General features: G+C 42.2%; 44 protein-coding genes and 1 pseudogene. 29 read left to right on the forward strand and 16 right to left on the reverse strand.

Annotated elements, in window-relative coordinates; all coding sequences use genetic code 11:
* Positions 1 to 312: 312 nt before the first annotated feature.
* The 3 genes from FFR60_RS20820 to FFR60_RS20830 are packed head-to-tail and all read right to left on the reverse strand — an operon-like array spanning position 313 to position 3,457.
* Positions 313 to 1,026, reverse strand: coding sequence for a GntR family transcriptional regulator (locus FFR60_RS20820; protein ID WP_137665656.1), 714 nt, complete (start codon positions 1,024 to 1,026; stop codon positions 313 to 315).
* A complete protein-coding gene (locus FFR60_RS20825) occupies positions 1,007 to 2,056 on the reverse strand; it encodes an ADP-ribosylglycohydrolase family protein (RefSeq protein WP_137665657.1) in 1,050 nt (349 codons plus the stop codon). Before FFR60_RS20825 ends, FFR60_RS20820 begins: the two co-directional genes overlap by 20 nt.
* A gap of 21 nt (positions 2,057 to 2,077) precedes the next feature.
* On the reverse strand, positions 2,078 to 3,457 hold the full coding sequence (locus FFR60_RS20830; protein ID WP_137665658.1) for a PTS transporter subunit EIIC: 1,380 nt from the start codon (positions 3,455 to 3,457) through the stop codon (positions 2,078 to 2,080).
* A gap of 376 nt (positions 3,458 to 3,833) precedes the next feature.
* On the opposite strand from FFR60_RS20830, the gene FFR60_RS20835 reads away from it, so the two are divergent.
* From FFR60_RS20835 to FFR60_RS20845, 3 genes are read left to right on the forward strand one after another with little or no spacing between them, the layout of a single operon-like run.
* Positions 3,834 to 4,313 (forward strand): Rrf2 family transcriptional regulator, encoded by a 480-nt coding sequence (locus FFR60_RS20835; protein ID WP_171004995.1) that lies wholly within the window; start codon positions 3,834 to 3,836, stop codon positions 4,311 to 4,313.
* 11 nt (positions 4,314 to 4,324) lie between these two features.
* Positions 4,325 to 4,513 carry a hypothetical protein gene (locus FFR60_RS20840; RefSeq protein ID WP_088935620.1) on the forward strand — a complete coding sequence of 63 codons (189 nt, stop codon included), beginning with the start codon at positions 4,325 to 4,327 and terminating at the stop codon, positions 4,511 to 4,513.
* Positions 4,514 to 4,569: 56 nt separating this feature from the next.
* A complete protein-coding gene (locus FFR60_RS20845) occupies positions 4,570 to 5,541 on the forward strand; it encodes a choloylglycine hydrolase family protein (RefSeq protein ID WP_137665660.1) in 972 nt (323 codons plus the stop codon).
* A 67-nt stretch (positions 5,542 to 5,608) separates the two neighbouring features.
* Here the strand turns inward: FFR60_RS20845 and FFR60_RS20850 are convergent, their stop codons facing one another.
* Positions 5,609 to 6,361, reverse strand: coding sequence for a MurR/RpiR family transcriptional regulator (locus FFR60_RS20850; RefSeq protein WP_088935622.1), 753 nt, complete (start codon positions 6,359 to 6,361; stop codon positions 5,609 to 5,611).
* Between the two features lie 260 nt (positions 6,362 to 6,621).
* Here FFR60_RS20850 and FFR60_RS20855 point away from each other — a divergent pair.
* The 10 genes and pseudogenes from FFR60_RS20855 (at position 6,622) to lysS (ending at position 18,404) form a co-directional block, all read left to right on the forward strand.
* Positions 6,622 to 7,845 (forward strand): annotated as a pseudogene (locus FFR60_RS20855) (PTS sugar transporter subunit IIC).
* Between the two features lie 18 nt (positions 7,846 to 7,863).
* Entirely contained in the window at positions 7,864 to 9,192 is a 1,329-nt protein-coding gene (locus FFR60_RS20860; protein ID WP_137665661.1) for a 6-phospho-beta-glucosidase, read from the forward strand.
* 155 nt (positions 9,193 to 9,347) lie between these two features.
* A complete protein-coding gene (locus tag FFR60_RS20865) occupies positions 9,348 to 10,001 on the forward strand; it encodes an ArsR/SmtB family transcription factor (protein ID WP_137665662.1) in 654 nt (217 codons plus the stop codon).
* A gap of 111 nt (positions 10,002 to 10,112) precedes the next feature.
* Entirely contained in the window at positions 10,113 to 11,039 is a 927-nt protein-coding gene (gene trxB, locus FFR60_RS20870; RefSeq protein WP_443093132.1) for a thioredoxin-disulfide reductase, read from the forward strand.
* Between the two features lie 14 nt (positions 11,040 to 11,053).
* The gene (gene trxA, locus FFR60_RS20875) at positions 11,054 to 11,362 is read left to right on the forward strand and encodes a thioredoxin (protein WP_137665664.1); all 309 of its coding nucleotides are present in this window, start codon (positions 11,054 to 11,056) and stop codon (positions 11,360 to 11,362) included.
* 123 nt (positions 11,363 to 11,485) lie between these two features.
* A complete protein-coding gene (locus tag FFR60_RS20880; RefSeq protein WP_137665665.1) occupies positions 11,486 to 12,247 on the forward strand; it encodes a hypothetical protein in 762 nt (253 codons plus the stop codon).
* Positions 12,248 to 12,512: 265 nt separating this feature from the next.
* Complete coding sequence (locus FFR60_RS20885; protein ID WP_137665666.1) at positions 12,513 to 14,516, forward strand: MucBP domain-containing protein; 2,004 nt, start codon at positions 12,513 to 12,515, stop codon at positions 14,514 to 14,516.
* Between the two features lie 225 nt (positions 14,517 to 14,741).
* The gene (locus FFR60_RS20890; protein ID WP_137665667.1) at positions 14,742 to 15,527 is read left to right on the forward strand and encodes a glucose-1-dehydrogenase; all 786 of its coding nucleotides are present in this window, start codon (positions 14,742 to 14,744) and stop codon (positions 15,525 to 15,527) included.
* A gap of 20 nt (positions 15,528 to 15,547) precedes the next feature.
* A complete protein-coding gene (locus FFR60_RS20895) occupies positions 15,548 to 16,399 on the forward strand; it encodes a GRP family sugar transporter (protein ID WP_137665668.1) in 852 nt (283 codons plus the stop codon).
* Positions 16,400 to 16,931: 532 nt separating this feature from the next.
* Complete coding sequence (gene lysS / locus FFR60_RS20900; RefSeq protein WP_137665669.1) at positions 16,932 to 18,404, forward strand: lysine--tRNA ligase; 1,473 nt, start codon at positions 16,932 to 16,934, stop codon at positions 18,402 to 18,404.
* A 180-nt stretch (positions 18,405 to 18,584) separates the two neighbouring features.
* Here lysS and FFR60_RS20905 read toward each other — a convergent pair whose 3' ends face one another.
* The 12 genes from FFR60_RS20905 to FFR60_RS20960 form a co-directional block, all read right to left on the reverse strand.
* On the reverse strand, positions 18,585 to 19,049 hold the full coding sequence (locus FFR60_RS20905; RefSeq protein WP_137665670.1) for a GyrI-like domain-containing protein: 465 nt from the start codon (positions 19,047 to 19,049) through the stop codon (positions 18,585 to 18,587).
* An 85-nt stretch (positions 19,050 to 19,134) separates the two neighbouring features.
* Positions 19,135 to 19,764 (reverse strand): DUF998 domain-containing protein, encoded by a 630-nt coding sequence (locus tag FFR60_RS20910; RefSeq protein ID WP_137665671.1) that lies wholly within the window; start codon positions 19,762 to 19,764, stop codon positions 19,135 to 19,137.
* On the reverse strand, positions 19,757 to 20,395 hold the full coding sequence (locus FFR60_RS20915) for a TetR/AcrR family transcriptional regulator (protein ID WP_137665672.1): 639 nt from the start codon (positions 20,393 to 20,395) through the stop codon (positions 19,757 to 19,759). Before FFR60_RS20915 ends, FFR60_RS20910 begins: the two co-directional genes overlap by 8 nt.
* A 203-nt stretch (positions 20,396 to 20,598) precedes the next feature.
* The gene (locus tag FFR60_RS20920) at positions 20,599 to 20,799 is read right to left on the reverse strand and encodes a hypothetical protein (RefSeq protein WP_212741913.1); all 201 of its coding nucleotides are present in this window, start codon (positions 20,797 to 20,799) and stop codon (positions 20,599 to 20,601) included.
* 42 nt (positions 20,800 to 20,841) lie between these two features.
* Positions 20,842 to 21,090, reverse strand: coding sequence for a hypothetical protein (locus FFR60_RS20925; RefSeq protein WP_249355057.1), 249 nt, complete (start codon positions 21,088 to 21,090; stop codon positions 20,842 to 20,844).
* A gap of 43 nt (positions 21,091 to 21,133) precedes the next feature.
* Positions 21,134 to 21,982, reverse strand: a complete 849-nt coding sequence (locus FFR60_RS20930) for an Rpn family recombination-promoting nuclease/putative transposase (RefSeq protein WP_137665674.1) — start codon at positions 21,980 to 21,982, stop codon at positions 21,134 to 21,136.
* Positions 21,983 to 22,421: 439 nt separating this feature from the next.
* Positions 22,422 to 22,520 (reverse strand): type I toxin-antitoxin system Fst family toxin, encoded by a 99-nt coding sequence (locus tag FFR60_RS20935; RefSeq protein WP_260455862.1) that lies wholly within the window; start codon positions 22,518 to 22,520, stop codon positions 22,422 to 22,424.
* Positions 22,521 to 22,622: 102 nt separating this feature from the next.
* Positions 22,623 to 23,195, reverse strand: a complete 573-nt coding sequence (locus FFR60_RS22850) for a hypothetical protein (RefSeq protein WP_212741914.1) — start codon at positions 23,193 to 23,195, stop codon at positions 22,623 to 22,625.
* A 116-nt stretch (positions 23,196 to 23,311) separates the two neighbouring features.
* The gene (locus FFR60_RS20945) at positions 23,312 to 23,695 is read right to left on the reverse strand and encodes a hypothetical protein (protein ID WP_137665676.1); all 384 of its coding nucleotides are present in this window, start codon (positions 23,693 to 23,695) and stop codon (positions 23,312 to 23,314) included.
* A gap of 66 nt (positions 23,696 to 23,761) precedes the next feature.
* A complete protein-coding gene (locus FFR60_RS20950) occupies positions 23,762 to 23,974 on the reverse strand; it encodes a DUF2922 family protein (protein ID WP_137665677.1) in 213 nt (70 codons plus the stop codon).
* Between the two features lie 17 nt (positions 23,975 to 23,991).
* A complete protein-coding gene (locus FFR60_RS20955) occupies positions 23,992 to 24,198 on the reverse strand; it encodes a hypothetical protein (protein WP_088935660.1) in 207 nt (68 codons plus the stop codon).
* A gap of 282 nt (positions 24,199 to 24,480) precedes the next feature.
* Positions 24,481 to 25,206 (reverse strand): hypothetical protein, encoded by a 726-nt coding sequence (locus tag FFR60_RS20960; RefSeq protein WP_137665678.1) that lies wholly within the window; start codon positions 25,204 to 25,206, stop codon positions 24,481 to 24,483.
* A 560-nt stretch (positions 25,207 to 25,766) separates the two neighbouring features.
* Here FFR60_RS20960 and FFR60_RS20965 point away from each other — a divergent pair.
* From FFR60_RS20965 to FFR60_RS21040, 16 genes are all read left to right on the forward strand, one after another.
* Positions 25,767 to 26,882 (forward strand): tyrosine-type recombinase/integrase, encoded by a 1,116-nt coding sequence (locus tag FFR60_RS20965; RefSeq protein ID WP_137665679.1) that lies wholly within the window; start codon positions 25,767 to 25,769, stop codon positions 26,880 to 26,882.
* 366 nt (positions 26,883 to 27,248) lie between these two features.
* Entirely contained in the window at positions 27,249 to 27,896 is a 648-nt protein-coding gene (locus tag FFR60_RS20970; RefSeq protein WP_137665680.1) for a WxL domain-containing protein, read from the forward strand.
* 65 nt (positions 27,897 to 27,961) lie between these two features.
* A complete protein-coding gene (locus FFR60_RS20975) occupies positions 27,962 to 29,008 on the forward strand; it encodes a WxLIP family cell surface protein (protein ID WP_249355059.1) in 1,047 nt (348 codons plus the stop codon).
* A gap of 5 nt (positions 29,009 to 29,013) precedes the next feature.
* Positions 29,014 to 29,370 carry an LPXTG cell wall anchor domain-containing protein gene (locus FFR60_RS20980; RefSeq protein ID WP_137665681.1) on the forward strand — a complete coding sequence of 119 codons (357 nt, stop codon included), beginning with the start codon at positions 29,014 to 29,016 and terminating at the stop codon, positions 29,368 to 29,370.
* The gene (locus tag FFR60_RS20985) at positions 29,357 to 32,647 is read left to right on the forward strand and encodes a hypothetical protein (RefSeq protein ID WP_137665682.1); all 3,291 of its coding nucleotides are present in this window, start codon (positions 29,357 to 29,359) and stop codon (positions 32,645 to 32,647) included. The genes FFR60_RS20980 and FFR60_RS20985 overlap by 14 nt, the downstream gene beginning before the upstream one ends.
* Before the next feature lie 21 nt (positions 32,648 to 32,668).
* Positions 32,669 to 32,899 carry a hypothetical protein gene (locus FFR60_RS20990; protein ID WP_088935666.1) on the forward strand — a complete coding sequence of 77 codons (231 nt, stop codon included), beginning with the start codon at positions 32,669 to 32,671 and terminating at the stop codon, positions 32,897 to 32,899.
* Between the two features lie 203 nt (positions 32,900 to 33,102).
* Positions 33,103 to 33,843 (forward strand): helix-turn-helix domain-containing protein, encoded by a 741-nt coding sequence (locus FFR60_RS20995; protein WP_137665683.1) that lies wholly within the window; start codon positions 33,103 to 33,105, stop codon positions 33,841 to 33,843.
* Between the two features lie 19 nt (positions 33,844 to 33,862).
* Entirely contained in the window at positions 33,863 to 34,579 is a 717-nt protein-coding gene (locus FFR60_RS21000; RefSeq protein ID WP_137665684.1) for a helix-turn-helix domain-containing protein, read from the forward strand.
* Between the two features lie 247 nt (positions 34,580 to 34,826).
* Positions 34,827 to 41,459, forward strand: a complete 6,633-nt coding sequence (locus FFR60_RS21005) for an InlB B-repeat-containing protein (protein ID WP_171004996.1) — start codon at positions 34,827 to 34,829, stop codon at positions 41,457 to 41,459.
* A 270-nt stretch (positions 41,460 to 41,729) separates the two neighbouring features.
* Positions 41,730 to 42,983, forward strand: a complete 1,254-nt coding sequence (locus tag FFR60_RS21010) for an Abi family protein (protein WP_137665686.1) — start codon at positions 41,730 to 41,732, stop codon at positions 42,981 to 42,983.
* 508 nt (positions 42,984 to 43,491) lie between these two features.
* Complete coding sequence (locus FFR60_RS21015) at positions 43,492 to 44,349, forward strand: Rpn family recombination-promoting nuclease/putative transposase (RefSeq protein ID WP_249355060.1); 858 nt, start codon at positions 43,492 to 43,494, stop codon at positions 44,347 to 44,349.
* A gap of 39 nt (positions 44,350 to 44,388) precedes the next feature.
* Entirely contained in the window at positions 44,389 to 44,583 is a 195-nt protein-coding gene (locus tag FFR60_RS21020; protein ID WP_137665687.1) for a hypothetical protein, read from the forward strand.
* A gap of 45 nt (positions 44,584 to 44,628) precedes the next feature.
* The gene (locus FFR60_RS21025) at positions 44,629 to 44,871 is read left to right on the forward strand and encodes an RpnC/YadD family protein (protein WP_137665688.1); all 243 of its coding nucleotides are present in this window, start codon (positions 44,629 to 44,631) and stop codon (positions 44,869 to 44,871) included.
* A gap of 45 nt (positions 44,872 to 44,916) precedes the next feature.
* Positions 44,917 to 45,123: a hypothetical protein gene (locus FFR60_RS21030; RefSeq protein WP_137665689.1), complete on the forward strand. Its 207-nt coding sequence runs from the start codon at positions 44,917 to 44,919 to the stop codon at positions 45,121 to 45,123.
* Positions 45,124 to 45,285: 162 nt separating this feature from the next.
* Positions 45,286 to 45,519, forward strand: coding sequence for a type II toxin-antitoxin system RelB family antitoxin (relB, locus tag FFR60_RS21035; protein WP_088935677.1), 234 nt, complete (start codon positions 45,286 to 45,288; stop codon positions 45,517 to 45,519).
* A complete protein-coding gene (locus FFR60_RS21040; RefSeq protein ID WP_137665690.1) occupies positions 45,509 to 45,781 on the forward strand; it encodes a type II toxin-antitoxin system RelE family toxin in 273 nt (90 codons plus the stop codon). Before relB ends, FFR60_RS21040 begins: the two co-directional genes overlap by 11 nt.
* Positions 45,782 to 45,936 lie beyond the last annotated feature (155 nt).

Genomic DNA, 45,936 nt, shown 5'->3' on the forward strand with positions numbered 1-45,936 from the left:
AATTGGCAATAAAAGCAACAAAAAAAGGAGTGGATTTCTCCACTCCGAAAAAAGTCTAACTTTTTGGGGTCACTACAAATCTTTCTTTTGAGGGTATTTTTATGCTATTTGGAATTAAAGAGGAATCCATTGAAGAGCCAGCGGCAGAATCAGCTGAAATTTAAACCGGCAATGATTGTCTTTGGCTGTTAAGAATAATTCAATTGAAATAGTAAATAGGGGCTTCTCCTGTTTTACTAAGATGGATATTTTTGAGATAATAAAAAATCCCTCATGTGAACTTGATTCAGTTCACATGTGGGATTTCTATTTTTAAGGTACCTGTAATTGTACATTATAACGGTAACGATCACCGCGATAGAAAAATTCAGTATATTCAATTAGACGATCTTTTTGATCTCGAGTGACTCGTTCAACATATAATAGCGGTTTGTTTTCTTCTATATCCAAACATTCTGCTAGTTGCTTATCTGAGACAACAGATTCTATCGTTTCTTGGGCTTTGGTTACTACAAAGCCTTTTTCCCGTAATAACTTATACAAAGAAGCGTCAGGCGCCTCTAGTTCTTCCACCGCTAGTTGAATGAAGGAAGGGCAGTAAACTCTTTGGAAGCTGATGGGAATCCCATCTACCCAGCGAATCCTTTCATGGCAGCTAACCGTAGCCCCTTTAGGTAGTTCCAAATGAGAGCAAACAGTTGGATCAGCGACCACGGATTCATTAAAGGCGTACAGAGATGAATGCGCATCACGATCATTGTTTTCTTCTGTGAAACTTAGTAAAGTTTGCAACTGAAGTGACTCTTTTTGGCTTAAAACGATGGTTCCAACTCCGTGTATCCGTTGCAAATAGCCTTCATCCACTAAAAGTTTTACCGCATGACGTACTGTAATGCGACTAACATTAAAGCGCTGTTGTAACTCAGGCTCTGCCGGGAAAGTCTCCCCAACAGTGTATCCACCATTAATAATTTCTTGTTTTAATTCTTCGTAAATTGCTAAATATTTAACACTGTTTCCTTTCATGAAACCCCACCACATCTGCTAATGAATTTGCTAGTTGAACTAGATTAAAATCATTGGCAAGCTGAACGGTTTCAAATAAGGAGTGGAATTGTGGGTCAGATAAGTCAATAAAGGCCCCCACCATAGAACCGACAATCGTCGCAATGGTATCTGTATCATATCCAATATTTACAGCGTCAATGACTGCTTGTAAAACATTTTCCTTATTTAGAGCAACAATCCCAAAAGCGCAAGGAACCGCTTCCGAAATATGCAACCCGCTGCCAACGATTTGCGAAAGTTGACGTAATTTGTCTTCTTTCGTTCCAACACCGTTAACAATAGTATACGCTAGTTGAATACGATCTACAACATTAGGTCCGGCCACTTCACGTGAGACTTCTTTAGCCAAAGTTTCTCCTCGAACGGCTCCATAGAAGCCCGCGGACAGCACATCATTTATTGTAGCATGGGGTGCTAAAGACACACTTGTTGCCACCGCAACAGCACAAGCTCCAGAAATTGCCAATGAGTTATCATGGGTTACTTGAGCGATGGTGATCGCGGCCTCAAGAGCCCCCTCAATATCATTTGGATGTAAGATCCCTGCTGGAGCAATTTTCATGGCTGCTCCGTTAGTCGCTTTTGAAGCATAGTCTACCGTAACTGCACCTGGGAGCGGCTTCATTTTTAAAGAAGGGTCCTTATACATTGCGATGGCGCTTCTGGTAGTTGGTCCTGCAAATCGATCAAAATACATTGGAACATCTGACCAAGCTAGCATTGCTTTGATTACAGTATCTTTGGTTAATGAGCCATCATTTTTTAAAATTTCATTGCATAGAAAATAAATTTGAGAGAAATCATCTGTCACTTGTCCAGCTTCACTGCCTAAAGCAAACGCCGTTTCACCTGGTTTTTTGAAATCAGTCACTTCTGAGCCAAAAAGAGTTCGAATTTGGTCAAAGGATAGATTTTCTGTTGCTGCGCCCATGGCATCTCCGATCGCCGCCATAGCTAAAGTTCCTTGGATTTTTGAATGTAAAGTCATAAATTTTTTTCCTCCTGTTGTCTATTTTGTCTGTGTCATTTCTGCTTCTGGGTCCTTGACGCCTAATATAAGTGTTAAAATCATTCCACCGAAAAATGAAATCGCCAAACCGATTACATATGCCCATAAGGTTGGTCCTGCAAAAGCAGGTATCGTAGTTAAGCCGCCAAAAACAAAGGCGTTTCCGATAACATCGAATGCCCCCATGAATGCTCCGCCCAATGCTGCACCTAAACAGCCTGCAACTAATGGCGTTTTAAATTTGACGCCTAAACCATAAATGGCTGGTTCAACAATACCGGATAGAAAGACGGAAGTGATTGCCGTCAATGAAAAGGTCTTCAGTTTTTGATTCCGAGAGCGCATGAATATGGCAAAAGCCGCACCTGCCATTCCAAAGTTTGCCGTTGCTCCATAGGCAATAAAGGCTGAATGTCCTGTCCGAGCTATTTCAGGAATGATGACCATTGTATTAGGCGCCCAATGGACTCCAAACATGATCAAAATATTCCAAATCCCACCGATCACAGCTCCAGTAACAATTTGATTAATATTCGCTAACCAGCCAACGATATTTGCAATTCCAATACTTAAGTAATTGCCAAGAGGACCAAAAACACCTACGACGACGGGAACCAAAACGAATAGCAAAATAGTTGGAATTACAATCATATGCAAACTATTAGGCAATTTTTTCTTCATGAAGTGTTCCAAAACAGATTGTAACCACACAGTCAGAATCGCCGGAATTACTTGACTTGTGTAATTGAACACAGGCATTGAGATTCCAAAGAAACGAATCAGATTTCCGCCGTCTCCTTGGATGAGATTAATGAAATCTGGCATAATCAATGCGCCTAAAATTGCTACTGCAATATACGGACTAGTTTTAAACCGATTTGCTGAAGTGACTGCTACTAGCAGCGGTAAAAAATAGAAAACGGAAGTAGCTGCTAACGTCAGCATTAAATTTGTTGTACTTTCTGTCGATAACCACCCCAGCTCGTTTGCTAAAATGGTAAAGCCTCGCAATAAACCCGATCCAGCAAGAAGCGGCAATAATGGTGAAAAGATACTGACAACCAAAGCAACAAAATCATTCAACAAATGTCTTTCTTTCGTCTCAGCCTTCAAATCTTCCGAAGTAGAGGGGGAATCTAAATATTTAATAAATGCGTCATATACCTCTCCAACATTTGTTCCAATGACTATTTGAAAACCTGAATCTTTGTCAACGATTCCAGTTACGCCATCTAATTCTTGAATATCTTTTTTCTGTACCAAATTACGATCCTTGAACTGTGGTCGTAGCCGTGTAGCGCAGTGTGTAATTGATTGAACGTTTTCTGAACCTCCCATAAGTTCTAATAATCGCCTTGCTAAAGCTTCTGTTGATTCCATAATGTTTTCCTCCTTGTCTAATTATGATTGCTATATTGGATAAGACGTTATAACGTCTTATCCTCTAAGGCGAGTATACAATAGAATTATCTTAATGTAAACGCAATCATTTATCTTTTTTAAAAAAAGTGTTCGGAAAATCATTTTGCTGTGTTCAATATTTCAAGGGGAAAGTGCTAAAAGTAGGCGGAAGTTCAGTTATGATTGATCCTTTTTCAATAGAATCGAATAAAAGTTTGGAGATGAATGTAGGCGCCGTTTAATTTTCTAAATGATGTAGAATAGAAGGTATTTTTTATGCAAAAAAATTTCCACAGCTTATTCGTAGACAAAAAATATCTATGGATATATAATATCCGTAGAAAGAGGTGAGTGTTTGAAATTATCGTCATCCTACGTTCAAGCAATCGGAATTTTGGTTATGTTAGCGGAGCTGCCTGATAATGAAGCACTGAAATCTAGTGAAATCAGCAGACGGATGAATGTCTCGCATACGTATTTGCAAAAGATCGCCACCAAACTAAAGCATGCCGATTTGATCGAATCATATGCGTCAAAGCAGGGTGGGTATAAGTTGAAAAAGTCGAAAGAAGCGATTACTTTTCTTGATATTTTTTTAGCGATTGAAGGAGAAAAGTCCTTTTTATCCAACATAAATCTTGCACCGATCGATGCGATGTTTATCGACAAAAAATTGGTCAAAGAAAAAGCGGATGTGGTGATTGGGATTCATTCGCAAGCGCAAAAGATGTATCTGGAGCAGTTACAAGCCCATCTGCTAATCGAGATTTTACCAAGGGATTCTGATGGCAATTATTTAGAGATTGATTGGAAAAAGTTTATTAGTGAAGAATAGGAGAGAGTGTCATGTCATTTAAAGAAGAAATTGAAAAGTTAAAAGAAGGCTTTGAGCAAACGAAGGAACAAGGGGCTGAGCTTGGAAAGAAATACAGCAAAGAAGGCAAAAGCATTGGCGAAGAATATGCTGAAAAAGGGAAAGCTGTTGGCAAACAGTTTAAAGATTTGTCCTCGACGATCAAGGATCGCTTCAAATAAGCGAGGAGTTGTTACGGCTGCAAAGAGTCTTAATTTTTGATAAGGAGCAATGGATCATGTGTACTAGTCTAACGTTAACAAGTAATAATCAGCAGCATTTTTTAGCACGAACAATGGATTTTGGTTTTCAGCTGGATGGAAGGCCAGTCGTAATTCCAAGAAATTATGCTTGGAAAAAGCAGTTAGAAGAATCCCAAGAAACGCGGTACGGTTTTGTCGGAACGGGTCGAAACTTGGACGAATATTTTCTGGCGGATGGCGTGAATGAACAGGGACTTGCGATCGCCGAACTTTACTTTCTCAATGAAGCAAAATACAGCTCAGAGGTAAAAGAAGATCGGGTGAACCTGGCGCCCCATGAGTTCATTATGTGGGTATTAGGCGAAATCGCAAGTATTGCTGAATTAAGAGAACGAATGACGGAAATTAACCTAGTCGAAAAGGAAATACCTTTACTAGGTTTCGTGCCGCCGCTGCACTTTATCATCACTGATCGGACTGGAGAAACGGTGGTCGTTGAATCGGATAGCGGAGAGTTAGTGATAAAAGAGAACCCAGTTGGTGTAATGACCAATAGTCCTGAATTTGGTTGGCATTTAAAGAATCTAAACAATTATTTGAGTCTGCAACCGAATAATTTTGCTAATAAAAAAATCGGTGATTATGAAGTTCAGCCGTTTGGACAGGGCTCGGGTACTTTTGGCTTGCCTGGCGGGTATACATCGCCAGAAAGATTTGTTCGTACGGTATATTTGCGGTCATTAGTGGATGCGGATGCGCCATTGAATGCGTTGTTTAAAGTTTTGGACAATGTCACGATTCCCAAAGGTGTCAATATCAAAAATGACGGCTCGGTCGATTATACACAGTATCGCGCGGCTTTTGATGTGACAAATTTGACTTACTACTTTAATCCATATGAGAATCAGGAAATTTTCGAGCTGGTATTGGATGAAGAACTGCTAAACAAAAAAGAACCGATCGAATTTGAATATAATCGTAAGTTCAAAACGACAGTGCTGCATTAACATAGCTTTTATAAAGTGAAAAAAGATGATCCAATGGGGAGAGCAAATCCTCAATGGATCATCTTTTTTAATTTTTTTGTTTGATCGCGTACACTTCTCTAGCCAGCATTTCCAGAATATAGGTGACGGGCAGCTGGGAGGTGATGTTGGTTTCTTTGTACATTTCGGTATTGGTGTAGTAGGGAATATTGACATCTGAAAGCTTGGCGATGGGCGAATTAGAACTATTTGTGATAGAGATGACATGAGATTTTCTCATTTTTATGTGATTCATACATTCGATGATGTCTTCATTTTCGCCTGAAACAGAGAGCGCCACCAAACAGATCCGGGTATTCAGCTGATCAGAAATATTATCCAGCGGTGTGTTCAACGGGTCTTGGATGTTCAATGCTAAGGTAAACAAAGAAGAAAAGAGCATCGCGCCATAGCCGGCAAAAATACTGGACGTCCCGATCCCAGCAAACAAGACCAAATCGGATTCCTTTAAAATATTGACGGCATTCATAATATCCTGCTGAAAGTCAAAATTACTGGTTCGTTTTAGGAACTCAATAAAGGGCAGTTCATCGATCGCCTGAATCGTGGTAGTTGTTTGAGCTTGTTCATTTGCGTACAGTTGAAGCTTTATTCGAAAGTCCGCATAGCCTTCGCAGTCGAATTTTTTACAAAAGCGGATGATGGTGGACGTACTGACATGAACGGCTTCGGCTAAATCCCTGACCCGCATGTAACAAACTTTATCCAGATTTTTGATGATGTAATTATAAATATCGACTTCGACATTTTTCAAATCTACCTGATTAGGAAGAAATAGCATTTGGACACCTCTATTCTGTACTCATTTGCTTCGATTATACGAGATGAAAAAACACTTATCAAGGATCAGATAGCGGATTGGGAAATGGTACAGGGCGTTACATTTATGGAACAAATACCAAAAAAATGCACATGCTCCAAGATGGCGATAAAGCGTTTACGTAAGCGGTTAATTTTTTTATACTGCGAGTATCAAAGTTAGAGGAGGCAATAAAAATGAATAAGTTTTTAGAGTGGATGCAAAGAGTTATTATTCCCCCGATGACAAAATTAGGGAACCAAAGACATTTAGTAGCTGTTCGTAATGGGTTGGCGCTGACGCTTCCGGCCATTATCAGCGGGAGTGTGTTTCTGATCGTCGGAAATATTCCGATTGAAAGCTGGCTGAATTTTATCGCGCCGTATGAAAACATGATCAATGCTGCGGTGAATGCTTCGTTTGGAATTATTTCGTTATTAGCTGCTGCAGGGATCGGGTATGAGTTGGCGAAGAGCTATTAAGTGAATGCTATTTCATCAGCCGGATTATCGATTATGGCTTTTATCATTACACAATTGTCAAATGATTTTGTGATCGATCCAGCTGGATTTGATTCGACCGGATTGTTTACGGCGATCATCGCCGGAATCGTTACTGCCGAAATTTACAATTTCTGTATCAAACGTAATTGGGTCATTCGACTTCCGCAAGGGGTTCCGCCGGCAGTCAGTAATTCATTTGTGTCGTTGGTGCCGGGAATGATCGTATTGCTGCTGTTTTGGATCATTCGTGTGCCATTCCATTTTGATATCACACAATTTATTGAGCACATTTTCTCTCCATTGCTTTTTGCATTGAACAGTTTGCCGGGGATTCTTCTATATACCTTCTTAGTGAGTCTGCTTTGGTGTGCGGGGATTCATGGCGATATGACGCTGGAGGGTGTGGCCGATCCGATTTTCTTAACCTTTATCGCCGCAAATGCGTCGGCCTTTGCTAAGGGAGAAACACTGCCGTACATCACGGCTTCAGGATTTTCCAGCTTGTTTGTCAATGTTGGCGGGACAGGTGCCACGTTGACCTTAGTATTATTGATGCTTACGTCAAAAGCTAAAACCTATAAGCAATTAGGCAAGGTTGCTTTGCCGGGGTCCCTGTTTGAGATCAATGAGCCGGTCATCTTTGGTTTTCCGATTATTATGAATCCATTAATGATGATTCCATTTATCGTGATCCCCTTAGTTTTAGCCACCTCAAGTTATTTACTGATGTCGATCGGATTGATCGCAAAACCGATCATGGTCGTGCCATGGACGATGCCTCCGATTATCGGCCCGTTGATGGCAACCGGCTGGGACTGGCGTGCCGCAGTCTGGTCGGCCGTTGAAATATGTATCGCGATCGCTATCTACTTCCCATTCTTCAAAATGGCGGAAAAGGAAATGCTGGCCAAAGAAGGAGAAGAATTAAAAGAAGCAGAAGCAACAGAATTACTTAGTGAATAGAAATGAGGAAGAGCAAACATGTCGAAATTAAAAGTAGTTACTATCGGCGGCGGATCAAGCTATACGCCTGAACTCGTCGAAGGATTTATCAAACGTTATCAGGAATTTCCAATCAGCGAACTGTGGCTGGTAGATATTGAAGAAGGCAAACACAAGCTGGAGATCGTTGGCGCGATGGCGAAACGAATGGTCCAAGCAGCCGGGATCGACTGTGAAGTCCATTTGACGCTGGACCGAAAAGCGGCTCTAAAGGATGCTGACTTTGTTACCACGCAGCTGCGAGTCGGACTTTTGGATGCAAGAATTTTAGATGAACGGATTCCTTTGAGTCATGGCCTGATCGGTCAAGAAACCAATGGAGCAGGGGGGATTTTTAAAGCCTTGCGAACGATTCCAGTTATTTTGGAGATTGTCGAAGAAATGAAGGAGCTTTGTCCAGCGGCGTGGCTGATCAACTTCACGAATCCTGCTGGTATGGTAACAGAGGCGGTATTGCGCTACGGAAAGTGGGACAAAGTCGTTGGGCTGTGCAATATTCCGGTGAATGCAGTGGTAGAAGAAGCGGAAATTTTGCAAGAAAAGCCGGAGGACCTGTTTTTCCAATTTGCCGGAATCAACCATCTGCATTGGCATACAGTCGTCGATAAATTCGGTCATAATCGAACTGACGAATTGATACAAAAGATGTATGGTGAAGGCAACAGCCAGTCGATCGTCGCTAATATCAAGGATAACGAATTGATTTTAGAACAGGTGGAGAACCTACATATGGTGCCTTGTCCGTACCATAATTATTACTATTATACTGACAAGATGCTGGCTGAAGAATTAGTAGACTTCAAAAATCATGGCACGCGGGCAGAAAAAGTGAAGGAAATCGAAGCGGAGCTTTTTGAATTATACAAAGATCCCAACTTGGATTACAAGCCTCAGCAGCTTGCTGAAAGAGGGGGCGCCCGTTATAGCGACGCGGCCTGCGAAACGATCTCTTCGATCTATAATGATAAGCGCACGGTAATGACGGTTAGCACTAAAAATAATGGCACGATTTCAGATTTGCCGGCTGACTCGGCGGTAGAAGTCACCTGCATGCTAACGGGAAATGGTCCGGTACCTTATACGTTCGGTTCCTTCAAGCCGCAAGAGCGTGGCTTGTTACAATTAATGAAAGCCATGGAGGAATTGACCATCGAAGCGGCGGTCACGGGAGATTATGGCACACTGCTGCAAGCATTTACGATGAACCCTTTAATTACCAGCGGCGATGTCGCAAAAACAGTGATGGAAGAGCTTTTGATCGTCCATAAGAAATATTTACCTAATTTCTTTGAAAAAGTACCTGTCTAAAATAGCTTAGTCCAGCAAGTTCGCTTGCTGGGCTTTTTTTCGTGTCGGAGCCCTTAGTCAAGTGAAGCTCGAATGGTTGACAAAGAAACAAAGGTATATTACTATTCAACTAATCGGTTGAATAGATTTCGGTTAATGGATTGGAGGGATCAGAGATGAATCAAGATACCAATAAAGACTATTTTCGCGAATATGCTCAAATGGGCAAAGCCTTGTCGAACGAGAACCGGCTAGAGATTCTTAGCTTATTGATACAGTCAAAAAAGACCGTTGAAGCCATCGCGGAGGAAACGGGCCTTTCAATCGCCAACACATCGAAGCATTTGCAGGTGCTGTTAAAGTCGCATTTAGTCAGAAATGAGCGCTATAAGAATTTCTTTTATTACCGTTTAGCAGACGAAAAAATCGAACAAATGCTGACGAACTTCTTAGAGGTCGCGCAAGAACAGATCCAACAGCAGCATCTCGTGAAGGATAAATTCTTAGGCGAAGCCGCAGAAGAATACACCGTTTCGATTGAGGAGATGGAGGAAAAGATCCAACGAGAAGAAATTGTTCTGGTGGATGTCCGTCCTAGCGATGAGTTTGAAACGGCGCACATTCCCGGCGCCGTCTCCATGCCGATTGAAGAGCTGAATACGCTGGTGGAAGGGTTGCCGCAGGACAAAACGATCGTGGCCTATTGCCGCGGACCGCATTGTGTCATGGCCAGCAAAGCGATCGATATTTTAGAACAATCAGGGCGAAAAGCCGTCAAGCTCGCACAAGGCGTCAACGACTGGAAATTACATAAAAAAGAGTCGATCTGATGAAACACGGACTCATTTTTGTAAGGCAGTGAATACTTTAATAAGAAGAAAGACTTCCGTTCTGCTTTTTGCAGAATTAATATTTTAGTATGAAGAAGGAGAATGAACATGATCTATGATGTTGTAATTATTGGAGCTGGACCGGGGGGAATGACCGCGGCTTTGTATGCTGCTCGTTCAAATTTATCGGTTTTGCTATTGGAAAAGGGCTTGCCCGGCGGTCAAATGAACAACACCGCCGAAATCGAAAACTATCCGGGCTTTGAATCGATCTTAGGACCGGATCTATCAATGAAGATGCTGGCAGGGACGGAAAAATTTGACGTCGCTTTGAAATATGACACGGTTGAAAAAATCGAAGAGCAGGATGCGCTTAAAAAAGTCGTTGGTTCAAATGAAACGTATTTGAGCCGAACGGTAATTATCGCCACTGGCGCGGTCCATCGGACATTGAATGTTGAAGGGGAAGAGAAGTATTCCGGCATGGGTGTTTCCTACTGTGCGGTTTGTGATGGCGCCTTTTTCAGAAATAAGGAGTTGTTAGTGGTGGGGGGCGGTGACTCTGCCGTTGAGGAAGCCATCTATCTGACGCAATTTGCCTCGAAGGTGACGATCGTTCATCGCAGAGATGCCTTGAGAGCTCAGAAAATCATTCAAGAGCGGGCCTTTAATAATGAAAAGATCTTCTTTGAATGGGACGCGGTGATCGATGAAATCAAAGGGGACGCTATGAAGGTGACCTCGGCCATCTTAAAAAATCCGAAAACGGGCGAAACGAAAGAAGTCTCGGCTGACGGGGTCTTCATTTATGTTGGGTTAGATCCGATCACAGAGCCGTTCCTTGATCTAGGGATTGTTAACGATCAGGGCTGGATCGAAACGGATAATCGGATGCGCACGGCGGTTTCCGGAATCTTTGCGATTGGCGATGTGCGGGAAAAAGAACTGCGTCAAATTACCACAGCCGTTGGCGATGGCAGTATTGCCGGTCAAGAGGCGTACAAATATATTGAAGAGCTTTCAACAATAACTGTTTAGGATAGGTGAAGAAAATGAGAGAAATTAACGATCAAGAATTTGCAAATGAAACCAATGATGGATTAGTGCTAATCGACTTTTGGGCGCCATGGTGCGGACCGTGCCGGATGCAATCACCGATTTTGGAGCAGGTGGCAGAAGAATTAGGCGATAAGGCAACCTTGGTGAAAATGAATGTTGATGAAAATCCAGAAACGTCTTCAGAACTTGGAATCATGAGTATTCCGACAATGATCATCAAAAAAGACGGCAGAATTTTGGATAAGCTGATCGGTGTTCATAGCAAGGATCAAGTGACCGAAGTATTGAATCAATTCGCTTAAAATCAATCGACCCTAGATAATGAGCGCTGACGGATAGGCTGTCAGTTGGACCTGTTATCTAGGGTCTTTTTGGCGTATAATATAACAGAATAATCCTTGAAAAAGATATTGGGAGGAAACATAATGAAAATAATCCGCTATGCGCTGTTAGGCGTTTGTTCCGTATTTCTATTATCCGGCTGCAGTTCTGGGAAAGAGGCTGATACGCCGGCAAGTTCGACAGAAATCAAGGTCTCTGTAACCGCCAAAAGCGACCCGGCAACGTCAGAAACCGTGTCAACTCGATCCTCCGATACTCAAACGACTGATACCCAAACGACGCAGAGTTCTAGTGAGACGGAATCCGTGGCAAGTCAAGGGGTTCGTCTGAGCGATGCCCAAAGAGAGCAAATTAATCTGGCGTTTCTTGAATGGGCAGGCCAGCGTGCGGCGATCGGGAATATGGCGGTCAGTGGGTGGTATTTTGATCACGGGGCAGCGGGGCGCGGCGATTGGTACGCGAATACCCCTGATGGTCAGGTCCAAGTCCAAAATCAAGACTTGCCTGGGAAAAGTGCGTTTCCGATTCGGGCGATCGGCGGCTGCGTTTTTTATACGTCAAAGGATGGCGGTATAGGCAAGCAAGAGCTTGCCGCTGGTTCATTCGCAGAAAATTATTCGGTAAAAATGGATTTTACGAAGCCAGTGAGCAAGTATTTGCTGGGGGACAATGGTGTCGTGTATGAACTAAAATCAGGCAACGGTGAGATGGTGAGTACCAACACGGGATTTGGCGAATATGCCGACGATGGGAGTGTCGGCGAGTATACACCGAGAGCGGCCTTCCAAATCTCAGAAGACCAGGCGGCACAAGAGAAGCTGCAGGAGCTGATTCAGAGGTATTAAATTGAACAGAATAATAAAGTATCAACAAGGCCCCAAATCACAGGCTGATTTGGTGCCTTGTTTTTTGTGTGAAAGCGGATCGGGGGTTGTTTGTGCTTAAATTAGTTTTTAAACGATTATATTCCAGTGTATATATTAGTGGGAAATTTCTTTAGAAAGATATTAGAATTATTTTACACTTAATTTTTTTCAGAAAGTCATTTATTTTCCGAAAAATTATGGTTATAATGATGTTATATTTCGAAAAGTTATTAGGAGGAATAAAGTGGATATTGTGAATAGGGGTTTTAAAAATAGAATGAAACGTGGTTTTTCTTTGGTTTTAGTGAGTACGGTAATGCTTTCCAGCTTCCCTTTTCAGGTAGCAGCTGAAAGTATCTCGACGGCAACGACAGCAAGCACCGAAACAAAGGAAGTACAGCCGACCGCCTCAAGTACGATAAAGCAAGAAACAGCTAGTTCCGTTAAGCAGACCAGCAGTACTACGAGTGAAACAAAGGAAAAAAAGGTGGAACGGACACCAAGAGCAGAAGCCGTAGAAACGTGGATGCCCGATGAGAATCTAAGGAAACTCGTGGCCGTAAAGCTTAGTAATAAAGGCACCACGGTGAATCCCGAGGACTTGACCAAAGAGATGATGGCTAATCTAACCGATCTGACCTTTGACGTCTATCCATCCCTATTTCCAGCCGAAACAGTCATCGACTTTACCGGGCTGCAATATGCGACTGGGATATTAAACCTTAATACAACGTATATAGAAGCCATCAATATTCCCGACATTAAGTTAGGAGAAGGGGCTTTTGCCTATGTGCGGCCCAATGTTTTGTCTCACATTGTACCTACCGGAACCGTGAAACAATTAGCTATTCAAGGAAATAACGACAGCGGCATTCCTTCGGCTGAATTGACCGGAGTAGGAGCGGAGATCAATCGCCTGAACCCGACCGACATTCTGCGGGTTATTTCAACGGATATGACTGATTTTTCTTCTTTAGGAATAACAGCAGACGTAGGAAAAGGAGTTTTTTCCAGTACAGATTATACGCGAGAAAATCCTATAGAACTGCCAGCATTAAGTATCGCAGCGGATCATGAAGGAGATATCGTATACTCGCAAAATGTCTTGAAAGCAGCAAATGGGTATTCCCTTCTTTCGGATCAAAGTGGTGCGCCTCTACCAAATGTTCAATTTTTAAATGCGAATAAGGTAGTATTGGGGCCGGGTTCACCGATGCTAACCGAAGAAGGATTGGTTTTCTTTAGTATTCCAGACCCGGCAGAGTATATTTTGGTAAATTACGGCATCCTTGCTCGAGGATTTCAACGGACGGAGTATGGACTTTCAGCCTTGATCCCAATTCAACGAGCCGTACAAGCTGAAGATGTGACCGTCAAGTATTTAAATGAAGATGACGAGGAAATTCAGACAGAGAAAAAGATTAGCGGAAATATCGGTGACGCCTATGACGCGACGACCGCCGACTACAAATTTGATACGATCGACGACTACGAGCTGGATGTCACGCGATTGCCAACGAATGCAACAGGTACACTGGATGCTACAGCGAAAACAGTCGTTTATCGTTATAAGAAAAATCCAGTGCCGCCAGTGACTAGTACGGTTACCGTGAAATATGTGGACGAAGCAGATGCAGAGATCCGCGCATCGAAAACGATCACAGGCAATGTCGGCGATGGGTATGATGCAACGACCCCAGAGTACAAACTAGCGACGATAGATGATTATGTTTTAGATGAAAGCAAGCTGCCAACAAATGGCACCGGCACAATCGAAGCAGCAACGCAGACAGTCGTTTATCACTATAAGAAAAATTCAGTACCATCAGCCGCCAGTAAAGTCACGGTTCAATACGTTGACGAAGCGGGCAAAGAGCTGCGCGATTCTCAAACGATTACTGGAAAAATCGGCGTGGACTATGATGTGACGACAGCAGAATATAAGCTAAGCAAGATCGGTGATTATCAACTAGTTGAAGATAAATTACCGACAAATGCCAAAGGTAAATTTGGCGAGAAGGATGTACTGGTGACTTATGTCTACAAGAAAGGGACGACGTTAGCCAATACATCAACGGATACTGCTAATCCAGGCAGACATTCGATCGTAACGTGGGCTAGATCTGCCAGTCAGAAAGTCTTACCTAAAACTGGTGAAAATAATGTTCTGTCAAATCTGCTGGTCTTCGCAGGTTTGGTGATCAGCGTTTCTGCGTTGATGATCTTCGTCAGAAAACGCCGTATTTAATTAAGTAAAATAAGATGACTCCATCCTGCAACAAAAGGGTGGAGTCATTTTTTTCGTCTATTTTATTAGTATCTAAAAAGATCAACTATCGGTTGTTTATAACGGGAATTTGGTGATTCTGAGCGTTTTATTATGAAAGTTTATTGGAACAGGGTAGGATATTTACTAAAAGTACGATGAAAAATCATTAAACAACTTACTAAAACACGTAAAGGAGAGAACAGGATGTATACCGACTTAAAAAACAAAGTAGCGATCATCACTGGCGGATCGAAAGGAATCGGCACGGCCGTATCGGAACGCTTCGGCCAAGAGCAAATGAAGGTCGTCGTCAACTATCATTCAGATGAAGAAGGGGCCCAAGAGGCGGTCGAGCTGATCGAAAAGGCTGGCGGCAAAGCCATCGCGGTTCAAGCGGATGTATCCACAGAAGAAGGCAATCAGGCGCTGATCGATGCGGCGATCAAGGAGTTTGGCGATCTGGATCTGTGGGTCAATAATGCGGGGATGGAAAATCGCTATGAGACCCACAAGCTGCCGTTGGAAGAATGGGAGAAGGTAACCAAAGTCAACTTAACCGGCGTCTTTTTAGGAACGAAGGCGGCGCTGAATTATTTTCTTGAGCAGGACAAAAAAGGCAATATCATCAATATGTCCTCGGTCCATGAACAGATCCCTTGGACGACTTTTGCTCATTATGCGGCTTCAAAAGGCGGGGTAAAACTCTTTTCTGAATCCGTCGCGATGGAATACGCGGCTCGCAACATTCGGGTGAACTGTATTGGACCTGGCGCGATCAATACTCCGATCAATGCCAAGAAATTCGAAGATCCGGAGCAATTAAAGACCACCACCAGCATGGTACCGATGCAAAGAATCGGTGATCCTAGCGAGGTCGCGGCAGCGGCGGCTTGGTTAGCCTCGGAGGAATCCAGCTATGTCACAGGGATCACGCTGTTCGTGGATGGCGGAATGACGCTTTATCCAGCATTTCAAGGCGGCAAAGGCTAAAACAGAAAGGACTGTAACGGATGAATATTTTAATTGCATTAATTCCAGCGATCGGCTGGGGGATTCAACCGCTGATTTTGAAAAAAATCGGAGGACGTCCCGTCAATGAGATTTTAGGAACGGGGATCGGGACACTGCTCGTCGGTCTGGTGGTCTACTTTTTCTTTACCGATCAGAGCCTTTCTCTAGGAACATTTATGCTGGCGATGGCCTCAGGTGCTTTTTGGGTGATTGGTCAAACGGGGCAATACATGGCCTTTAATTTGCTGGGGGTTTCAAGAACCATGCCGATCTCAACCGGTTTGCAGCTGGTGGGAACTTCCTTGATTGGGATGCTGCTTTTTAACGAATGGGCCGGAACGACTTCACGGATCATTGGCTTTGGGGCGATCATCTTATTGATCATCGGCGCGGCATTGACTGCGGTAACCGAGGATTCCAGCAATAAGAGCGGATTGAGCAAAGGGCTGATCATCTTGGCAACCACAAGCGTTGGGTACTGGGTATACAGCGCACTGCCAAAATTAGTCGATGCCTCTGGCGCGGCGATCTTCTTCCCGCAAATGCTGGGAGTATTCGCAGCAGCACTGATCTACGTTCTCTTCAAACAGCCAACAGCGCTGAAAAGTGACAAGAGCTATAAGGCCGTGATCGTCGGGATCATCTTCAGTATCTCAGCCTTTGCCTACATTTTCTCAGCACAAGGCAATGGCGTTGCGACAGCCTATGTGATCACACAGCTGAATGTCGTGATCTCGACACTCGGCGGCATGTTCATCCTTAAAGAGAAAAAAACGCCGAAGGAATTGCGCTACACCTTGATCGGCTTAACACTGATTGTTGTCGGCAGTATTATTACTACGTTTTTATAGAGGAGCAAGCTCCACAGTTGGAGAAAATATAAAAAATAACCATTCGCTGAAGCTTTTGACAGAGGAGCGATTCTTTGTCAAAAGCTTTTTTGGATCGATAAATTTCAGCGAAAATGAACGATCAAAAAATAACAGAAAATCCAACGCCAATACGGTCGAAAATTAATTGGAAATCTGCGTTATTCACATTATTTTAAGCTTGACTTCTCATCGGCTTTATGTGATTATACTAAGAAATATTGAACGCGATGAAGAGAGAATGTTTGCTTCAGCTTTTGTTACAGAGAGCCCTCGGTTGCTGAAAGAGGGTACAAAAGAGACTTACTGAAAAGACTCTGAGCGGCGCACCGACTATACAGGTTTGTATTGAGACTGCGATGGGAATGCCCATTATAGCATCAGAGTATCGGCTAATTGCCCGTACTTGCAGAGATTTGTGCCGAGAGGCATAGATGAAAAAAGATGGTACCACGAAACAAAGCTTTCGTCCTTTTATGGACGGAGGCTTTTTTTATTATAAGGAGGAATCGAGATGGAGAATTTATCATTAGAAGAGGTCAGGATCGCAAAGGTAAAGGAGATAAAGACTCCTTATCCTGACAGATATGAAGTAAATGAAGAGATTTGCAAGGTGGCTTCACTAGAAGATGGGACGACAGACGTGAAAATCGCAGGGAGAATAACCGCTTTTCGAAAAATCGGAAAGCTCACGTTTTTCCGAATCTCCGATATCGCGGGGCAAGTCCAAGCCGCCATCAAAAAAGATGAGGTCGGTGAGGAACGCTATAACCACTTCCAGCAAATCATTGACACAGGTGATTTTATCGGACTGGAAGGGTCCATCTTTACCACCAAAACCGGAGAGAAAACGTTAAGAGTCAAGGCGTATACTTTTTTGGGAAAAAGCTTCCTGCCGCTGCCGGAGAAATTCCATGGCCTGCAGAATTCTGAGCTGATCTACCGTCAACGCTACCTTGATTTGATTATGAATCAGAAGACCAAGGAGCGCTTCTTGTTGCGGACGAAAATGATTCAGGCGATTCGCCGTTATTTGGAAGAGGAACAATACATTGAGATCGAAACGCCGGTATTGACCAATCAGCCTTCTGGTGCCTTGGCGAAGCCTTTTGTCTCGCATCATAATGCGTTAGATATCGATGTCTTCCTGCGGATCGCTCCTGAAACGTACTTAAAGCGGGCGATCGTTGGCGGGTTTACGAAGGTGTTTGAATTTGCCCGCTGTTTTCGCAACGAGGGGATGGACGCTACCCACCTGCAGGATTTTACGATGCTGGAAGCCTATTGCGCCTACTATAATTATTTAGATAATATGAAATTCCTGCAGCGCATGCTCGTTTCAGTGATCGAAAAAGTTTTCGGCAAAACCGCGATTACCATCAATGATCATTCGGTCGAATTTGCCGGCGAGTGGCCGATCGTCACCTTCCGAGAGCTGCTGATAAAAGACTGCGGCATCGATATCAACCAGTTCGAAACGGCGGAAAGCTTATTGGCTGAAATCAAAAGAAACAAGATTGAGCTGAATACCAGCGACGATTTAGCTGCGATGGGAAAAGGAAATTTGATTGATCTGCTTTATAAAAAAGTGAGCCGCCCGCAAATCATTCAGCCCACATTTTTAACAGAGCACCCGATTGAGCTGTCACCACTGGCGCGAGCCAATGACCAAGATCCGCAAATTACCGATCGTTTCCAATTAATCATTAACGGCGCTGAAATTATCAATGGCTACTCAGAGCTGGTCGATCCAGCCGAGCAAGCGCTCAGACTTGAAGAACAAGCCCAGTTAAATAAAGACGGCGACCAAGAAGCGATGGTGATGGACACGGAATACCTTACTGCGATGCGGCATGGGATGCCGCCAATCTCCGGCTGGGGAATGGGGATTGATCGTCTGATCCAAGTAATCACCGGAACACCGAACTTAAGAGATTCCGTGCTGTTTCCGCTGATGCGCCCTGATAAAAAAGGTGAGGAAATGTAGGTGGTGTTTCTCTAATGTCAGAAGATCTGCCCGTAAGACGGCTTGATACGGATGAGAAAATCAATGAGTGGATGCTGGAAGATGTGTAAGCTTTGGGACTACACAGCAAACCCTAGACCAGATCCACATCCCAATACACCCAAAAGCCCCCATCAAAATCTTGATGGGGGCTTAACCTCGTCATCTCACAGGCATATACATCTCTGTCAGATATTCGTCTTCCGGCTGTTCTTCGCCGTTCAAATAGTGATAATAGATGCCGCCGGCTGGTTCGTAACCATGGGCGGGGAGCCAGTTCATCAGCTCTTCTAAGGTAGGATCTTGCTTTTCGTAGGGGCCGCGATCGATGGTGAGCGCGATCTTGCGGATCGGGTTTGTCTGGGTTTGCACCTCGCCCTTGCCCTCAAGCGGTCGCGGCGTGGCGAAGCCGATCTCCACATCCAAGGCTTCCAGATCGATATTGTGGAAGCAGACGATCGGGCCGCTGCTAGGCTGTGCCTCGTTTTCTTCGATCAGAGCAAGGATGCTGCCGACCGCCGTTCCCATCAGCTCTGAGTATTCTTCAAAAAAGTTAATCGTCCTGCGCAGCGTCAGCAGGTGCTGTTCTGGCAGTTCCTTGATCATAATATCCGCGATTCTAGTCATTGTACGCCCTCTTTTCATTTTCTATTGTGTCATAGAAAATCATAGCAAAGAGCATCCGATTCCGCTTGTCCGTCAGTGCTCAATTCTAGTCGGCAAAGTCACGAAACAAATAAACACCCAAAACGGCATTAAAGCCCATCGCCGCGAAAACGCTGAACCGTTCGGGGATGCCGAAATAGTCGCGGGGCACCGCATTGACGCCAATCGCTCCTGCGATCATGAAAAAGAGGGCAAGCAGCGCCCATTTTGCTAATGAGGGATGGGATTTTCCGCGAAGGCAGCTAACGATAATCACCAGCAGGGAAGCCAGCGACAGGACAACCACCAATACCGTGACAACGACGTGCATGATATCCTGAAAAGTCCCCGCAAATCCGCTGTCCGTCAAAGGAAACATCCCATAGCCCACCGCCGATAGACACATCATCACCGCAAATAAATAAATCCCCAGACGCAAAGCGCGGGTCAGTTTTCCTTGAATATAAACGCAAAGCACCGTAGCAGATACGACGCTACCGACACCAGATAGCGAAGCCAACTGATTCCAGACGATGCGCGAAGGGGCGTTCTCGGCACTCAGATCACTGACCGCCTGCGCCATCCAATCGTAGCCGGGATATGCCAGCGGGCTGAACACGACCGCCGCGGTATAAGATAGCAGACTGACCACACCCAGTAGCCCCAGCCAATGAATCAAACCGCGTTTCTTACTCATAATCGCAAGCCTCCATCCGGTACAACTGATAAAACTGGCGAATATGCCGCTCCAACAGCTCCACACATTCCATTTCTCTGTCCGAATGACGATCACAGATCGACAGCAAAAGCTGGATCGGCGCGTAAAAATGCAGCGCCATGACCTGCGTATCCCACGCCTCCAGCACGCCCGCTTGGACCAGCATAGCAAACAGCATTCCCTGATAGCTCAACGGGTCATCCGCATATTGCTTGGTATACATCGCCGCAAGCTTGCTATCCTGAAACTGCTCGATCGTCAAAAGCTTGCGAAAATCCGCCGCATACCCATCATGCAAAAAGAAGTCAAACAGCCTTCTCCCCAGCACCACCAGTTGATCCTCCGACATGCCATCAAACAAGGGCGCGTCCGCCTTACCATCACGACCATCCAGCATTAAGCCCGCCATATTTTTCTCATAGCGCGCGTTCATTTCTTGCAGCACGGCATCGAAAATCTCCTGCTTGTTTTTATGGTGCTTGTACAAAGAAGGGGCCTTGATCCCGACCGCCTGTGCAATCTCATCAACACTCACCGCGCCATACCCCTTAGTGGCGAACAGCCGCGCCGCTTCAATGACGATCCGTTCTTTCGTAGGTAATTTATCCATCGTTGTTTCTCCTTGGCTAATAGTTGTTAGCCTAAGTTTAGCTAATAATCATTAGCCTGTCAAACTATAACAAAACCAGAGCATAAAATAAACAAGACGTACGAAAATTACCCCTGCAATCAAACGATCGCAGGGGTAGTTTTCGTACGATTGATCTTCATAATCAATGCAATTTCCTTTCTGAGTATGAAATGGGCGTACCATCATTTATGTTCATTTTCTATCTTTTTGATCGTTTCAAAGTCTAATTCAGTAGCTTCTACGATTTTCTCTATAGGAAAGTTCATCTTGATCAACCGAAGAGCAACTTTTCTCTTCACTTCCTCAATCCCTTGTTCAATCCCTTGCATTCGAGCAGTAGAGATTACGGCATCAGTGATGGCTTTTGACTTATTGATTTTCATAATCATCTCTTTTTCCTTTCTAAGTATGAAACAGGCGGACAATCACTTATGTTCACTTTCTATCTTTTTGATCGTTTCAAGGTCTAATTCCGTAGCTTCCACGATTTTCTCTATAGGAAAGTTCATCTTGATCAATCGAAGAGCAACTTTTCTCTTCACTTCCTCAATCCCTTGTTTAAACCCTTGTTCAAATCCTTGTTTAAACCCTCGTTCAAAGCCTTCCACAAATCCTTGCATTCGAGCGGTAGAGATTACGGCATCATTGATGGCTTTTGACTTATTGATCTTCATAATCATCTCTTTTTTCCTTTCTGAGTATGTGATGGGCGGACAATCACTTATGTTCACTTTCTATCTTTTTGATCGTTTCAAGGTCTAATTCAGTAGCTTCTACGATTTGCTCTATAGGCAAGTTCATCTTGATCAGCCGAAGAGCAACTTTTCTCTTCTCTTCCTCTCGAGCGGTAGAGATTACGGCATCATTGATGGCTTTTGATTTATTGATTTTCATAATCATCTCTTTTTCCTCCGATCCTAGACTGTAATAGTCCACTTTTTGTTTGGCTTTTTTTATATAGTCGGGTGCGTTGGCGAGAGTCTCGCCAGTTTTTAGAAAGTGCTGCCAGTGGTGGATAGCGCTTTGGCTCTTTCTATTATTATTTTTCAGGCTAAGGAAGCATAGGAGCAACAGTTCTTTTCTATTGGTTCCAAGAAACGGCTGATTTGTCTGCTCGTTTAATAAGCGGAAAAGCTGCAATGCGTCTTGTTTTTGGTCAAATAAGTGAAAGTCCACGATATTGATACCATAGGCAGGGCACAGGGCGGAAAAATTATTGTCTCGAATAAAATCATTGGTTTCAAGATTGCCAAAGGGGCTGCAAAAGGCTTCTGCTAAGTAAAAAATCGAACGTTCGCGAAAGTAGGCATGAGGCTGAATTTGGCATTCGAGCGTCGTGTGACTGCCATCTTCTCCAATGGCCAAGATGTCTACTTCAGTTCGTAAGATATCCATTTCTTCAAAGGCTTTTTTATAGCTGTCAATATGATACGTTTCTTTTGGCGTAAGGGTCTGGAATTCAATACCTAGCAGGTCTTTGACAAAGGCTTTAAGGATAGACGAGGAATCTTCTGAGGTCAATAATTTTTTGAAAAGCAGGTCGTTTGTTGGTAAAAATTTTTGCATTTTTTTCACACCTTTCAGATAGCAAGAATCCATACTGAAAGGCGGTTTCTCCCTGTATTATAGCATGGTGATTCAGTGACTATCAAAATTCTTTCACTCTAAGATACGTAAACGAATGGAGATAACTGCCAAAGAAAACCACGAAACTTACCCCTGCAATCAACCGATCGCAGGGGATATTCTCGATCCCTAAAGAGTATAAATAGCCTTGGTACCAATGATTCTGGTGTCCAGCTTTACGAACTCGCTTTCTCGCCGTTAATTAGGAAATCATTTTTCAAAAAAAGAGTCCGATTACCATTGCATCACGCGAGTCATCCATCAATCGATGCGGCTAAATTTTCGCCAAGAATTTAGCCGCATTTTCGCTGACAAACCGTTTTTCTAATCACGCCTTAGCGTGATTAGAAAAACTGGCAAAGCCTTCCTTATGATGTCGTCATGGATCTCGTCCGCCCAGCCAATGATTGACCAGAGCGATGACCAATCCCACAAAGAGGGGAGCGAGGACATATCGGATCAGCTCGCTCATAAGCATCACCTCCTTTTTCCGTGTGGGAGGATGACGACACGAGTTACCTACGCTTAGTCGCTGTTAAGAAGGAAAGTATTCAGTTAGTTCTTATTAGTTAGATGCGCCTCAAGAAGAGTCGTCGTCGCCGTCTTTTTGCTTGCCCCAGATGCGTGCGATCAAACGTTTGAGGTGCCCGATTTCCTGTTGTGATCGCTGATTCGGGGGCGCGCCGGAATTTTCGGCGAGTCGTTCCTTTTCACGTTCATAGTCCTTTTTCCGCAGGGTCGACTTCAAGTCTTTTGCGGGCATGGCAGACTGGACCTGCGCGGGTTCCTCTGCCATAGGAAGTGCTGATTTCGCCGCTGTTGGGAGTTCGACAGGGTGTTTCTGACCATCAATCGTGTGCTTTTCTCCGATTTGTGGTGATTGAATTCTTAATGAAAGAGGGTTATTTCCCGTTTCTGCCGAGTCTCTCAGCTTTTGCGCCAGCATCGTTCCTGTTGGTGTTAATGGTGATTTGGCAGGGGCGGCGGCCTTTGGTTCTTTTTCTTTATCGAAAACTTCGCGATCATAGGTGGTGACGATCCTGCCTGTGACCACAGTATCAAATAGTTTTACGCCGTCTTTTTCAAAAATATCTAGTTGAGTTAATAGTTCGCAAGCTTCTTTGAGCTGCGGTCCGGGTAGATCGGCATTCACATTTTTATAGGTCCAGTCGTGCTCTTGGCCGAGGCCATTCGTGAAGGTGGTGACTAAATCATGGGTCATCTTTCTACTTTCCTTTCTTCTTTTTTTATGCGTAGGTAGGTTTACTCTCAAGGTTCATTCGTTTCATCAGGACGGACTTTTGCAATTAAGGAACGGACAAGGGACTTGGCTTTTTCGCCAAAGTTACGGACAGGGAATACTTTTGAAGTCAGCGAGCGCCATTCAGGTGCCATGAAATAATCCTTAAAGTAATAAAAGAACCGCTTCATGGTGCGCGTCGCCTTGGTATTCATAAAGATATCGCGGACAAGGTCCTTTAGAATGAAGGCAAACTCCTCCGCACCAAGCTGGAACCGTACACGTAATGCCAAGATATATTTGATCGTTAAGCTGCTATTTTGCGTTTGATAATAGTAATTGGTAATGCGTTTTTCTAGTGTTGTTGATTTAAGATTGAACAATTGTCGGCAAGTCAGAGTTTGTTCATTCATAGATTCTTATCCTCCTTTTAGTTAGTAGAGGAAGGCGGGGGTTAGCCGCCCATCCTCACATGCTGCTTAAAATACGATACGTTCGACAGTTTCGACAAATTTGGCGCTGGTGACTTGATCGAATAACTTGTCGCCATTTTTATCGAATAGGTTTAAGAGAGTCAATCGCTCTAAGGTGCCCCGCACCTCATCGTTGGATTTGTTGTCGTCGGCATTCGGATAGCTCCATGTTTGGGAACGCCCGTTTTTGGTTTTAAAGATCGCTACTAATTTTTTCATCTACACTTTTCCTCCTATTATTTACTCACTCGTGATTGGCTGGTGATGATTACGCCGTCTAACAATGTGCCTTCTGCGTCGAGTTCCTTCATAAGCTGTCCTAGTTTTAGGATCTCTGCTTCATCTGGGTTATCGACGACATTTTGGAACGTGACTTTCTTTAACTTCTCCACTCCAGGTACTGAGAGCTGCACTTGTAATTTGGTACTTAATTTTTGAATCATTGTAACGCCTCCATGTGTTTGAATTTTTTTGTACCGGCCGGTGACTAAAGAATAGCCGAAAGTCAAAAAAACCACGATGTCCAAAATCGATGGCAGATGTCCAATTTCGAACTTTTAGGCCTTAGAAACGTTGAGTTACCGTTTTGAACCCCTGTAATTGGACATTTTTGCCGCTAATTGGAACTTGCGTTTTTTTCTCATTTATGCTACAGCCGCTTCAATAAAAAAAGCCCACAAAAAAAACTGGACGAAAAATCGTCCAGTTAAGCTCGTGCATTTATATTAATTCCATGATTCCCAAGACGTATTCTCAGGCTCATCAATCAATTCATCGTAGTAATGAAGAAAGCGGGCACGTTGATAGCGCCGATTGACCTCGCCAGCTTTGGTGGTAAATTGCTGGAGCATTGGGCGCTTTCTCAAGCTGTTGCCAAAGGGGGTTCGATGCAGCTTTAAATAATCCTTAGGAGCCCCACCTAATGTGGACTGGTAAAACGAGTCTTGCCGGACCGCCGCTAAGACAGCACAGGCGATCTCCGCGCGTAATAAGATGGCATACCGTCGGATCGGTACAGTGAGCATGAGCCCAGCCACCATCTCAGCGTAAAGCAAGATACCAGAAGTCGATATATCTCTAATTTTTAGCGGATTGATCCAGACAGTATGTCGCACACTCTCTAGCGGAAATAGGGCAAAAAAAGGACAGATCCACGGTGACTTGTATTTCCCAAAGCTGCCAATGTCCTTGAGAACAGAAGAAAAAATACTATAATCAGGAAAACAATGCGCAAAGGCAAAGTGACGCAGGGTATTCAAGGCGCTCTGCGTGTTATAAAAGCAGCCCTTCTCAGTAAATACTAAGACACCCTTTCGATCAGGCAGGGGAATGATGCAGTTGATCTCGTGCTTCTCTAAAGGATCAAAGGCGATCGCCTCCGCAAGATAGCGCTCCCATAATTGTGACCACTTTCGGTCATCTAACACTTCTAATTGATGCTCGTCATTCATTTGTAACTCCTCCTAACAATAATTATTAAATAATAGTTCCACTCAAATTATACGACGAAAATAAATAGAAAAACGTGCTGTTTTTTATAAGGCAAACTATGGAAAATCGAAAATTTCTAATAATCTTGTTATAATTTAATGAATTAAAAAAGGAGAAACATTTTCGTTTTTATAACCAAATTGACATAATTAAAACCGGAAAAAGGGCGTCCACTCATTAAAAACTGAGTGGACGCCCTTTGCTTATGTAGAGGGTATTGTTTGACTAAATTATTATTTCCATATAATGTTTTTTCGTAGTTTATCTAAAACTATGAACATTATTCTTTTATAATCTGTTCTCAATTAACAAAAAAACGAACTGATTTGATTTAATTATAGAATATAGGAAAAGAATAATCAATATATTTTGTAAAAATCATCTTAAAAGAATAAATTTAACGTTTCATAATTGAATTTTTCTATAAAACTCAGTTAGAAGTAAGACAAACAGAAGAAAATATCTAGTTATTGACCGTCAATTGAGCCGTCAAAATAAGAAAAGATTTAAGGAGAGAATTATGCGCAGAGGCGAAAATATTTATAAAAGAAAAGATGGACGTTGGGAAGGACGCTACAAGAAAGGAAATAAACCCAACGGACGAATCAAATATGGCTATATCTATGGAAAGACCTTCAGTGAAGTACGATCAAAGCTCTATGCAATGAAAGCTTATTACCAGACCCACCAAGAACTATATGGCGGTGCCTGCATCCCATTAGAAGAATGGGGACACCATTGGTTAAACGAAATCCGACAACAGGTGAAGCACTCAACGTTTAATTCCTACTACTTTAAGCTGACAACATACGTTTTTCCTTATATCGGAAACATCGATCTCAATGAATTAAAGCTAGAGAATGGGAAATTCCTCGTCAACAAGTGGATAGAAAAAGGTCTGGAAGTATCAACGATGCAAGTCATTTTAAGAATCACGAACCAATGTTTATATGGAGCCCAAGAAAAAGATTACCTAAAACAAAATCCTTTTCTACTATTAAAACTGCCGAAAAAACGAAAAAAACTCATCCGTGCATTAACGTGGGATGAACAAAATGAACTAGAGAAAGCCGCGCTATCAAGAAAGAATCACACAGGATTACCAACCTACTTAGCACTGCACACAGGACTAAGAATCGGGGAGATCGCGGCACTAAAATGGAGCGACATTGACTTTGACCGTAATATCATCACAGTCAATCAAACCTATCAACGTGTCGCCCTTAGAAAAGGAGATCAGAAAACCCAACTAATCTTTGGCTCAACGAAAACAGAATCCGGCACACGCTCTGTCCCAATCGGTAAACCTTTGCGAAAACAGCTATTCAAGTACAGTAAAAAAGCAACAGGAAAATACGTCTTCTCTACCCAAGGCAAACCTGTGGAACCAAGATTATTGACCTATCATTTCCATCAGATACGAAAACAATGCGGACTAGAAGACATTCATTTCCATCAACTACGCCATACCTTTGCGACGCGCTGCCTAGAACCGCAAAACGATATTAACTCAGTCAGCGCTATGCTGGGGCATAGCTCTACCCAGTTGACCTTGGATACCTATGCGGATTCTATGATGGAACAGAAAATAAAAGTCATTTACCAGATGGAAGCCGCCATGTGTGAGCGAAAATAAAGCATAAATAATTGAAAAATTTTTCAATCCCCGAAATTCTGCCTCCCTTTTTTTCTCACTCCGAGTAAGCGCTTACTAAAATAAATTATTCCTTCAATCCGTATATTTTAAATAATTTTAAATTAAAGAATCGGAGTCCGCTGAACGCAAAATTCACAGACACTTTATGCGCCGTCATTTGCCGTCAGAGGGGGGCTGTGAGGGGCGGTTTCATCGTTTTTTTATGAGGGTTCATAGTTTTAGATAAACTACGCAAAAAAAGTAATCCTAACTTAACAAAAAAAGTTCTAGTTATCCCAATATCAAATGTACCACTTTTGTACATTATAGATATAAAAAATTAAATTATATTAAGGAGAGAAAGAGATGAATAAGAAAAGATTAGTTGCTGGTTTATTAACTAGCGCGACAGTAGTAGGTTTATTTGCGGCAGGAGGAACCACTTTTGCGGCAGAAGTAGATAGTGCTGAATCAGAAGTAGGAATTGGGTTTAGCAATCATAGTCCAGGTGTAAATCCCGGACCATTAGAAATCAAATGGGCGCCTATTAATTTGAATTTTGATGATTCAAATGATTATACTCAAACATCATTTAATGAAGTAACCGGATCAAAAATGTATACAGTTGTCAGTGATACTCGTGGGGGCGGAACTGACAAATGGGAACTAAATGCAAAACTTGGCAATTTAATGAGCGGCTCAACTCAACTAGTTGGTGCACAACTTGAGTTTGATGCTTTGAAACAAGGGTATACAGGAACGGCTAAACCAGAACTACCCGGATCAATCATCGCACCAACAGGTTCCGCAGCAGTTACAGCTGCTAACTTCACACTGAGCCAAGGTGCTGCAGCAACAAAAGTGATGGAAGATGGTACTGGCGGAACGGGTACTTTCCAAGGCGCAAGTGCAATGGAAATGTCTAACATTAAACTGAATGTTCCATCAAATGTAGTCAATGCTGGTAAAGAATTTACTGGTAAATTAACTTGGTCATTGGATGACACTCTATAAGAAATTAAACGAAAAGAGGAGCAGGAGGGCGTCTCCTCTCCCCTTTTTTGTTGAAGGAGGACGCCATGACGATGCGAAGTAAACTTAGAAAACTCAGGTTTCTTCTATTACTAGTAGTTGGGACTTTATTTGTTTCGATGACAACTTATGCAGCAGAGGATTCGAAAGATCCGGCTGGCTATACCGTTGAAAGTATCATCTCAGAGAATCAAGTGGACAAAACAAAAACCTACTATTATCTATCAATGGAACCGAAACAAACCCAAACGATCCAAGTTAAAGTCATCAGTACGAAAAAAGAACCGGTGACAGTTAGTTTGGCAGTTCATGATGCCGTCAGCAGTTCCGTAGGTGCGATTGACTATGCGAATCCGAAGCCAAAGCTGGATCGAAGCTTAAAAAATCCGATCACAGACTTGGTGAAGATCAAAGACAATGTCAAAGAGGTAACGGTTCAGAACTTTGAGGAAAAGATAGTTGAGTATGAGATTTCAACACCGAAAAAAGATTTTACCGGAGTAAAGCTTGGTTCCTTACGCTTTGTTCGTAAAAACGAGAAGTCGGAACAAAATAAAAATGGACTGACCTCAGAATACGCGCGCGTAATCGCGTTGATGCTGACAGAAGATGAGGAAACCTTCAATCATGGAGCAGAGCTTCATTTGAAAAAGGTTGGTCTGAATCTATCGAACGGACGAAAAGTGATCGCGGCGAATATCCAGAATGATCAGCCGAAGGTTTTACAGGAAATGAAAATCAACGGTCAGATTACTCGTAAAGGAAAGTCCGAGGTTTTAGCCAAACATAAAATGGAGAATTTCTCTGTGGCTCCAAATTCTAATTTCAACTTTGAGATTCCGTTAGGTCTTGAGAATTTCCAAGCCGGAACCTATGTGTTTACGGGTGAAGCCAAAGGGGATGGACGTACGTGGAAATGGAAAGAAACTTTCACAGTTGGTAAAGAACGGGCGGATAAGATCAATGAGGAAACAGTCTTCAAGATTAAGGTTCCGCAATGGGTGCCATGGTCAGCAGGACTTCTGATACTTGCTTTGATCGGATTACTCGTCTTTCTAACGGGTCGTCAAAGGAATTGGTATGAAAGGAAGTGAGGGATGTGAAACATAAAAAGTGGGTATTCTTTCTACTATTATTATGTTTCCTTCTGCCGGTAGCTACTCAAGCAGCAGAGGAGCAAGATATAGAGATTGGGATTGGTTTCAAAGAAGTACAACCATTACCCAAAGAAATACCTGCGACACCAAAGGAGAATGTACTGCCATTGACTTCTGGCGATAAGATATATCAAGCACGAAGGATAAGGGCTTTGCCGAAAACGGGAATGATTCAGACCAGTTGGATAAATGTGATCGGAATTTTTTGTTTAGCGGTTTGGTTCTGGCTGTTTCTATTCTTCCGAATCAGAGAGGACAATGATTCGCAGGAAGGAGGAAATAGGAATGAGACTAAATAAACAAAAAGTTTTCCGTACCGCATTGATGGGATATTTCTTAGCAAGTACCTTTATCTTGAGCGGGGCAGCATTTGCGAACACAGAAGCGAGTGAGGAAGTTAGTACCGTACCAAGTACAACGCAATCAGAAAAAGCAGTTTCTTCCTCTGGACCAGAACTACCGACGCTCAACTCTTCAAAAGAAGATGTTCCAACAGCTTCAACACAAAAGGTCGAAGAACCAAAACGCGAGCTTACTTATGAAGATAATCAAATGTTGGAAGAACCAAAGGCAGACTCGCCAGTTCCAGCAGTTCATTTCCAAGAAAAACAGTTGGAAAATAGGTTAACGATCAAAGGTTCTGTCTCCGCAGGTGAAGAAGTGCGCGAGAATGTACCCAGTCAGACGATTTTATCCGCGTTGATCCTTCAACGCTTGACTGAAGCAGGTACTTGGCAAGAGGTTCATCGTTTTTCAATTGAGGGAAATGGCGTGAACGTAACTGACAGCGCTTTTTCATTTGACTATGAAAAACCAGTAACCGAAACGGGTGAATCAAACTATCGGTTAGCCGCAGACTATACAGTGAAATACTCAGAAGAAGATCAGGAACAACAAAAAGCTTCATTAGACGTTGGTTCTGTGACAAAAGTCAAAGAAGAAGTGCAGGAAAAACCTTCTGAAACGGCTTCTTCGTCGCAAGAAAGTACCACTTCTGAACAGGGAAGCACTGAGGTAACCAAAGAAAATATTGTCGAAAGCAGTGGACCGAAAGAAGACTCGAACGCTGAGGAGCCAATCGTTATCGATCCATCAACAATGGGAACAGGCGATGATAGTCCAAAAACGCTAGGAAACAATAGTCAAATTCCTGCGATGCAGGATAATTATCGTGAGGCGTTTCAACGTGGGCTGGGGATAATGCCGATGGCTTTTGAAACTACAGAACAACCTACTATAAATAGTAAGCAAATAAGCAATCCTGATCCGAACTTCGCTAATATAAATTATCCAGTTATTGATAGGTTGGTTTATACGAAAAAAAATGAAGTAACAATGTTTGCTACATTAAATTGGAGTTTCAGAGGATACGGAACTTTCACTGCTCCAACTTTGGCAGAAGCTGAGAGTAAACTTAACAGTACCCCTTATCAGTTTAGTTTAACAGTAGGAAGTGCTATTGGGACTCCGGCCGTGTATGACTCTAATGGGAAAACCGTAAATGGAAGTCTAACTTTAGGACAAATACCATTAACTAATTCAGCTATTTGTGGACCAGAGAGAATAAAAAATTTATCAAACACCCGAACAGCGGAAATACGTAAAGTAGATTTTTCTGAATGGGAAGTTTGGTCTACTAATGTAACAAAAATAGAGGTAGAAAAAATACCGACTAATAATAATACGAAATTTGAATACTTTCATTACTATCAGTATCCAAGTAGTGCTCAGATTTTTTATACATTTGGAGCTCCTAAAACAACTGATTTAAAATTTGTAGCTCCTCCAAAATTCTCTTCATTTGAAGGAAATGGCTATTCAGCAAGGTTGGAACCTGGAAGTTATACAGGAGACATTTCACAGAAACCCTATGATGGTATCTTACAAGTAAAAGGTAACGATGGTTTATGGAAGAATCATGTTACAGATTTACAACATGATGTTTCGAAGAATGGTTCCTATAGTGGTAAAAACTTTGTAAACGTTCTGCCAGGGACAAATTATGAAGGGAGAGTTATATTGAATGATGTTTTTGATACACAAGTTATATCTGCATCGACTCCCTTTTACACACCCAATAATGTTGAGACGCCGATAGCTGATAATAGCGCATTTGGAGTGCCTACAACTGAAAATGATGCAACAGCAACAATAACTGGTAAGTATATAGTCAGTACAGGAACCAATAAAGCCCATCCTAAAGAAGTTCAGGTAAGGCTTTATAATAGTAATACGGGTATTTGGGATACTGTATCAAGTACATTTACCGTCAATAAAAGCGCGGAAACTGTGACATATAAGTTATTAGGTTTAAAACAAAATTCTACTCAGCGAACAAGATATCGAGTGAAAAATGACAGTGGTGTATGGTCATCATGGTCATCTGAACTTGTATTTAAAACTAAAGGTGTCCCATTAAGGATAAGTAAACCAGTCATTGATGGCGTATTAACTAAACATAATGAAGTTACTATGAAGAGTGGTACTTATGCTGGTCAAACCTCTACAGATCCAACAAAAAAGGATAATGGATACTTATGGTATCAAACAGGAGGAGGAAGTTGGGTACAGGTAACAAATACTCTGCCCTATACACAAACTTTAGGTGGTACTTATAGTGGAAAACAAATACAAGGTTTAGATACAGGGACGGCTTATAAGATACGACTCCTTTTAATGGATTCAACAGATAATTATCAATACGATGAGGCTACTCTAGCTAACAATGAAGTAATAGCACATACAAAAAATACAGTATTGAAACCAACAATTAATACTCATCCTGCCATTAGTAAGTATAACGCTTCTGCCACAATATCAGGTGTCTACGGGATCGGTCCAGCAGGAACAACCCCAGCTCATCCAGATAAAGTGAAGGTTCAAGTTAAACTGGATGGTGCCCCAAATTGGGAAGATGTAGATAGTAGTTCATCACCTAAGCTTGATAGTCAGTCGATTAATACTTCAAGTACAAAAGGAACATTCACTATTAGTAAACTGAAGGCAAGTACGAAATATCATGTACGCTACCAAGTAGAAAATCTAGGTGGTTGGTCAGACTGGTCGGCTTCCGAAGAGTTTGTAACATTAGCGCCACCACCAGCACTGAAAATCATCGACGCGCCAAAACTTGATTTTGGTATGCTGCAAAGCGAGAAATTTACGCAAACCGCGAATCTTTCCGCAGCGAGTCAAAAGAACCACCTGACTGTTGATAATACAGACACGACTAAAGGATGGAAACTGACTGCGGCGTTGCAACAACTAAAACGCACAGATAATCCAAGTATCGTGATGCCTTGGGCGAAATTAACAATGCCAATCAATTTACAAAACTCTATCGATGATGGAGTAACTTGGTCGAATTATGCGACTGGCGTTGATGGTATTCCAAGAACGATGAGTTTCAATTCTGGCGATCCAGCACAGAAATTGTGGGGAATCGTTAATCCAACAGATGCACAAGGCTTGTTCCGAACAGAGATCGATTGGAGCAATGTCGAGCTCGAAGTTCCGGGGAATCAGTACGAGCTTTACGAAGGGAAATTGGTGTGGAGTTTAGACGACACGCCATAGCCAGAAAGGGGAAAGAAAGAGATGACGATTCCAATGTGGCTGGGAGTTTTCGGTGCGATCGCTGTGATCGGATTGATTAGTTTCTTGCTTTTCTTTATCAAGGACAGCCGATTACGAATGGAGTATAAGAAGAAGTCGACGGTGCTGCTGGTTGATTGCGGCCTGCTGTTCATCATGCTGGTAGCGATCGCCGCGGCGATCTTCCTATACCTTGATTGGCAAGCGCAGTTGAATTACTTTTTAGCGAATTAATCCGAGCGCATTTACTATTTACTATAGAAGCGTTCGATCAGTCTAATGGGTGTTTCCCTTTGTTCGACGCGTAACGTTCGTTCAGAAAGTGCTGCTCGCGCTGAATCATCCGTCTGTCTGACATAAAAATAGAGCCGCTCGATCTTTCGGGCGGCTAGTACATATCAACGGGTTGTTTACGCAACACAAGAACGAGGTGGAAAATGAATCGGATTTTGATCTTAACCAGGAATATTTCAGTAGAAAGCTATTTGCAGCAGCAATTACAAAAATTGAATTACGAGGTACTGGTGTCTGTTTCGCTTTGGGAGAATTGGGAGCACTCCCGCAAGTCGGATCACTTCATGGAGTCCTTCCAGTGGATCTTTTTGAGTGAGACGATCTCAGACGCGGAGACGCGGGATTTTGCGGAGCAGTGCCAACAGGACTATCTCGTGCGGATCGTCGGCGAGGAACCTTCCGAGGAGACGGTGTCGGAATGGCGCAGGTGGCGCATTTTCGATTGGCTATTGGCGACGACTTCGTTGGAACGGCTGAGGGAAAAGCTGCTGCATAAGTCCTTGATCCAGCAGGTAGCGTCTACCCAAGGACCAAACAGCGCTACGTTCACATTAAGTCAGAGCAAGAAGGCCTTTCCCTTATACTTTTCAGACATTCATTTTACCAAGCTGGAAAAGGACATCATTCGCCGACTGATCACGTCCAAGAGCCTATCCATGAAGCGCGACGAACTTTGCCGCGGCTGGCGCTCTAAAAATCAAAACTCCAAACTAAGCCAACTGTCCTCATCCGTTACGAAGATCAGGAAAAAAGTCTTCGAAGCCTATGGAATCGAGGAAGCCGTCCACACCATCTGGGGAGAAGGCTATCAGTTGAACGCCTATTTTTACCAATGCCTGCTAAAAGGCGAGCTCCATAACCAATCGCAACGCCTCACTATCTAACGAGAAAGAAGGAATGACCATGAGCCAAATATTACTATTAACCAATAACCCATTAAACGAACAAGCCTTTGAAGAACGCCTGCGCCAGCTCGGACACGAGGTCTTCACCTCAAGACTGATGATCAATCTCTGCCTGTCGCAAAACGCGAACCACGACATCATCCGCATGTTTGATCTGATTATTCTCAGCGAAACACTGGCAAACGCCGAAGTCAAAGAACTCTTAGGCACCCTAAGCACCTGCGCGACTCCGATCCTTAGAAAATCTGACGAACAATTAGAAGACGCGCAGCTCGACGACTGGAAAGATCAAGGCCTGACCGAATGGATCGAAAGCCAGCCCACGCTAGAAGACCTGCGAGAAAAACTCAGCTGCGAAAAAGTCCGCAAAGAAGGCAACATCGTCTTTCTACCGAAAGCCGAAGACAAACGTCCGCTGTCCACCTTCTCACTAAGCAGCGGCGAGGTAAAGCTCTTCCAAGTCCTTTACCAACAACAAAAACAAACCATCCCAAGAGAAGAAATCTGCCTCCGCATGTGGAACCGCGGCAAGAGCAATTCCAGCATGTCCCAGCTTTCAGTGATGGTCAAACACCTAAAGGACAAACTAGCCGGACAAGGTGTGGAAGGACCAATCATCGAAACCTGTTGGGGACGCGGGTATCGGTTGCATGAAGCGGTGTATGAGCAGGTGTATATAGATGGTGTAGAGGAAGTGCTGGTGCAGCAGCAGTAGAGAAGTCGGGTGACTTCTTTTTTTTTTGCAAAAATATTGATTAAAAATAGTTTCTCAATTGATTTTCCAATATTTTAAAAAAATAGAAAAGAAATGGAGAATGATAATTTGAACTTTAATTGTTTAATCACTTATTCATATGGTATAAAATTAAAAATCGGTTATAATTAAGATAGAATAATAACAGGGAAAATAGATAGTTTGTTTAGAAATAAAGTGGAAAAGACAAAGAATCTGGGGGATGGAGATGAACAATAAAAGAATGGGAAAACATGCTGAACGAATCCAGCGATTTGTTTACAAGAAGATCAATAAACAATTGATCAGTGTCGCTGGAAGTGTGCTAATCGTCTTAGGCAGCTACGCGATCGTGCCATTACAAGTATTTGCAACAGAAACAGCAACCGAAGAAGTAGCCCAAGCACAACCAAACACCGCCGCTTTACCTACCGTAGCAAGCAGCGAACTTGCATCAGAAACACCGCCGCCCACCGCAAATCAAGAAGGCGCAGCCCAAGAAACACCACCAACTACAACTGATGATGCCAAAGCCCAAAAAGAAACCGAATCAAAGTCCGCTGATGAAGAAAAAAAATCAGATGAAATGGATCAACAAGCCGACACCGCTAAAACCCGTGCACAACCGCAACCTCGTGCTAATACGACTAGTGAAGGCTGGGAGTATGAAAATCGAGGAACCTATGTAGAAATTACAAATTACACAGGGAACTTGGTGAATATTACCGTTCCGGCGAAGATTGAAGGAAAACCAGTGGAAATTAATTTGGGAACTGTGTTGAAAGAGAAGATGGCGAATGAAAATGAGGCGGTAACGCAAACCTTCAAGATTGAATCGGCTGGTGAAGGGGGGACACCTGTTAAGGTGGTAGGGACGTTTGAGACTCTGTTTGCTCGTTCAGGCGATCCTACAGCTTCTTACTCCAATAACACATTAATCTCAGTTGATTTTGGGAATGCGGATTGTTCGGAAATTAGGGATATGAGCTCTATGTTTGGTAAATGTACTCAGTTGCAAGAATTAGACTTATCTGGCTGGAATACGAGCAAAGTAGTTAATATGTACGCCATGTTTAATGGGTGTACTCAGTTGAAAGACTTAAATTTAACCGGCTGGAATACGAGCAATGTAGAAAATATGAGCGAAATGTTTTTTGATTGTACTCAGTTGAAAGACTTAAACTTATCCGGTTGGCATACGAGCCAAGTTCAGGATATGTATTTGATGTTTTATGGCAGCAACAACCTTTCAACATTGACATTGTCTTCAGATTTTGAGTTTAAAGCTAATACTCGGTTACGTGAGCTTCCTAATGCGACCTCTCGTTGGGTGAAGGATGATTCTGCTACAATGTATGATTCAACAGCTGCTTTCATTACAGCGCATAATGACTTGACTGAACCCGCAACAAATCATACTTATACGATTAAGACTTTAGATAATCCGACTGCTGAAGGATGGGGGTTTGATGATAAAGGAAGCTATATGGAGATTACCTCTTACAATGGTGACCCGACCAATATCACCGTTCCGGCGAAGATTTATGGAAAACCAGTGGAAATTAATTTGGGAACTGTGTTGAAAGAGAAGATGGCTGGTTCGATGGGATCGTCAACAGAAACCTTTAAAATTGAAAGGTCTGGTGAAGGGGAGACACCCGTTAAGGTGGTAGGGACGTTTGAGGGGTTGTTTATGGAAGGAGAATTGAGGCCTAATACGACACTAACTTCTGTTGATTTTGGAAATGCTGATTGTTCGGGAATTAAGGATATGAATTTTATGTTTGGTTACTGTACGGAATTACAAAAGGTAGACCTAGCAGGGTGGGATACGAGCCTAGTTGAGAATATGAGGTATATGTTTACTAACTGTAACCAGTTGCAAGAATTAAATTTATCCGGCTGGAATACCAACAGTGTCCAGACTATGGAACACATGTTCGTTTACAGCGGCAACCTTTCAACATTGACCCTGTCTTCAGACTTTGAGTTTAAAAATGATACTTACTTACGTGGGCTTCCTGATGCGGCCTCTCGTTGGGTGAAGGATGATTTTGTGGAAATGTATGATTCAACAGCTGCTTTCATTGCAGCGCATAATGACTTGGCTGAGACAGCAACAAATCATACGTATAAGATTAAGACTTTAGATAATCCGACTGCTGAAGGTTGGGGTTTTGAAGATAAAGGAACCTATATGGAGATTACCTCTTACAATGGTGATCCGACCCATATCACCGTTCCGGCGAAGATTTATGGGAAACCAGTGGAAATTAATTTGGGGACTGTGTTGAAAAATCAGATGGCAAATGAAAATGGGGCGGTAACAGAAACCTTCAAGATTGAATCGGCTGGTGAAGGGGAGACACCTGTTAAGCTGGTAGGGACGTTTAAGGATTTGTTTGCTCGTCCGATGGGTGGCGGATATTATTCTAATACTACACTCACCTTTGTTGATTTTGGGAATGCGGATTCTTCGGAAATTCAGGATATGAGCTATATGTTTTCTAACTGTAGTCAGTTGCGAGATTTGAACGTAACCGGCTGGAATACGAATCAAGTTCAGGATATGAAGCAGATGTTTTATGGGTGTAGTGAATTGAAAGAGTTAAACGTATCCGGTTTGAATACGAGCAATGTTCAGAGTATGGACTCTATGTTTTCTTATTGTAGTCAGTTGAAAGACTTAAACCTATCCGGCTGGAATACGAGTCAAGTTCAGGATATGAGATCTATGTTTAATGGGTGTAGTCAGTTGCAAGATTTGAACGTAACCGGTTTGAATACGAGCCAAGTTCAGGATATGAGATCTATGTTTAGTGGATGTAGTGAGTTGAAAGAGTTAGATTTAACCGACTGGAATACGAACAAAGTAGAGAATATGAGCAGGATGTTTAATGAGTGTAGTCAGTTGAAAGACTTGAACCTATCCGACTGGGATACGAGCCAACTTCAGGATATGGACGCTATGTTCTTAGACTGTAGTGAGTTGAAAGAGTTAGATTTAACCGACTGGAATACGAGCAACGTAGAGAATATGAGATGGATGTTTGGTGAGTGTAGTCAGTTACAAGACCTAAACTTATCCGGCTGGAATACGAGCAATGTTTTGGATATGGGTCGGATGTTTTATTACAGCAACAACCTTTCAAAGTTGACACTGTCTTCAGACTTTAAGTTTAAGAATGGTCATGAATTACGAGATCTTCCTAATCTCTCAGGAAAAACGACGTATCACTGGGTGAAGGATGATTATGAAGCGGATTACGATTCAACCGCTGATTTTACGACTGCACATAATAATTTAACTGGAGCATCTAAAAATCATGTATACACGATTCAGAAGAAACATAAGGTTTCCTTTGATCTAAATGGTGGAAGTGGCAATACACCTGATCCTCAGTATATTTTTGAAAGTAAATCGGCTGATAAACCTGACTATAAAGGAACAAAAGGTGACCTAATATTTGATGAATGGACATTCAACGGTGATCCGTTCATTTTTGATACGCCAATCACTGAACCTATCGAGTTGACCGCAAGCTGGCGGAAGGCTAGATATACGATCAAGTTTGATGCTAACAAGGGTGAAGGGACTATGAGCGATCAGGAGTTGTCTGTGGATGAAGAGCAGCAACTGCCTGCCAATCAGTTTACTCGTAATGGCTATGATTTTGGTGGTTGGAATAAAGAATCTGATGGCGGCGGAGACAGTTACTCAGATAAAGAAGCGGTCAAAAATTTATCAACAACTGAAGGTGCACAGGTAAAACTTTATGCCCAATGGAACCCGATCACTTATACCGTTACTTTTGATAGTAAAGATGGATCTCAAGTTTCAGATAAAGAGTACACGATCGAAAAAGGAATCGACTCGTTCGAAACACCAACCCGAACTGGCTATACGTTTGAAGGCTGGTATGATGGTGAAGATAAAATAACGAAGATCGAAACCGGCGAAACCGGCAACCGGACGTTAGAAGCCAAATGGAAACTGGAAACGTATAAAGTTACCTTTAATAGTAAAGGCGGCACCTCTGTACCAAATGAAACCTACACGATCGAAAAAGGAATCGACTCGTTTGCTGAACCCCAAAAAGACCATTACACGTTTGAAGGCTGGTATGACGGTGAGGACAAAGTAACGAAGATTGAAAAAGGTGAAACGGGCGACCGGACGTTGATAGCGAAATGGACACCAGTGACGTACAAAGTTACTTTTAATAGCAACGGTGGCACACATGTTTCCGAAAAAGAGTACACGATAGAAACAGGAATTGATACATTTAAAGCGCCAACTCGCACTGGTTATACCTTTGAAGGCTGGTATGATGGACAAACAAAAGTCGAATCAATTCCAGTCGGCGAAACGGGTAACCGGTCGCTAGAAGCAAAATGGAAAATTGAGACGTACACCGTGACTTTTGATAGCAACGATGGTTCAGCCGTTTCACAAAAGACCTACACAATCGAAAAAGGGATCGACTCGTTTGAAACGCCAACCCGAACTGGCTATACGTTTGAAGGCTGGTATGATGGTGAAGATAAAGTAACGAAGATTGAAAAAGGTGAAACGGGCGACCGGACGTTGATAGCGAAATGGACGCCAGTGACGTACAAAGTTACCTTTGACAGCGCCGGCGGTTCACAAGTACAAGAAAAAGTGTATACGATCGAACAGGGCATTGACAAATTTGTTGAACCAACAAAAGCCCATTACACGTTTGACGGCTGGTATGACGGTGAGGATAAAGTAACGAAGATCGAAAAAGGCGAAACGGGTAACCGTACGTTGATAGCGAAGTGGACACCAGTGACGTACACCGTTACTTTTAATAGTAACGGCGGCACCCTTGTATCAAATAAAACCTACACGATCGAAAAAGGGATCGACTCGTTTAAAACGCCAACACGTTCTGGCTATACGTTTGAAGGCTGGTATGATGGTGAGGAAAAAGTAACGAAGATTGAAGACGGCGATACGGGCAACCGAGCGCTAGAAGCTAAGTGGAAAATTGAGACGTACACAGTTACTTTTGATAGCAACGATGGTTCGTCCATTTTACCAAAAACTTATACGATCGAAAAAGGGATTGCCTCGTTTGAAACGCCAATTCGTTCCGGCTATACATTTGAGGGTTGGTACGATGGAGAAGACAAAGTAACAAAGATTGAAGACGGCGAAACAGGCAACCGGACGTTGATAGCGAAATGGATACCAGTGACGTACAAAGTGACCTTTGACAGCGCCGGCGGTTCACAAGTACAAGAAAAAGCGTATACGATTGAACAGGGCATTGACAAATTTGTCGAACCAACAAAAGCCCATTACACGTTTGACGGCTGGTATAACGGTGAGAAAAAAGTAACGAAGATTGAAAAAGGTGAAACGGGCGATCTTACCTTGATAGCAAAATGGACACCAGTGACGTATAAAGTTACTTTTAATAGTAACGGCGGTTCACCAGTACAAGAAAAAGCGTATACGATCGAACAAGGCATTGACAAATTTGCAAGCCCAACCCGAACTGGCTATACGTTTGACGGCTGGTACGATGGAGAAGAAAAAGTAACAAAGATTGAAGACGGCGAAACGGGCAACCGAGCGCTAGAAGCAAGATGGAAACTGGAGACGTATAAAGTAACCTTCGACAGTAACGGCGGCTCAAAGGTCTCCGAAAAAGAATACACAATCGAAAAAGGAATCGACTCGTTTGTTGAACCAACAAAAGCCCATTACACGTTTGACGGCTGGTATGACGGAAAAGAAAAGGTAACGAATATTAAGGAAGGCGAAACAGGCAACCGGACGTTGATAGCGAAATGGACGCCAGTGACCTATAAAGTAACCTTCGACAGCGCCGGCGGCAATGCCATCGATCCAATGCCGTATACAATAGAAGAAACTATTTCAACGTTGCCAACGCCTACCCGAAAAGGTCACAAGTTTATGGGCTGGTTCGAAGGTGAAAATCTAGTGACTGAGATCCCAATTGGTGGAACGAGCAATCGTACGTTGACCGCGAAATGGGAGATTATTACCTACACGATTACTTTTGAGGGCGAAGTGCTTAGTCCGATCACGTACACGATTTCAGATCAATCGATTGCTTTACCTGATGGACCAGAACGAGCAGGTTATCGTTTCTTGGGCTGGCTGGTCAGTGAAGACAAGCTGAATCGTAGTACCCAAAGTACAAATTCTATCGTTCGCAGTTTGGCAGCTGGTACGATCGGAAACTTGCGGTTAACGGCACAATATGAAGCGATCAAGTATACGGTGACCTTCGACAGTGCAGGTGGCAGCGCCATTGATCCAATTTCGTTCACCACTGAAAATTCTGTTACTAAATTACCAGAACCAGGACGAATCGGCTATCGATTCTTAGGCTGGTATGACGGTGAAACGAAAGTGACGGAGCTGCCGAAAGGAACGATCGGCGACAAAACCCTAACCGCCAAATGGGAAAAAATCAAGTCAATAGAAGTCATCGGAAATATCCTAAAAGAAGAAAAGCAAAAGAACCGCAAGGAACAGGATTACACCGAGGACAGTTGGAAAGTGTATCAAGAAGCCAAAAAAGCTGCCGAGGATTTACTGAAAGAAGTCAATCCTGATCCACTTAAAGCCGAACAGATATTGGCGAAGCTGCAAGCCGCGATCAAAGGACTAACTTTGAAAGACGCGACCGCACCAACACCTGTGGGAACAACGAATATACCAGTCAGTAAAAAGGTGTATCCAACAGCCCAAGCGAAACAATATCCGCGGACAAACATGATTACAACCATTTGGCCGGGATTCATTGGAACTGGGTTAGTTGCGGCAGTCATTGCTTTGATTAAGAAGAACAAGAAGTAGAATGATTTAGAGAAGGGCCTGGGACGTGTGTCTCAGGTTCTTTTTTGATTTAAAATGAATAATTTAAGCTTTAGCGAGATACCATGGAGAAGGGAAAACAATAATGGTAGAATATGGAGACAATAACACCATTTCAGTAGTCAAAATGATAACTGTAAAATTCTGAGGAGAATGATAGACATCACTCTATAATCAAAATCAACTACAGTGAATAAAAAATAATTGTCTAGTTTTACGGTTATATCTTAAAAGACAGGAGGGGTATATCTATTGACTCGGGAAAAAGAGTTTACTGATCTGAAAAGGCAAATTGAGATCCAACAAAAAGACAGACTTCTTGGCATTGGTGATACGAATAAAGCAGAAAAATATTTTGCCACCAAGAATTATTTCAATGTTATCAATGGTTTTGAAAGTTTGATACTAGATGATTCAGTTCAGAATCAAAAAGTTTATTCTAAAGGTAAGAATATTAAAGATTTTTACAGGGTAAATAAATTGGATAAACGTATATCTGAGCAATTGTTTCTCCAAATATCAAATGTAGAAATCGAACTCAAAACACGAATTGCATACTATTTTTGTGAAAAATACTGCCAAAATGGTGTACAAGATAATTTGAGATATCAGGATATTAATTGCTATACGTTACCATCAAGGAGTACTGGGAAACCAAAATATACAAGAAATTTTTATCAGCAAAGAACGAATCGACGCACTGGATCACGGGAAGTCAATCCGAAATCGAGTCATAAATTATTTACAAAGCATTCAATAAATATTGAAACTAATAGATTAAAATTTACCGGTAGTGTTACTCCAAATGGAAGCGATTATTATTTAAAGGGAAGTTTTTCTGGAACTATTAAAGGATTGAAGACAAATGTCTTTAATGGCACCTTGAAAGTATCTGCAAATAGGAATCCTCAGATAAACTTACCAAATGGAACTGTTACTGATTTTATGTTAAGCGGTGTCTCGGGCAGATTTGAAAATAGTTTATCTTACAGTGATTTTTGCAAAATCAAATATCCTTACATTTCGAGTTACAAAAAGCCTCCATTCTGGGTAATTATAAATACTTTGATGGTATTTGAGCTTATCGTATTATTTCATGGATTAGATCATGATATCCAAAACAAGATTGTAAATAATATGGGAGATTTTAATATCAATAATGGAGGAAAAGAAGAGTTTATTTTATGTCTAGAGGTACTTAATGAATTGAGGAATGTTACTGCACACTATGGATTGGTCAGTCGTTATCGTACAGGAAGCAATATGACAATTGTCAGTACACTGATTCAGCGATTAAACCTGTCTCCGAAAACAACTGATAAAGTGATTCGATTTTATGATGTAATTAAAGTGCTTAGTCTGTTTAATACATTTTCACCGAAAAAGATTCAGAAACTTATGATAAGGTATTTAATCACCAATCAAGTACTATTGAAAAACGATATCAACCAGCGATTCTACAAACGGATAGGGGCCATTGGAGTATCTCCTTGGATTTCGATTTAGAAATTAAGGGATTTGCAAATGCGATTATTTGATGATATGATGTACACACAATATACGAGAGCCACGACGGCGTGTGTACTTTGAAAGAGGTACACTAAAGTCAGGAAGGAGGAGCTTAGGCTCTTCCTTTTTTTAATTTTTTTTTCGAGGTAAGAAAAGCGATGCTTTTGTACATTAATTTAGGTATCTTGATAATAATTCCGATCATCTAGCAGGAGAATTTTAGTTGATTTATTTAAAATATTTTTACCCATTTTCACGTACCTTATCAGTGAAGAACTTTGATAGTACGCCATTTCCCATGCTATAATAAGGGCAAGAAAAGCCTTTTCAGCAGAATGCGACTATCTGGAAAGGTGCGAAAAGATGAAGAAGTATTTACCCACAAATGACCTATTTAGAAAAGTGGAGCGAACTCGGTCAGCTCTTGAACAATAAGACTAAAATTTTGATAAATTGCTCCTCAAATTTAACAAAATTTTCGCTTATTGCTTCAAAGAGCTTGTTCGTGCAACTAGACATGTTTAAGAAGATGTTGACCTCCGAAGATTCCCTGCATATCCTCAAAGCCTTTGTGAATGACCTTTTAGAAACGGATTTCAAAGAACTGCAACCCAAACAGACTTATCACATTGACAGCTATATCAGTAATTACGAAAAAGCACAACAAAAACCGAAAATCCAATATACCGAAGTCGATATCCTAGCAACAACGGAGGACGGCACCAAGACGACGATCGAGTGTCAGATCCAGCATCACGATCATTTCAACTCGCGAGCGCTGTTTTACTTGATCGAAGCTTTTCGTTCCTCATTAGGCAAAAAGAAAAGCAAAAACATTATCAAGGATAATCTGTTTTCAAGTTTGCATCCGGCTTACGGAATCAACATCATTGATTTTCACTTAGCTGATGCGCAAGGAGATGCCTTGCGACGCTTTCGACTACTTGATGAAAAGACCCAGCAGCCATTTTTGGGAGACCAAGAAGAAGAGCTGTTGATCCTATGTTTTCTTAGTCTGAAAAGTAAAAATATTCAGCCAAACTCCGCCGTGCACCACTGGCAAACATTCCTGAAAACCGGTGAAGTCGCCGCAGAAGCTCCCGAATATATCAAAGAAGCCAAAAAACGAATCGACTTTTACAACCTAGGAAGGGAGGAACAAAAAATGATTATGAAAATAGATAAAGCCGAAGCTATTAGTAATGCGGTCATGTCTACTAAAGTGAGAGAAGGAATGGAACTTGCGAGAATTGAGAACGCTCAATCAATGTTGAAAGACAATCTCCCTTTAGAAACGATCTCCAAGTATTCCAAATTAAGTATCGAGAAGCTGGAAGAGTTGAAAAGAGAGCAGGAGCAGTAGGCTGTTTGATTGAAAAGAGTGTCAAGGAAGGGATAAAAAATGAACAAAGCCGAGGCTATTAGTAACGCAGTTATGTCTACTAAGTTGAATCAGGGCAGAAGAGAAGGGCTGGAACTTGGGATAATTAAGGTGTCTCGATCAATGTTGAAAGACAATCTTCCTTTAGAAATGATCTCCAAGTATACCGGTTTGAGTATTGAGAAGTTGGAAGAATTGAAAAAAGAGCAGGAATAGCAATCATCTGTTTGATTGAAAAGAGTGTCAAGGAAGGGATAAAAAATGAACAAAGCCGAAGCTATAAGTAATGCGGTTATGTCAACTAAATTCAGAGAAGGTTTTGAGGAAGGATTTAAAGAAGGATTCAGAGAAGGGTTCAGAAAAGGAATCAGAGAAGGAAGGGAACTTGCGAGAATTGAGGTCGCTCACTCAATGTTGAAAGACGAACTTCCTTTAGAAACGATCTCGAAGTATTCCAAATTAAGCATTGAGAAGCTGGAAGAGTTGAAAAGAGAGCAGGAATAGCAATCATCTGTTTGATTGAAAAGAGTGTCAAGGAAGGGATAAAAAATGAACAAAGCCGAGGCTATTAGTAACGCAGTTATGTCTACTAAGTTGAATCAAGGCAGAAGAGAAGGAATAAAGGAAGGTAGAGAACTTGAGAAAATTGATTTTGTCCGAGCAATGTTAGAAGATGGTCTTCCTTTAGAAACGATCTCTAAGTATTCCAAATTAAGCATTGAGAGGCTGGAAGAATTGAAAAAAGAAAATGAGTAATTATACTGTCCGAATGATAAACTCGGATAAATCTGATTCAAAAAATCAAACAATCCAGTCTAAAAACTCAATTTCAGAAGATCATGGAAACGTTAAAAGAGCCCCATATTAACCAACTAAATCATTTGAAAAGTTAAAAACTAATCAGGAGGGAGGAGTAGAATGTCTCAATCAACGATTACATTTAGAATTCCCGATGATGAAAAAGAATTAGTATCGGAATACGCAAAGGTGCATAATTCTTCATTGACAGAACTTTATCGGAATGCCGTACTTGATAAAATTGAAGATGAAATCGATTTGAAAACATTGCAGAATGCGATTAAGATCTCCAAAGAGAAAAAAGAAATGGGCATTTCTCAAGATGAGATGGAAGAGTTACTAAATGAAGTATAGAGTTATTTATATGCCACAAGCACAGAAGCAATTGAAGAAAATGGATAGAAACCAAGCCACGATTATTGTTGCGTGGATCAGAAAAAATTTAGAAGGAACAACAGACCCACGTCAACACGGAAAAGGATTTACTGGAAACCGAAGTGGGGAATGGCGTTATCGCATTGGAAACTATCGAATATTAGCTGTTATTCGTGATTCTGAAATTGTGATAGAGGTATTTTCAATTGGTCATAGAAGTGCCATTTACAAAAAGCAATGATAGTCTCGCAATTGCTGTGGTTACTGGGTTTGTCTCAACAGTGAAATAATCGATTAATGGCTGGATTTCATAGAAAAGGGGTTTGTCAACTAAACTGTGGAAGTTAATTAATTAAGTTTTCTAGTAAATAGCCTCTCACAGTATTTTTAAGCAAC

The sequence above is a fragment of the Enterococcus hulanensis genome, assembly GCF_005405485.1.
GTDB classification, from domain to species: Bacteria; Bacillota; Bacilli; order Lactobacillales; family Enterococcaceae; genus Enterococcus_A; species Enterococcus_A hulanensis.

What these genes read in the sequence shown, in the direction of transcription:
- FFR60_RS20840 (WP_088935620.1), top strand. Translation starts at nt 4,325, where the DNA reads ATGTCATTTAAAGAAGAAATTGAAAAGTTAAAAGAAGGCTTTGAGCAA.
- FFR60_RS20960 (WP_137665678.1), bottom strand. Translation starts at nt 25,206, where the DNA reads ATGAATGACGAGCATCAATTAGAAGTGTTAGATGACCGAAAGTGGTCA.
- FFR60_RS20860 (WP_137665661.1), top strand. Translation starts at nt 7,864, where the DNA reads ATGTCGAAATTAAAAGTAGTTACTATCGGCGGCGGATCAAGCTATACG.
- FFR60_RS20890 (WP_137665667.1), top strand. Translation starts at nt 14,742, where the DNA reads ATGTATACCGACTTAAAAAACAAAGTAGCGATCATCACTGGCGGATCG.
- trxA (WP_137665664.1), top strand. Translation starts at nt 11,054, where the DNA reads ATGAGAGAAATTAACGATCAAGAATTTGCAAATGAAACCAATGATGGA.
- FFR60_RS20915 (WP_137665672.1), bottom strand. Translation starts at nt 20,395, where the DNA reads ATGGATAAATTACCTACGAAAGAACGGATCGTCATTGAAGCGGCGCGG.
- FFR60_RS20845 (WP_137665660.1), top strand. Translation starts at nt 4,570, where the DNA reads ATGTGTACTAGTCTAACGTTAACAAGTAATAATCAGCAGCATTTTTTA.
- FFR60_RS20985 (WP_137665682.1), top strand. Translation starts at nt 29,357, where the DNA reads ATGAGACTAAATAAACAAAAAGTTTTCCGTACCGCATTGATGGGATAT.
- FFR60_RS21025 (WP_137665688.1), top strand. Translation starts at nt 44,629, where the DNA reads ATGAACAAAGCCGAAGCTATAAGTAATGCGGTTATGTCAACTAAATTC.
- FFR60_RS21000 (WP_137665684.1), top strand. Translation starts at nt 33,863, where the DNA reads ATGAGCCAAATATTACTATTAACCAATAACCCATTAAACGAACAAGCC.
- FFR60_RS21030 (WP_137665689.1), top strand. Translation starts at nt 44,917, where the DNA reads ATGAACAAAGCCGAGGCTATTAGTAACGCAGTTATGTCTACTAAGTTG.
- FFR60_RS20955 (WP_088935660.1), bottom strand. Translation starts at nt 24,198, where the DNA reads ATGATTCAAAAATTAAGTACCAAATTACAAGTGCAGCTCTCAGTACCT.
- FFR60_RS20945 (WP_137665676.1), bottom strand. Translation starts at nt 23,695, where the DNA reads ATGAATGAACAAACTCTGACTTGCCGACAATTGTTCAATCTTAAATCA.
- FFR60_RS21040 (WP_137665690.1), top strand. Translation starts at nt 45,509, where the DNA reads ATGAAGTATAGAGTTATTTATATGCCACAAGCACAGAAGCAATTGAAG.
- FFR60_RS20910 (WP_137665671.1), bottom strand. Translation starts at nt 19,764, where the DNA reads ATGAGTAAGAAACGCGGTTTGATTCATTGGCTGGGGCTACTGGGTGTG.
- FFR60_RS20850 (WP_088935622.1), bottom strand. Translation starts at nt 6,361, where the DNA reads ATGCTATTTCTTCCTAATCAGGTAGATTTGAAAAATGTCGAAGTCGAT.
- relB (WP_088935677.1), top strand. Translation starts at nt 45,286, where the DNA reads ATGTCTCAATCAACGATTACATTTAGAATTCCCGATGATGAAAAAGAA.
- FFR60_RS20920 (WP_212741913.1), bottom strand. Translation starts at nt 20,799, where the DNA reads ATGAAAATCAATAAGTCAAAAGCCATCACTGATGCCGTAATCTCTACT.
- FFR60_RS20820 (WP_137665656.1), bottom strand. Translation starts at nt 1,026, where the DNA reads ATGAAAGGAAACAGTGTTAAATATTTAGCAATTTACGAAGAATTAAAA.
- FFR60_RS20950 (WP_137665677.1), bottom strand. Translation starts at nt 23,974, where the DNA reads ATGAAAAAATTAGTAGCGATCTTTAAAACCAAAAACGGGCGTTCCCAA.
- FFR60_RS20825 (WP_137665657.1), bottom strand. Translation starts at nt 2,056, where the DNA reads ATGACTTTACATTCAAAAATCCAAGGAACTTTAGCTATGGCGGCGATC.
- FFR60_RS20865 (WP_137665662.1), top strand. Translation starts at nt 9,348, where the DNA reads ATGAATCAAGATACCAATAAAGACTATTTTCGCGAATATGCTCAAATG.
- FFR60_RS20925 (WP_249355057.1), bottom strand. Translation starts at nt 21,090, where the DNA reads ATGAAGATCAATAAGTCAAAAGCCATCAATGATGCCGTAATCTCTACC.
- FFR60_RS20830 (WP_137665658.1), bottom strand. Translation starts at nt 3,457, where the DNA reads ATGGAATCAACAGAAGCTTTAGCAAGGCGATTATTAGAACTTATGGGA.
- FFR60_RS20880 (WP_137665665.1), top strand. Translation starts at nt 11,486, where the DNA reads ATGAAAATAATCCGCTATGCGCTGTTAGGCGTTTGTTCCGTATTTCTA.
- FFR60_RS20995 (WP_137665683.1), top strand. Translation starts at nt 33,103, where the DNA reads ATGAATCGGATTTTGATCTTAACCAGGAATATTTCAGTAGAAAGCTAT.
- FFR60_RS20990 (WP_088935666.1), top strand. Translation starts at nt 32,669, where the DNA reads ATGACGATTCCAATGTGGCTGGGAGTTTTCGGTGCGATCGCTGTGATC.
- FFR60_RS20930 (WP_137665674.1), bottom strand. Translation starts at nt 21,982, where the DNA reads ATGCAAAAATTTTTACCAACAAACGACCTGCTTTTCAAAAAATTATTG.
- FFR60_RS21005 (WP_171004996.1), top strand. Translation starts at nt 34,827, where the DNA reads ATGAACAATAAAAGAATGGGAAAACATGCTGAACGAATCCAGCGATTT.
- FFR60_RS20905 (WP_137665670.1), bottom strand. Translation starts at nt 19,049, where the DNA reads ATGACTAGAATCGCGGATATTATGATCAAGGAACTGCCAGAACAGCAC.
- lysS (WP_137665669.1), top strand. Translation starts at nt 16,932, where the DNA reads ATGGAGAATTTATCATTAGAAGAGGTCAGGATCGCAAAGGTAAAGGAG.
- FFR60_RS20935 (WP_260455862.1), bottom strand. Translation starts at nt 22,520, where the DNA reads ATGCTTATGAGCGAGCTGATCCGATATGTCCTCGCTCCCCTCTTTGTG.
- FFR60_RS20965 (WP_137665679.1), top strand. Translation starts at nt 25,767, where the DNA reads ATGCGCAGAGGCGAAAATATTTATAAAAGAAAAGATGGACGTTGGGAA.
- FFR60_RS20970 (WP_137665680.1), top strand. Translation starts at nt 27,249, where the DNA reads ATGAATAAGAAAAGATTAGTTGCTGGTTTATTAACTAGCGCGACAGTA.
- FFR60_RS21020 (WP_137665687.1), top strand. Translation starts at nt 44,389, where the DNA reads ATGAACAAAGCCGAGGCTATTAGTAACGCAGTTATGTCTACTAAGTTG.
- FFR60_RS20975 (WP_249355059.1), top strand. Translation starts at nt 27,962, where the DNA reads ATGACGATGCGAAGTAAACTTAGAAAACTCAGGTTTCTTCTATTACTA.
- FFR60_RS20895 (WP_137665668.1), top strand. Translation starts at nt 15,548, where the DNA reads ATGAATATTTTAATTGCATTAATTCCAGCGATCGGCTGGGGGATTCAA.